The following is a 57,671-nucleotide window of genomic DNA, read 5'->3' as shown; positions in this document are numbered from 1 at the left end:
CCTGCTGGCAAAACCATTGAATTCAAATTCCTGAAAAAACAAGGCTCAACGGTAACGTGGGAAGGCGGATCAAACCATTCCTTCACCGCTCCAACGAGCGGCACGGCCACGATTAATGTAAACTGGCAGCCGTAAGCCCGCCGTATGCTACCACTTCGGATGCGAGCCGACAGCTGTTAGCACGCCGCATGCTACCACATCATAACCGCTCCGGCGAGCGGCACGGCCACCATTAGTGCGAAGCAGTGGCTGCAACCCATAGGCTTTTGCTAAGAGCAGCACCTAAACAAAACCAGCTCCGGGAATTGTCCCAGAGCTGGTTTTTATTCATGCAGTTCATAATTCCAGGCAATAGCATATTACGCACGAAGCACCTCAACGTTCCCTGCACTGCATGAGCGATTCCCAAAGGGAGAGTGTCCCAGCAGGTAGTAACTCAACAAGCAGACGGGGCAACTCAACGATCCCTCGCTATATCCCAGCACTCCCGAGTAACACGCTACCAACAAAAAGCCGATGAAGATGTTCCCCTTCATCGGCTTTTTGTCCATCCCCTCCCACACCCTAGGCGTAAATGGTTGTACGCATAGCACGAAGCAGCGGAGAGGACGAATCGATTCCGGAAAAACGATAGTGGTCGCCTTTGCCCCCGATTTTCTACTGCAGAATTATAATCCCAAGAAAATTGGGGGCAACAGCGATTGGAGGAACGATACGTACTCGCAGCGTCTCACTATACAAAAACTATTTACGTCCTGAACATCACCAATGACTTGCGCAATCCCTCCGACAGCTCCTCCAAGCGTGAAGACAGGGCAACCAGCTTCTCGCTCACCTTGAACTGCTCGGATGACATCGAAGCAACCTCCTCCGTGGCGGCGCTCGTCTCTTGCACAATCGAGCTCGCCTCCGAGATCGAGTCGGTCAGAGTAAGCTGGGAACCGATCAGTACCTCTACCGAACGGGTCGATTCGCGGATCTCGGTTAAAAGAGCATCCATCTCGTGGCGAACATGATCAAATACGCCCTGAGCTTCCTGAACCGAATGCAGCTGCTCGTCAAAGAGCGGTGATGCCGACGTCAATGCATCAACAGAGCCTTGCACTTCAGTCCGGATATCCTTGATCATCGCGCCTACGGTATGGATCGATTCCTTGGAACGATCCGCCAAGCTCCTCACTTCATTGGCTACGACCATGAAGCCGCTGCCTGCTGCCCCCGCACGGGCCGCTTCAATCGTCGCGTTAATGGACAGCACATTGGTTTGATGCGTGATCTCCGACATCAGCTCCAATATTTTGTGAATCGACGCGGTATTATCCTTCAGCTTCTCCGCATTCTGGACGATGGCCCGGTTCACCTGATTAATCCGCGTGGATTTTTCCACCAGATTATCCATATGCCGGGCACCCTCTCCCGTCACCCGAAGCACCCGATCAGCCGCTGCCCCCATCACTTGATTCGAATCCGAAACCTTGCTCATCTGGACGCCAATGTTCTCAGCCAGCTGATTCTCCCGTTCGGCTTCCATCGCCAGGCTTCCGCTTCCTTGTGCAATCTGCTCCATGGCCGATGCGATTTCACCTGCCGTCAACGAGGTTCCCTTCGATGCTTCCGCCAACTCCTCCGCCGTTACCAGCACTTCCTTCGCGGAAGCATTCGTCTGATCGACCAAAGCCGAAATTTGCCCCATCATCCGGTTGAAGCTGTGGCCGAGACGGCCAATTTCATCCGCCCGCCGGAACTCCGTCCGAACCCTCAGATTCCCCTGCTCTCCCTCTTCCATCAGGCTGCACATCTGGTTCAGCGGGCGGCCGATGGAACGCATCATATAATAGCCGATCAGTACCGCAATAAGGATCGCGGCCACAATGACCACAAGCGTCACGGCCAGCAGTTTGTCCGTGGCTTGCACGAAATCGCTAACGGGAGCAAAGCCGACCATATGCCAAGGAGCCGTCTTCAGCGGCGTATACACCACCATCTGCTCGTCGGCGGTGTAATAAATCCCTCCTTCTTCGGCCTCTTGAGGAACCGTAATTGTGGACGGCTGCATCAGCTGGGCCGTGTCCATGTCGTGCACGATCCGGTTGTCATCGGCCACGATTCGCATCTGCCCGTTATTCCCTATTTTTAAATTCGCCAGCACCTCTCCGACCGCCTCGTCCTTGATATCGATCAGCAGGATGTACTGCGCGTCCGGATTCTTCAGGTTTTTCAGCAATCTCCCCATCGTCATGGTGGCGGTTTTCTCGTTCTCCATAAAGCCTTGCACCTCTGTCGGGAACCATACCGGTTCGCCATCGGCCTGTATAATCCGGTCAATCTTCGCCTTCACGCTATCCGCGGATGACATGCCCGATAAGCCCGTGGAGTTATAGGAGCTTTGAGCTTGAAGATTGGGCGCAACCAGACGCATGCCCTGCAGACGTTTATCCGAGGATGCCATCCCGTTCAGCTTCTCACGGATTCGGTTCTCGGCCTGCGTTTTGTCCCGAATGCCGATATCCGCAGTACTCACCGTAATGAGATCCTCGCGAAGCACCGTATCCAAGGCCCACTGACGGGAAGCGGCTTCATATTGGGCCAGCAGAAAATCCAGCTTGTCCGCCGCCTGCATCATCTGCCCCGAAGTCGCTTCCGACACCTGATCCATCACCGTGTCCTTGGAGATGAAATACGATAATATGCCCAACGCTGAGGATAACAGCACGATCGTGGTAAAAAAGATAACAAACAGCTTCATCCCAACTGCTTTGAATTGAAAACGTCTCATCATGTTCATATGTAGATGTCCCCCTGCATCGATGTTTAAATGCAAAAAGACACAGCTAGCGGTTACCGGCTGTGTCTCTTCGATGTTCTCTCTATCTATCTGTCTAATGATGAATCCATACGATTAGCTATCCGTACCTTACCCTTTGCTTGCACCAGCCGTCATGCCATCGACCAGCAAACGCTGCAGGAACACAAACAGCAGGGTGATCGGCAGTGCGATCAGTACCGATGCGGCAGCGAACAGCGTAAAGTTACTGTCCTGAGTCGAGTTGACGAGATCCCACAAACCGACGGCGAGCGTCCAGTTTTCTTTTGTCCGGAGCACGAGTCTGGCAAAGATAAAGTCTACCCACGGACCAACGAACAGGGTCAAGCCCATATACGTGATCATCGGCTTCGACAACGGCAGAATGATTTTGCGGAAAATCTGGAAGTTGGTGGCTCCGTCGATCTTCGCCGCTTCATCCAAGCTTCGCGGTATCGTATCCAGGAAGCCCTTCATGATCAGGGTTCCGCCTAGCGGTGCCCCAGCCGCATACACGATAATCATCGCCGCATGCGTGTTCAGCAGATCCAGGGAGTTCAGCAAGATATACAGGGCGATCATACTCATGAAGCCCGGGAACATCCCCAGCACGAGAATGACCGATAGCGCATTCTGCCGGCCTTTAAACCGGAACCGGGATACCGCATAGCTTGTAAGCAGGACAAGAATGGTCCCGATAATCATGGAGAATATCGCAATTTTCAACGTATTCATGTACCACGTGCCAAACAGAAAGCTTTGGGACGTAAACAATTCTTTATAATGACTGAGCGTAAAAGATTCTGGAATCAAGGATTTGCTGTACAACGACTTTCCGGGACGGAAAGAGGCCAGAATAATCCAGAGCGCCGGGTAAATACAACCGATCGCGATGATGACAAGCGTAATGTAACTTGCCGTCAGGCGAATCGCATTTCTCATTTTAATTCCCATTATTGGATCATATCCTCCTCTTTAAAGGATCTGGTTCTGCGATAATTGTAAATCGAGAAGGTCGCAATAATCATGAAGATGATGATACCGATGGCCGATGCCATGCTGTAGCGCTGCTGATCAAGGGTCAGTTTATAGAGCCAGGTTACCAGCAGGTCCGTCGCCCCCGCATATTGATAGTCACCCACAACCGGGTTACCGTTCGTCAGGAGGAAAATCAAGTTAAAGTTATTAATGTTACCGGCAAATTGCGTAATCAGTACCGGTGCCGTCGAGAACAAAATCATCGGCAGGGTGATAATTTTGAATTTCTGGTATCCGGTCGCCCCATCCACATCGGCCGCTTCATAAAGATCCTTCGGTATTGTAGTCAGGACACTCATGACAAGTAGCATGGATACCGGAATACCTACCCACATATTGACGATAATAACGGTCACTTTGGCCCAGACCGGATCGGTCAGCCATGGCAGTCCTTCCAAACCGAAATATCTTAAATACTGGTTGATCGGTCCGAATTGTCCGTTAAACATATTACGCATCACGAGCAAAGAAATCAGCTGCGGAATCGCATATGGAATGATCAGAATGACACGCCATACGCCTTTGAAACGAATTCCTTTTTGTTGAATAAGCAATGCAACGAGCACACCGCCAAAATACGTCGTTACCGTGGCCAACACAGCCCAGATGATCGTCCAGGTCAGGACGCCGAAGAAGGTGTGGCTCCACGATTTCAATGCGACGAGATTGGTGAAGGTTTTGAAACCGACCCAGTCAACCAGATTCGCCGGCGGCAGATTGTTTGGTGCGGAATAGTTCGTAAACGCCAGCATGACCATGAAGATAATCGGCATAACCGTAAAAAACAAAATACCGATGGCCGGCAGTGTCAGGAAAGATTGCGCAAATTTCCATTCAAAAATATAGTAAAGGGTCTGTCTGAAATTGTTGGGTTTCACACCCTGTTCCCTTAGTTTTCCAGCGTTATATGCGTTTTTGATATTGGCATAATACCCAATAAGAAAAAGCGCAAACATAATCATGGTGATAAGTCCTTCAATCAGCAGATTGATGGAATGGTCACCTGCTACCATTTGGGTTAATCCGTTGACTTTCTCTAAATGGCTTCCCTGTTCCCCCAAAGTTGTCATTCCCCAGATGGCATCACCCAGGTTGTTGATGAAGTAATACAGACTGAATATACCTACGATAAGTAAAAGAACGCCTTTGATCCATTGCCGGTTGTAAAGCTGACCCAGACCCATACAGATGGCTGATAATACGGCTGCTGTCGTACGATGTTGACGCATGCTCCCTCCATTCTCCTCTCCATATAATCGAGGAATCACCCGCCGGTTGTTCGGCGGGTGAACTTCTTCATCTATCTCGCATTATATAAGAACGTAATTACTCGCCAGCTCCACCACTGTTGAGATCTTTCACTTGATTTACAGCTTTATCAAGCGTTTCTTTCACGTCTTTGTTGTTATCCCAGATCTCAGCCAGCGCAGCGCCTACAGGAGACCATACGTTAGCCATTTCAGGAACGGATGGCATCGGTTGGGAAGATTTGAATTGCTCTGTGAATGCCGATACATACTCGTCATTCTTGATTTGATCGTCTTCTTGAGCTTCGTTGTTGGTTGGAACCGATCCAACCAATGCGCTCAGTTTCAATTGCGCTTCCTTGCTTGTTGCAAAGTCAGCAAACAAACGAGCAGCTTGCGGGTATTTCGTGAACGAGCTTACGTACCAAGCTTTGATACCGGAGAACGATACAGCAGGCTGGCCGCCGATCGTTGGGATTGGAGCAACGCCAAGCTTGTCGCCAAGCGCTTCTTTGTATCCGCCAAGCTCCCAAGGTCCGTTAATGTCCATAGCCAGATCGCCGGATGTGAACAGTCCGCGCTTGATATCAGGCGTAATGTCGCCGGATTTAACCGGAAGGATTTCTTTCAGGCTTGCGTAAACTTCCATACTCTTGACTGCGCCTTCATTGTTGAGGCCGATATCGTTGACATCTGCGCCGCCGTTACCAAAGATGTAGCCGCCATTGGAAGCAAGGAATGGATATGCGAAGTACAGGTTACCTGTTTCGAACATAAATCCATATTTGTTCTTGGATTTGTCAGTGAAGGTTTTGCTGAATTCAATAACTTCTTCCATCGTTGTTGGAACTTCTTTTACCAGGTCTTTGTTGTAGTACATCAGGTATGTTTCAGCAGCGCGCGGGTATCCGTACAGAACGCCGTCATAGCTTACGCCTTGGATAGCGGCTTCCGTGTTGCTGCTCTTCGTTTTTTCTTCGAAGTAATCATTTGGCAGAACCAGGTTTGTAGCTACGGCTTTACCCAGGTTATCGTGAGGGAACAGTACAACGTCAGCACCCAATCCAGATGGTCCGTCTTGTTGAAGCTTGGTAACTTGGTCGGTTGGAGACAATTCTTCGATGGTTACTTCAACGCCGTATTTCTCGGTAAATTCTTTTGCAACCGCATCCGTGTAGGCTCTTTCGTCTCTACTTTCCCATACGATCAATTTAGCGCCTTCTTCTGGCTTAAGTTCTGGTGCTTCTGTATTTTCGGCCGGCGTCTCCTGGGCCGGTGGATTCTCAGCAGGTGCCTCAGCAGCAGGAGCAGGTGAATTTCCTCCGCACGCTGTAATGGAGAACGCCAACGTGAAGGTTGCAGCTAGCGTAAGTAGTTTCTTCATCTTCATTCCATGATTACCCCTCTCAATAAATGATCAGAAAATGTTGGAAATCTGCGCAAACGATTTCAGAAAATTTTCAGCGTCTCTTTTTCTATGTAGCATCTGACGAGATACTTTGGAAAAATCCCGTTGAGAAAGCGCTTCATTCACTGAAAACATCATACAACATTTAATATCGAATGTAAAAACGTTTGCACAGATCATTTTTAGCCGTTTTAAGCATATAATCTCTTATTACCTTCACTATTCACTCTATTTCGTAAGTTATCATAAAAATAGTTGTGCATATGCTGTGCAATTCAGTCATTTCACACGTTATTTGAGACAAGAATGCATAATAAATGGTTGCTTGTTGAACAAACGTTTGCACAATAATGTGAATTAGAAATGATTAAGCCCGACCTACCAGGAGGCGAACTTAAATCTTAGCTTTACTCCCTTTATGCATTTCCGATAACAGCAAGAAAGGACTACCGCTCATGATCTTTGAATACAGATCGGCGGCAGTCCCTCCATTTTTTTGCATGGATGTTAGCGAATGAAGCTTGCTTATTGCAGCGCCTTGAGCGCAATATCCGTCCGGTTAAACTTCCCTTCAAATGCAATCGCTTCTGCCCGTTCATAGGCTTTCGCACGTGCTGAAGCAATATCAGCCCCTAAACCGACAACGCCCAGGACACGTCCCCCATTCGTTCTCCACGTTCCATCGGCATCGCGAGAAGTGCCCGCATGAAATACAATCGTCCCGTCCTGCTCGTTGTCCAGCCCAGTGATCGCAATTCCTTTCGGATACGATGCAGGATAACCGCCGGAAGCCAGAATGACGCATACAGCTGCTTCGTTACTCCACTCCAGCTCAAGATCAGCCAGATTTCCATTTACGGCTGCAAGGAAAACGTCAAGCAGATCGGTCTTCAGACGCGGCAATACGACCTGCGTTTCCGGATCGCCGAATCTGGCGTTGAATTCGATCGTCTTCGGTTTGCCGTCCGGCGTGATCATCAATCCGGCAAACAGAACGCCCCGGAACGGACGCCCTTCGGCTACCATCGCTTTGGCCGTAGGCTTGATGATCGTCTCAATCGCCTCTTCAATGATGGATGACTGAATATGAGGCAATGGCGAATAAGTTCCCATTCCTCCCGTATTCGGTCCCTGATCTCCATCATAAGCCGGTTTATGATCCTGTGCCGCCGACATCGGCTTCACGGTTTCACCATCCACAAAGGCCAAAATCGACATTTCCTGGCCTTCCAGGAACTCCTCGATGACCACCCGGCTTCCGGCATCGCCAAACACCTTCGATTGCATAATATCGCTGAGGGCCTGCTCGGCTTCCTCGATCGTCCGTGCAACGGTAACGCCCTTGCCGGCTGCGAGCCCGTCTGCTTTCACGACGATCGGCGCACCTTGCTGGCGCAAGTAAGCAAGCGCCTCCTCGTAATCGTCGAACTTCGCGTAAGCTGCCGTCGGAATATCGTATTTATGGAGCAAATCCTTCATAAAGGTTTTGCTGCCCTCGATTTCGGCTGCATTTTTACGCGGACCGAATACCGGGATGCCTGTAGCGTCAAATGCATCCACAATGCCGTCAGCCAGCGGATCATCCGGACCGACGACGATGAGTCCCACTTGCTTCTCCACGGCGAATACCGCCAGCTTATCAAACTCTGATACCGCAATCGGCACGCACTCGGCCAGCTGTCCGATGCCGGCGTTGCCGGGTGCGCAGTAAATCTTATCCGCTTTCGGGCTCTTCGCCAATGCCCATACGATGGCATGCTCTCTTCCGCCGCCTCCGATAACCAAAATATCCATGGTTTTCCCTCCCGCTTCATTTCAAATTCACCGATAAAATTTCATAACATGAATGATTTACAGGGCGAAGCGTGAGGTCGCCTTCACCTTCTTGCCCCCTTAAACTTAAAGGCGGCGCGCTCGAAAGAGCGGCGTCGCCTCTATATGCTGCTGAATGAAAGGTGATCCTTCAGCTGCAGCCTGAAGGCTGCAGCGAAGCCCCCTTTTTAAACGCATGAATTAGTGCTTGAAATGTCTCACGCCGGTAAAGACCATGGCGATCCCGTATTCGTTGGCTGCCTTGATGGATTCCTCATCCTTAATGGAGCCGCCCGGTTGAATGATGGCCGTAATGCCGGCTTTCGCCGCAAGCTCCACGGTATCTCCCATCGGGAAGAACGCATCGGAAGCGAGAACGGCGCCTTTGGCTTTCTCCCCCGCCTGCTCCACCGCAATGCGCGCGGAACCGACACGGTTCATCTGCCCTGCGCCAACGCCAACGGTCATGTCGTCCGCTGCCAATACGATTGCGTTCGACTTCACGTGCTTGACTACCTTCCAGCCGAAGAGGAGCTGCTTCAGCTCGGCTTCCGTAGGTTTACGATCCGTTGCAACTTGCAGGTCTGCGACATCCAGGGAATGCACATCGCTTTCTTGTACAATCATGCCGCCCTCGATGGTTGTCACGGCAAGCGTGCTTTGGCGCTCCTTGGCCGAGCCGAACTCGCCCATCTTCAGAAGACGGATGTTCTTCTTCTTCGTCAGAATCTCCAGCGCCTCAGGCGTGAAGTCAGGTGCCAGGATAATTTCAAGGAAGATATCCTTCAGCAGATCTGCCGTCGGCGCGTCAATCGTCCGGTTCGCCGCCACGATGCCGCCGAAGATGGATGTCGGATCCGCATTGTAAGCTTTTTGATAAGCTTCCAACACATTCGTCCCGATGCCGACGCCGCAAGGGTTCATATGCTTCACCGCCACCACGGTCGGCTCGTCAAACTCCTTCACGATCTGCAATGCCGCATTCGCGTCATTGATATTGTTGTAAGAGAGCTCTTTGCCGTGCAGCTGCTCCGCTGTCGTCAAGGTACCCGCTGGTGCCAGCGGTTTACGGTAAAATGCCGCCTTTTGATGCGGATTCTCACCGTAACGAAGGTCCTGAATTTTCTCGTAGGTTACGCTAAAGCGCTCAGGAAGCGGATTCCCTGTCACATTCGACAAATAGTCGGAAATCAACGTATCGTAGGCCGCCGTATGACGGAATACCTTGGCTGCAAGACGTTTACGGGTTTCCAAGGTCGTGTCGCCGCCGCCCCGGATCTCCTCAATCACGCTGCCATAATCCGCAGCATCGACAACCACGCTCACAAAAGCATGGTTTTTCGCAGCCGAACGCAGCATTGTTGGACCGCCAATGTCGATATTTTCGATTGCATCTTCATACTCGACATCCGGCTTCGCGATCGTTTCCTGGAATGGGTACAGGTTCACCACGACCATATCGATGTAATCGAGGCCCAGCTCCTGCATCTGACGCTGATGCTCTTCACTGTCGCGAATGGCAAGCAAGCCGCTGTGCACAGCTGGATGAAGGGTTTTGACGCGTCCGTCCAGAATCTCCGGAAATCCGGTCACATCGGAAATACCGATGACAGGAACTCCTTCTTTGGCGAGGAGGTTCTTGGTTCCCCCTGTCGAAATGATCTCTACACCCAATGAAGACAACTCGCGGCAAAATTCCACGATGCCGGTTTTATCCGAAACGCTGACCAAAGCTCTTTTGATACCCACGTTCATACCCCCTATTTTGAATGAAAATCAACTAAGTAAGCCTGTCTTGATTCCGTAGATGCTGTCGAAGATCCATAATTGCAAATTATTTCCCGAGAAATATCGAACATGTCGATTCACTGTAAGACCTTGTCCGCTTTTATTACAAAAGCAATTTACGCAATCGTCACATTCCGCCCGTTCAACGAAATCCGGCCCTGAGCGAACCAGGAAACGACTTCAGAGTATAACTTCTGCTCCACCGTGTGAATACGCTGTGCCAGCACTTCCGCCGTATCGCCTTCCTTGATCTCTACCGCCTTCTGAGCAATAACGGGTCCGGTATCCATGCCACCATCCACGAAATGAACCGTGACACCGGTCATCTTCACCCCATAGTCCAGCGCTTGGCCAATCGCGTCTTTACCTGGAAAAGCAGGCAATAGCGAAGGATGAATGTTGATAATCCGGCCGCTATAGAACTCGACAAAGGAAGGGCTCAGCAGCCGCATATATCCTGCAAGAACAATCAATTCGACACCGCGCTGCTGAAGCTCCGCCGCAATCTCCCGTTCGTAATCTTCCTTCGAGGCATATTCCTTCGGCTGAAACGCGAATACATCCACATTCGCCGCTTTAGCCAGCTCTACGACGGGAGCCTGCGGCTTGTCGCATACCAGAATGCTGATCTCGCCGCCCAAAGCTCCCCTTTGCTGCGCGTCTGCCAAAGCCTGAAAGTTGCTGCCCCTGCCGGAAGCGAAAACCGCAATCCGAAACGATCTCATTAAACCTCAGCTCCCGTGAAGGTTACGATGCGCTCGCCTTCGGTCACGCGGCCGATCACATAAGCCTCTTCGCCTGCGGAACGGAGGTATTGAAGCGCCCCGTCTGCATCCTGTTCCTTGACGACAAGCACCATGCCGATTCCCATATTAAATGTCGTAAACATATCCTTGTTCGAAATGCTGCCTTTTTCCTGCATCAGCTTAAAGATCGGCAGGATCGGCCAAGCACCGTATTCGATGTCGACATTGACGCCATCCGGCAGCATACGCGGAATATTCTCGATGAATCCGCCGCCCGTAATATGCGCCATGCCCTTTACTTCGATCTCTTTCAACAGTCCGAGCAGCGGCTTCACATAAATTTTGGTCGGTGCGAGCAGCACGTCACCAAGACGTCCGCCCAGTTCCGGAAGCTCTTGCTGAAGGGAGTAGCCGGCGTCCTCCAGAAGCAGCTTGCGGACAAGCGAGAAGCCATTACTGTGCACGCCGCTGGATGCTAGACCAATCACCGTGTCCCCTGCCGCGATATTCGACCCGTTGATCATTTTGCTTTTGTCGACAATCCCTACGGTAAAGCCCGCGATGTCATACTCGCCTTCGCTGTACATACCCGGCATTTCCGCCGTCTCTCCGCCGATCAGGGAACAGCCTGCTTGGTTGCATCCGTCTGCGATCCCTTTGACAATGGATTCGATTTTGGATGGAATGACCTTGTCACACGCTAAATAGTCGAGAAAAAAGAGCGGTTCTGCGCCTTGCACCACAATATCGTTGACGCACATCGCTACCGCATCGATGCCGATGGTATCGTGTTGGTCCATCGCAAATGCGAGCTTCAGCTTTGTGCCGACGCCATCCGTGCCTGAGACGAGTACCGGCTCTTCATATTGGTCTTTATTCAGCTTAAACAGTGCGCCAAAACCCCCGAGGTCGGTCATGACTTCCGGTCTGAAAGTCGTTTTGACATGCTTTTTCATCCGCTCTACCGCTTCGTTGCCTGCAGCGATATCCACGCCTGCTTGTTTGTAAGTATCCGACACGCGCACAACACTCCTTTTTCGTTATGACGAAAGTATCCATTCATATATCATTTATGGGCTTAATCAATAATCAGCTTAAAGAGGTTGTTCAAAAAGCTCTCTTTTGATAAGAAAACCAATCGAGGCCAATCAAGGATGAGCGACCGCGATTCAAAGGTAGGTTTTCTTGCGATATAGAATTTCATCAGCTCTGCTGATAACGAATAAATTCTATATCTAACACGAAGTGAATCAGGAAGCCACTCAGCATCGAATCTTGAATTCAGCCAGGCCTTCTGGTGCTCACGTACCAGACGTACGCTCCGCTCCTCAGTCCCTTTCTTCATCCAACCTTCTCGGTGCTGAAAACCGACCTTTTTGAACACGCACTTAAAGGATAAAACCTAGAAAAAATGGCTGTCCACTGCAGAATCAGCAGCTGCAGCCCATCTTCTCTTCCCCGTTAAAATCAATCTGCGTCGGGTAATCATTATCAAAGCATGCCATGCACAACCCGCCTTTAGGGCTCTGCTCATCATAACCGCCAATAGCGGATATGAGGCCCTCCGGGCTCAGGAACGATAAGGAATCCGCGTTGATTTCCCGGCAGATTTCCTCGACGCTTTTCTCGGAGGCGATCAGCTCCCTGCGGTCCGGCGTGTCGATGCCGTAGAAGCAAGGGTTCTTGAACGGCGGCGACGTAATCCGCACATGCACTTCGGTCGCGCCCGCTTCGCGAAGCAAATTAACGATCCGGCGGGACGTGGTTCCCCGTACGATCGAGTCATCGATCATGACCACCCGTTTGCCTTCGACGACGCGCCGTACCGCGCTCAGCTTCATCTTCACGCCCTGCTCGCGCAGCTCCTGGCTCGGCTGAATGAACGTCCGGCCCGTATATTTATTCTTGATTAATCCCAGCTCGTAAGGAATGCCCGTTTGCTCGGCATAACCGATCGCGGCCGAGATGCTGGAATCCGGTACGCCCGTAACGACATCCGCATCCACGAACGATTCCAGGGCCATCTTGCTGCCCATCCGTTTGCGGGCCGAATGCAGGTTGGAGCCGTTCAGATCGCTGTCCGGACGGGAGAAATAAATATATTCCATCGCGCACAGCGCTTTGCGTCCCGCTTCCGTATAACGCTCTTCCCGAAGCCCGTTCCGATCGAGGATCAGCAGTTCCCCGGGAGCGACATCGCGGATCGCCTCCGCCCCGATGACTTCAAGCGCACAGGTCTCGGAGGTGAAGATATACGCATCGCCCAGGCGCCCCATCGTGAGCGGACGGAGTCCGTTCGGGTCCGAGGCGACGAGCAGCTTGTCATTGGTCATGAGCAGAAACGCAAAGCCGCCCACCAGGCGCTGTAAGGCATCCTTGGCAGCCTCGACAAAATCCTTCGGCGAACGTGCGATCAAATGCGCAATGACCTCCGTATCGCTGGTCGTCTGGAAAATGGAGCCCGCCATCTCCAGCTCGCGCCGAAGCTTCGGCTCGTTCACGATGTTGCCGTTCGTTGCGATCGCCAGATTGCCCTCGCGATATTTAAAGACGAGCGGCTGCGCATTTGTCAGCCTGCTGTCCCCGCTGGTCGAATACCGGACATGCCCGATCGACATGCTGCCCTGCAGCGATTCCAGCTTATCTTTATCAAATACTTCTTTTACCAGCCCCATACCGCGGTGATAATTGAAATTCTCGCCATCGGCCACGCAGATTCCTGCGCTTTCCTCGCCGCGGTGCTGGAGGGCGTGAAGCCCGTAATAGGAAAGGGAGGCGGCATCGGAATGCCCAAACACCCCGAATACGCCGCACTCTTCTTTTAATGTATCGAAAATATCGCTCTGACCTGTTCCCTCATTGTAGTAATCCCCTGTCCACAGTCCTTCGGGTATCAGTTCATGAGACATGGAATGGCATCCTCCCAGACGGATTTCAAAGCCTCCACGGATTCTTCCAGCGCAGAAGCACCGTTAATGTTAATGCTAAGCTTGTTTCCGCCGACTACGCCAAGCGCGGTAAATGGAACGCCCGCTTCTTGCAGGAGCTTCTCCAGCGCGTTCTTATGATCAGGAGACACGGAAAGCACGATCCGGGATTGGCTCTCGCTAAAGAGCGCTACGTCGCTGCGCAGATCGGTTGACCACTGCACGCTCGCCCCAACGTTGCCGCTGATGCAGCTCTCTGCCAGTGCGGCTGCAAGTCCGCCCTCCGACACGTCATGCGCGGATTGTACCAGACCGGATTGGATAGCCTTCAGTACGCCGCCGAGCAATTTCTTCTCGGTATCCAGGTTGAGCTCCGGCGGTCTGCCTTCCGACACCCCGTGAATCATCGCTTGGAACTCGCTGCCTCCCAGTTCGTCACGGGTATCGCCCAGCACATAGATGGCATCGCCTTCCGCCTTGAAGCCCTGCGTTGTAATATGATCCGTATCATGGATCAGGCCAACCATGCCGACAACCGGCGTCGGATAAATCGCGCCTTTGGCATTCTCGTTGTAGAGGCTGACGTTTCCGCCGATAACCGGAGTTTCAAGCACACGACAAGCTTCCGCCATGCCGTCCACGGCTTTTTCCATCTGCCAGAAAATTTCCGGCTTCTCCGGGCTTCCGAAGTTCAGGTTATCCGTAATCGCCAGCGGCTCTGCACCGGAGCACACGATGTTGCGCGCTGCTTCGCTGACCGCGATTCTGCCGCCAAGCTCAGGGTCGAGATAGACGTAACGTCCGTTACAGTCCGTTGTCATCGCGAGCGCTTTGCGCGTTCCATGCACCGTTACGACGGCAGCATCCGAACCCGGACGAACGGCCGTGCTGGTGCGAACCATATAATCATATTGGTTGTATACCCATGCTTTGCTTGCAAGACTCGGCGAACCGAGCACCTTCTTAAGGGCACCGCCCAAATCCTTCACTTCTTCATAACGGAGCGTATCCACCGCAGCCTGCTCTTGGTAATAAGCCGGTTCTTGGGATGGTTTGTTATAGATCGGGCATTCGTCGACGAGCGCTTTAACCGGCATGTCGCCTACGACCTCACCGTGGTGGATCAGCTTCAGGCGACCATCATCCGTCACTTTGCCGACTTTGGCGCATATGACACCCCAGCGTTCAAAGATTTCTCGTGCTTGGGCTTCATGCTTCGGCTCAACCACGAACAACATCCGTTCCTGGGACTCCGACAGCATCATTTCATAAGGCGTCATGCCCTCTTCGCGCTGAGGCACTTGGTCCAGGTACAGCTCAAGACCATTGCCTGCTTTACTTGCCATTTCCGCACTGGAGCATGTCAAACCAGCCGCGCCCATATCCTGAATGCCCAGCACGATGCCGGAATCAATCAGCTCAAGGCAGGATTCCATCACGAGTTTCTCCATGAACGGATCGCCGACCTGAACGGCCGTACGGTTCGCTTCGGATTCCTCCGTCAGCTCTACGGAAGCGAAGGTCGCCCCATGAATGCCATCTCGGCCAGTTGGAGGCCCGACATAAAAGACCGGATTGCCTACCCCTTTTGCAACGCCGCGCTGAATTTTATCATGGTCGATAACGCCGACGCACATTGCATTGACCAGCGGATTGCCCTCATAGCTTTCGTCGAATACCACCTCGCCGCCTACCGTCGGGATCCCGATGCAGTTGCCGTAACCGGCAATGCCGGACACCACGTGCTCGAACAAATATTTAACGCGATCGCTCTCCAGCTTGCCGAAGCGAAGCGAGTTGAGAATCGCTACCGGTCTTGCCCCCATGGAAAAAATATCGCGGATAATGCCGCCAACGCCCGTGGCTGCGCCTTGATAAGGCTCTACAGCGGACGGATGGTTGTGACTTTCGATTTTGAATACAACTGCCTGGTTGTCGCCGATATCGACGATCCCCGCACCCTCGCCCGGTCCCATCAGGACGCGCGGGCCGCTTGTCGGGAAACGACGAAGCAGCGGCTTGGAATTTTTGTAGGCGCAATGCTCGGACCACATGACACTGAATACGCCGATTTCCGTATAATTCGGCTTGCGTCCCATGAAGGAACAGATCAGCTCGTACTCGCTGTCCGAAACTCCCATCTGCTTGTAAATCTGATGCTCTGCGATCTGTTCTGCCGTCGGTTCCTTAACGGACTTTTGCTGCGCCATGAGTATCCCTCCATGCCTGTAATATGGATGTAAACATTGCTTTACCGTCATCCGAGCCGAGCAGGCTGCTCACCGCGCGCTCCGGATGCGGCATCATGCCGATCACGTTGCCCCGCTCGTTGCAGATGCCCGCGATATCCTCGATCGAGCCGTTCGGATTGTTCTGATACGTAAATACGATTTGCCGGTTGTCCCGGAGCTTTTGAAGCGTTTCTTCGTCACAGTAATAGTTGCCTTCGCCATGCGCGATCGGAATGACAATCTCTTGTCCCTCCGCATAGTCGCGGGTAAACGGCGTTGTATTATTGTTCACTTTGAGCACCGTGTCATGGCAGCGGAATTTCATCGAATCGTTGCGGCGCAGAGCTCCCGGAAGGAGTCCGGCCTCCGTCAAAATCTGAAATCCGTTGCAGATGCCAAGAATATACTTGCCCTCTTCTGCCGCTTTCGCCACTTCGCTCATAACCGGGGCGAATCGGGAAATCGCACCACACCGGAGATAATCTCCATAGGAGAATCCGCCCGGAACCAAAATGCAGTCGTATGGGGAAAGATCCGTTGCCGTATGCCATACATAATCCACCGGCTGACCGATCGTCTCTTCTACCGCCTTATAACAGTCAATATCACAATTGGAGCCAGGAAAGACCAGCACTGCAAATCTCATTGGTTTAGCCCTCCAATTCATAACGGTAGTTCTCAACCACCGTATTCGCCAGAAGCTTCTCGCACATTTCTTTCACTCGCAGCTCGGCTTCCTCACGGTTGTCCGTACCCAGCTCAAGTTCCATATATTTACCGATCCGCAGACTTTCCACTTCCTTGTACCCAATCGAATGAAGCGCACCCTGCACCGCTACCCCTTGAGGGTCCAATACGCTCTGCTTAATCGTGACGTAGACCTTTGCTTTCAACATTGTATCCTGTTCCTCCTCGGTATATATGAATGAAATGGTTTATAAAAGCTTACAGGCTTGCACCCGTGATTCGGCTGTAAATATCGGTGTAGCGGCGCGTCGTCTCCTCCACCACGGCTGGCGGCAGGGGATCCGGCTCACTGTTCTTATCCCAATCGGACGAAGCGAGATACGTGCGCACAGGCTCCTTATCCATACTGTCAATCTCAATGTCGAGCGCATAATTCTTCTCATCCCAGAAACGGGAGGAATCCGGCGTGAAAATCTCATCGATCAAAATGATCTCTCCATCGATCAATCCGAACTCAAACTTGCAGTCGGCCAAAATAATGCCGTGCTCGCTGCAGTAATCGCGGGCAAACTTGTACAGCATCAGGCTTTTGTCCTGCAGCTGCAGCGCCAGCTCCTCGCCGACAAGCTCCTTCATGCGGGAGAGCGAAATGTCCTCGTCATGACCGACATCGTTCTTGGCAGCCGGCGTGAAGATCGGCTCCGGAAATGCCTCATTCTTGCGCAGGCCCTCCGGCAGTTTAATGCCGTTGACCTCTCCCGAGGACTGATACTGCCTCCAGCCCCCACCGGTAATGTATCCGCGAACCACGCATTCGATATCGATGCGCTCGGCCTTGCGGCACACCATGATTCGCCCATCCAACAGGTCCTTGTCCTTGACGGCATCGCCCAGGAGGTTCACGTCCGTATGCACGACATGATTGCTGATAAGCTGTTCCGTTTGTTCAAACCAGAAGGCGCTCAGCTTGTTCAGAACGGTTCCTTTGGCTGGTACAGGCGGCTCCAGCACATAGTCAAAAGCGGAAATGCGGTCGGTTACTACAATGAGTACATGCTCGCCCAGGTCGTATAGTTCACGAACCTTGCCCTTGTACAGCAGCGGTACGTTGACCAGATGCGTGGCGGTCGATAATGCCGGTAATGTCATGTGTTCCTCCCCTTGGGACGACGTATGGCTCGGCTTGAGACTGTCGCTCCCTGTATTTCTATCGGATGAAAAATAGAATGCTCAGTATCATGTTAAAAGTCTTCAGCTTATTCATCACTACGAATGCGGATTGTTTTTCCGATCCCTGTTGCCCCCAGATTTCCTTGAAAATATGATTCAAAGATTGAAATCCGGGGGCAGCATATGCTTTCGATGCTAGCTTTCCTACGGAAAGCTTTCAGGAGACCGCTGACGCTTCTACAAAACAATTCCGCCTTCTCCGTTGTAGTGATTCTCAAGTTCATAGAGCCTTCAGGCCCTAATTCAAATTTCTTAACTACTCCAGTCCCAGCTTGGCAAAAATCGTATCCACATGCTTCAGATGCCAGCTTGGATTAAAGGCATCTTCGATCTCCTCGGCGCTGAGCACCTCGGTGATCTCAGGCGTGGATTCCACAATCTCGCGGAATTGACGCTGCTCTTCCCATGCCTGCATGGCGCGGGGCTGAACGGTGTCGTACGCTTGCTCGCGGCTGAAGCCCTTGTCGATCAGCTTCGTCAGGATGCGGCCAGAGAAAGGAACGCCGTATGTGCGAGCCATGTTGCGCTTCATGTTCTCCGGGAAGACCGTCAGGTTCTTCACGATATTGCCAAAGCGGTTCAGCATATAGTTCAGCAGCATCGTAGCGTCCGGCAGGATAATACGTTCTACCGAGGAGTGGGAAATATCCCGCTCATGCCAGAGCGACACGTTCTCGTAAGCGGAAACCATGTGACCGCGAATGACGCGCGCAAGGCCCGAGATGTTCTCCGAACCGATCGGATTCCGTTTATGCGGCATCGCGGAGGAACCCTTTTGTCCTTTGGCGAATGCCTCTTCCACCTCGCGAACCTCACTCTTCTGGAGCGCGCGGACTTCGGTAGCGAACTTCTCAAGCGAAGTAGCGATGAGCGCAAGGGTTGCCATGTATTCCGCATGCCGGTCACGCTGCAGCGTCTGGGTCGAGATCGGCGCCGGTTTCGTGCCAAGCTTGCGGCAGACGAATTCTTCTACCGAAGGATCAATATTGGCGTACGTGCCGACAGCACCCGAGATTTTGCCGTACTGCACGCCGTCAGCCGCGTGGCGGAAACGCTCCAGGTTGCGGATCATTTCTTCATGCCACAGCGCCATTTTCAAACCGAAGGTTGTCGGCTCTGCATGTACGCCATGCGTTCTGCCCATCATTGGGGTATGCTTGTAGGCCAGTGCCTTCTCTTTCAAAATACCGATAAAGCGCAGGATGTCCTGCTCCAAAATATCGTTGGCTTGCTTGAGCAAATATCCCATCGCGGTGTCCACCACATCCGTCGAAGTCAAGCCGTAGTGGACCCATTTGCGCTCCTCGCCAAGGCTTTCCGATACCGCCCGGGTAAAAGCGATGACATCATGGCGGGTTTCCTGTTCGATTTCATAGATCCGATCCATATTAAAGGTCGCATTCTGGCGAAGCTTAACGGTATCTTCCTTCGGAATGACGCCGAGATCCGCCCATGCTTCGCATGCGCACAATTCCACTTCCAGCCATGCTCTGAATTTGTTCTCCTCGGTCCAAATCGCCCGCATTTCCGGTCTGCTGTAACGTTCAATCATCGTTTAATCCTGCCTCCAAATATTCATTTTCTCTACCCATTCGAGCGCTGCATCGACATCCCCGCACAAGAGGTTGATATGTCCCATCTTGCGGTTGACCTTCGATTCGCTCTTGCCGTATAGATGAAGCTTAGGCACAACGCCGAGAGATTCTGCAAGCGCGTCGTGCTCTCCAAAACGCCGTACTGCTTCCTCCAGATGCTGCCCCAGGAGGTTCACCATGACGACCGGGCTCAGCAGCGTTGTGTCCCCGAGCGGCAGATCGCATATCGCTCTCACATGCTGCTCGAATTGGGAGGTTGAGCATGCTTCCATCGTATAGTGACCCGAGTTATGCGGACGAGGGGCAAGCTCGTTCACGAACAGCTCCCCGTCCTCGGTCACAAACATCTCGACAGCCAGCAGGCCAACGGCTCCCAAGCCTTCAGCCACGCGTTCTGCGAGCTGACATGCTTTGCGCTTTACTTCGCTCGTCACACGAGCAGGTACAATCGACAAGTGCAAAATATTGTTGACATGCACATTCTCTGCCGGAGGGAAGCTCTTCACGATGCCGCTGGGCGTACGCGCCGCGATCACGGAGATCTCGCACGCGAACTTTACAAACTTCTCCAATACCAGCTCTGTCCCGCTGGCGGCCAGCTCTTTGTAGGCTGATTCCAGCTCGTCTTCGCTGCGGAGAACGGCTTGCCCTTTACCATCATAACCTCCCATGGCGGTCTTAAGCACGCACGGAAGTCCAAGTTCAGAGGCGGCAGACCGTAAATCTTCCAAGCTTGTTATTTCACGATACGGCGCAACCGGTACACCGGCCGCTTCGATCGCGGCCTTCTCGCGCAAGCGATGCTGTGTGGTGTACAGCAGCTTGCTTCCTTGCGGAACATAAGACTGCTCCTCCAGAAGCTGGGCCACGCCTGCATCGACATTTTCAAATTCGTACGTAATGACATCGGCTTTCGCCGCGAGCTGCCGGGCAGCCTCCACATCGTCATAACGAGCTGTAACCTGCTCGGCCATCTGGCCAAGCGGGGAGTTCGGCGTCGGATCGAGGGTGACAAACGAATATCCCATCCGGATTCCGTCCAGCGCGATCATTCGTCCGAGCTGGCCGCCGCCAAGTACGCCAATGACGGAACCAGGCAGTAGCTTTTTGCCAGAGACCTTCGTCTGCTGTGCTCCGTTCTTCATCATAGGTTATCGCTGCTTTCCAGCACTTCATCCCGGATACGGTCACGGCGAGCTTGCACTCTTTCCCGAATCCCGGCATCCGAAGTGCCCAAAATCTGGGCTGCGAGCAATCCGGCGTTCGTGGCTCCCGCCTTGCCGATCGCTACGGTTGCTACCGGAATGCCCCCTGGCATCTGCACGATCGACAGCAATGAGTCCAGCCCCTTCAGCGCTTTCGATTTAACCGGAACGCCAATGACCGGCAATACCGTCTTCGAAGCGACCATTCCGGGCAAGTGAGCGGCTCCGCCGGCTCCGGCGATAATGACGCGAAGCCCGCGGCCTTCCGCTTCCTCGGCATAACGGAACATCAGGTCCGGTGTCCGGTGAGCGGATACGACTTTTTTCTCATAAGGAATTTCAAGCTCGTCTAGCACCTGGCATGCATGGGACATCGTATCCCAATCTGATTGGCTTCCCATAATGACTCCTACTTGTGCTGTCATGAGTTACCCCCGCTTTCTTCGAAATTCGACAATCGTATGGTTAACTGCTGAAAAAAAAGTCCGATCCCGTAAACACAAAGTCTGTGCAGGTCTCGGACATACAAGGATTACGAACGCTGCTGCCTGCGTCAAGCAGAAGAGTCTTGCGCATCCGCCGCCAAAGAGGCAACCCTGAAACCAAGCCCCGTCGTAGCCGCACCGTTTGTATTCCCTCGTAGTCCGAAAATTTACGGTTTCCGGGTAGAGACTTCCGGGCCATATCCCCGGCTTTATACGAGAAATATTAAATTTCATCAATCACGCTTCATAAGTTATTTTGAACCTTAACATCCTCAGTTTATCAATTTCTGACACCTAATGTCAACCTAAACACGAACAATCGGATTTACACAAAAAATAATGTTCGTATCTAGGGAGTAAGCATGCAGCAGCAAAAACTTCCTGAAGTTTGCGGGCTTTATAAAAGGTGTGGGCAACGGTCGGACATGAAAGGCCGTGAGCAGTACATGAGGAGCATAGTCCGCGCTGCGCTGACGCATCGTGATTCCGATCGCTGTTAAACACGGGAAACTGGATTGAACCATATAGGGTTGTTTCCCGCGTTTAAAGGCGAAAGCTTGCGCTTCTCCATCCACGATTCGTCCGCTCCGCTAGAGAATATTCAACGAGATTTTTTGCTGCTGCATAGAGGGTAAGGGAAAAGTATTATCGCAGAATAAAATAAGGCATATTCTGCTCTTTCATTGTGGTTACTTACAAGGAAGATAAAAGCGAATGTCGAATTCTTAACAACCGTCACTAATATTAAATACGACAAAACATCTAACCCGACATTTATATTTGAATGCCGCAAACAGAATCTATTCTTAGGAGGAACCCATGGCTATCTATCTCGTAAGGCATGGTCAAGATGAAGAAGGGTACCGCGGAGGTTGGAGCCAGCGGGGACTCATAGAGGAAGGAATCAGGCAAGCGGAGAAGCTGGGGAAGTACTTAGATCAACATCGTCATGATTTTAATATCCATCGAATCGTATGCAGCGATTTGCAGAGAGCCGATCAGACTGCCGCCATCATTGCCGATAAGCTTGGCCTCCCATTCCAAGCTTTTGAGGATTGGAGGGAGATGAATAACGGTCTGCTCGCTGGAATACCTCACTCTTTAGCAGAGGAGAGGTATCCAGGATTATATTTTTCAAGCTTACGGATGGACGAAAAATACCCTGGCGGTGAAAGCCCCCAAGAGAATTTTATGCGGATTAAGGAAACCTTCACGAGTTTATGCCAGGATCAGCTTGCGGTTAACGATCATGAGAACGTATTGGTCGTCACTCACGGGGGAGTTATCAATATCATTTATCATCTCATTAAGGATATGGCTTGGAGCAATAAGAATCCGTTCTTCCCGGCGGCGAACACCGGGCTGTTCAAGATCGAATACCGCGGCGGATGCTGGGAACTTACCCTGGAGAATGCAACACCTCATCTATAACCGAAAGAAACCTGCCTTTTCCATCACGCCCTGTTCTCTGAAAAAAGCATAGTCTACTGCTCGCCATACTTGATTGCATCTACATATTGCTTGGCTTCAACCAAAGATAATCCTAATTCTTCCCTTACGATTTTAATCGCTTTAATATCCTGTCCATCCGTCAGCAGCTGTCTGACTTGAGCATGAACCGGCGGCTCGGGTATTCCTAGTTGGTTTGCAATTTGATTTAACGTGTTCTGCTGCTGTTTCATTCGCTTCTCCATTGCCGTCATTCGGCTGGAGACCATAAGACCGGCCAGAACAACCAAGACCATAAGAAGAATAATTTCCATATAAACCTCCTCTAACTTTAAAGCACCTACCCTCCTAACGGACCGCTGCTAAAAGAAAAACGTCGATCGACGTACTTTCTCTAAGGCAGACCGTTTTTAGCGGAAGTTTATCTTGCGAGATAAGAATGGGGAGCCTCTGACGTTTATCATTTCTCATCTCTTAAAAAAAGGGACGCCTCAGCGTCCCACTATCCCAACAAACTTTATTTTACGACCAGTACCGGAATTTTTGCATGCTGCACCACGTTATGGCTGACACTGCCTAGTACAAACTCGCGGATGCCGCCAAGACCCCGGCTGCCGATGACAATAAGATCACTGCCATTCTGATTCGCGTACTCCAGAATGACTTCAGCCGGAGGACCCTGGATCATCTCCACCTGCCCGGTGACGCCTGACTTCTCAATCCGCTCGCGGATTTCTTCTGTCGTCTGCACGGCAAGATCGTAGACATCTTTATTTAGTGAAGCTGGAATCGGGGCAAGCCCTTCCCCAACGAAGAAACGCGGAAAATCGTAAGCATGAATGACATCCAGCGTAGCTCCCGGCGTTACTTTGGCAAGTTCAACCGCACGTCCGAGCGCTTTGTTCGCTGCTTTGGAGCCGTCGTAAGCTAGAAGAATTTTAGTAAAAAGCATACAGGCCACCTCTTTCTATAATGAAAAGACCTACTACTTATTATTAAACAACTTCATACCGATATGAAACGAGCTTGCTGACTTGCTGCGATGTTCCTATGTAGTTCAGATTAAACAGACTTATCCCCAGAAGTACGTGTATAGCGCGACATTCACGACTAACAACAGCGGCACTCCCAGTTTAAATGATAAATGCCTCGTTTTATGACGTTTGCGGTACATGGCAATCCATACACCCAAGGCCCCGCCAATGGCAGCCAGCAGAAACAGCGTTCTCTCCGGAACGCGATCCCGTCCCAACCGGGCACGCCGCTTATCCTCGGACATGACCAGATAGGCTACCGCATTGATAAAAATAAACCAAACGATCAGTGCAGGTCTCACGTTGGTTCACGCACCCCCATTCCAACTGATCGATCTTGCCCAATCAGCCATTCGCTTTACGTTCTACCGCTATTATAAAACCGCAGGCTAATGAAGACAATGCCGGCTAAATAATCTTAGCCATGACCAAGCCATCTATGAATGCCATTATTAGGACACGGCCGAGATCATAAATCCAACGGACCCGTGTCCGGCATAATGACAACCAGATCATGCTCAACCACTACGAAAACTTATGATTCATTCTTGGATATTTCATTCAGGCTTGGAACATAGTCTGCAGCCTTTTTCGGTTTGAGGGTCTTGCTCTCCTCAAGAATGCTTGATTTGTTCTGCTGGTTTTCGGTTTTTCTTGCTTTATGATTCGGCATGCAAATCACCCCCTGTCCGTAGAATGAGCTATTGCACCCGAGGTTATGCTAACAACGGCAAGAAAAACGCATTTCAAGCCTTGGGAGATGCACCATTGCAGACTATTCCTTCCCCTTCTGCTCAAGGGCCGCCTTCAACAGGTCGCCCAGGTTCGAGCCGATCGACTCCGGCTTGCTGTATTGCTGCACGAGCTTCCGCTCCTCGCGTTTGTTCACATGCTTGGCGTCCTTCTTCAGCGTTTCCGTAATGCCGCAGCCAAGGCACTGCACGAACAGCCCCGCCTTGCCTTCTTTCATCTCCATCTTCTTGTGGCACTGCGGGCAGCGGCGGTTGGACAGACGCTTCTCGCCTGAACGCTTGTATCCGCAATCGTCGCTCGGACATACTAGCAGCTTGCCGCGCTTGGTCTTCTTCTCAAGCAGCCTGGTGCCGCAATCCGGACAGTGGCTGTTTGAAACATTATGCGGTTTGTACTCCGCATCGCTTCCCTTTACATCCGTGACCAGCTTCTTGGTCATGTCCCGTATTCCGCGCAAGAACGGCTCCGGCTTGCCCTGCCCCTTTGCGATCCGTTCGAGCTCGGCCTCCCAACGCGCCGTGAGCTCCGGTGTTCTTAGCTCTGGAGCGACAAGCTCAATCAGTTGCTTGCCTTTGCCTGTCGGATGGAGGGTTTGCCCCTGCCGTTCGATCGTGTCCGAGCTAACCAGCTTCTCGATGATATCAGCCCGGGTCGCGGGGGTTCCAAGCCCGTGCTTCTCCATCTGGGAGAGCAGCGCCGCTTCGTTATAACGCTTCGGCGGCTGGGTACGTCCCGGTTTCAGCACGCAGCGGACCACCTTCACCGACTCTCCTTCTCGCAGCTCCGGCAGGAGCTTGCCTGAAGACTGGCCCTGAACATCGTCCTGCTCGTCATCAGCGTCATCATCATAATCGCCGCCGTATACCTCGCGCCATCCGCTGTCCTTGATCGTAGTCCCTTTCGCGTAGAGCTGCTCCCCCTCAATCTGAACGGTAACCGATACGTTATCGTAGCGGGCAGGAGGATAGAACAAGCTGATGAACCGGCGTACGATAAGATCGTACAGCTTGCGTTCATCGACAGACAGCTGATTCAGCAGCACGGTTTGTTCGGTTGGAATGATGGCATGGTGATCCGTAACCTTGCTGTCATCCACGACCCGTTTGCCTGGCGATAAATTTTTGCGCAGCAGCGGGCGGGCAATGGACGCATACGGTCCGATCGCAATGCTCGACAGTCTCTCCTTCAACGTTCCGACCATATCGGATGTCAGGTAACGGCTGTCCGTACGCGGATAGGTGACCAGCTTATGCTGCTCATACAGGCGCTGCAGCACATTCGAGGTCTGCTTGGCCGAGAATCCGAATCGACGGTTGGCATCCCGCTGCAGTTCGGTCAAATCGTATGCCAGCGGATGCGGTTCAGTTTTCTCGCTCTTTTTCACGCTGACGATTTTTCCGGTGCTGCCCTCCAGCTTCTGCTTCAGCTTGGCCGCCTTATCCTTCTCGAATAAACGACCGTCTCCGCCGGACGGACGCCACGATACCTCAAAGCTCCCCAGATCCGCCTGCAGCGTCTCATACTCCTGGGAGCGGAAATTCACGATCTCCTTCTCCCGGTCCATAATCATCCCGAGCGTTGGCGTCTGAACCCGGCCCGCCGACAGCTGTGCATTAAATTTGGTCGTCAGCGCACGCGTCACATTCAGTCCAACCATCCAATCCGCTTCCGCCCGGCAGCGTGCGGACTCATACAGCCGGTCGAACTGCTGCCCCGGCTTGAGTGATGCAAAACCTTCCTTGATCGCCTTATCCGTCTGGGAAGAAATCCACAGCCGCTTGAACGGCTTGTTCCACTTCGCCATTTTCAGGATCCAGCGCGCCAGCAGTTCTCCTTCACGGGCGGCATCGGTGGCAATAATCATCTCGCCGACGTCCGCGCGCTTCATCAGATGCTGAACCGTCTTGAACTGGTGGCTTGTTTCCTTCAGCACCTTAAGCCTTGTGTTATCCGGCAGGATCGGCAAATCCTCTAGAACCCAAGTCTGGTACTTCTTATCATAGTCCTCGGGTTCGGCAAGTCCTACCAAATGTCCAAGCGCCCAGGTCACAATATATTTCGGTCCTTCAAAATAATTCTTCTGCTTCTCCCGGCTGCCCATTACTCTCGCAATTTCCTTCGCAACGGACGGCTTCTCAGCCAATACTAATACTTTCATAGCCCTCTCCTTCCTCTGTTCCCCTATTATAACCTCCCCTCGATTGTTTCCACAAAGATAAGTCAGATCGTTTTCTTAGCCAGCCATGTGAACGTAGGATTGGCACATACCGGACAGCCCTGCTTCTTCAAATCCTCAATCGTGGAAAAATCACCCTGCACGCCCACCTGCAGCTCGCCCTGACATTGGATGCATCTGTAGGTTCGAAGCGTGCGCCTAACCTCGCCTGTGTAGAGCTCATCCTCGAAAGTGTCCGTCAAATGCGGCACCGTAAATTCCGTCGTTGTCAGCACGATCATCTGACTGCTATTGCCGATCATCTGCGCTCCTATATATTGATTGAAATGAAGCAGGACCTGTTTTACCGACAAACCCATACGGACGAATTCGCGCTGCATGGACCATGTGAAATCGGGAGATTTGTGGGCGAAGGAGAGAAAGATGGGGCATCCCTTCTCGCGTTTCAACGCGCTAATCCCTCTGGATAAGAACAGAGTCAGCCCTGGGAGCGTGTACGGCGGATCCGTGAAAAAGCAGTCATATTGCCCGTCCCAGCCCTCAGGCAAAGGCTGCCTGAGATCGATATGCCTGCATGTAACCGATAAGCCTTCTTTTGCAGCCGCATGCTGGATAAACCGGAGGAATCGCTCATCGATATCCATTACGGTAATGTTGGCTCTCTGGTCCTCTGCGTTCGGGAACAGCCGTTTAAGCAGCAGACCCAGCGAGATGCTCACGAGGTCGTCATCGCCCACGCACAGGATGTTTTTCCCGATCAGGCTGTGCTCCCTCAGAGACAGAATCGCCCTCTTTAAACTCGTCTCTACCGTGCACTGGGATTGGTCGATCTGTACATCGACTTGGGGACGCAGCTCCAGAATCTCGGTAAGTCTTGCGAGCACATCCGACAGCTCAGTGCGCCAATCGGTGTCGCCGGCTAGTAGCTTTTGATACAAATCTATATCGATTCCTCCGTATCCCAGCTGTTGTTCGACATAGAGCTTCCCGGCAGAGGTGCAGCGCACCCCCCGCTCTTGAATGAGAGCCCCTGCCTTGATGAGCTCCTTCTTGATCGCCGCAGCGACCGGAACCGGTAGATACGTATGACGTGCCAGCTCTTTGGTTGATATACCGGGCCGCATATAACTCGCTACCAGCAGCTGTTCGATCACCTGGACGCCCTCCTGCAGAGAAACCTTGGTTTTCACTTCTTCTATATAATGGATCATGTGATTCACGCTCTTTTCCTGAGATATGGTGTTGCCATTGCCCCTGGAAAAGAACACACGTGACCCCCATACGTGCTGCGGCCATGAAAAAAGGACAGAAGTCTATGAACCATCGTCCACCTTCTGTCCCCCGAGCGGGAAGCCGTGCTCAGGGCACGGCTGTACAGTCAATATATAAGGGATGGCTGTTGTGTTCTTAACCAGGTGGACTCAAACCCATCGCGCCATGACAAATAAACCTCACATAAAGTGGGTTTTTGCCGCAAAAAGCACAAGCCAGAGTCCTATACAATTTGGTTAGTTAAGAACACGCACCGACATCAAGACAGCTCCCTTATTTTCGATATGAATCCTGCCGACTAAAACCTGTTGGCCATAAAAATAATATCCTTCTTCACTTCAAAACCGTGTTTCCGATAAAAATTCTCCGCGGGAAGATCCTTTTCCGTAAGCAGCACCATGCAATGAATGTGAACCGAGCTTAGGTATGCCTTCATTCCATTCATTAATGCCGAGCCTAATCCGCTGCCCTGCCAACCGGTATCGATATAATACTCCTGGATATGGTATTCCTTACCGCTATACCAGCTCTTCGTATGACCAAAAGAAGCCCCCAGGATCTTACCATCCTGTTCGATAACAAACCCCAGGAATACCGGATTGTCCATAAATTCTGCGAGGTATTGCTGCACATGCTGTACAGAGTCCCACTGGTCGTACCAGGGTTCGCCGCTAAAAACCTTGAGCATCAGCTCGGAGCATGCTTCAAGATCGGATTTGTCCATCAATCTGACATTCGCATTCGTTCCCATTAAGCCGCAACACCCCATGATCTGTAAATGATATCGTAATCCCCGACAAACCTAGCCGTCCGGATCGTTATTATGATAGGAGCAAAGTCATTCCGACTCGACTCCTTACCTACTATCGGGTCATGGCTCACGTTCCTTTCCGTGGAGGGATCCAATCTTTCCGCCAAAATAGCGCGCGCCCGGTACAGCCGGGATTTCACCGTTCCTTCCGGTATCCCTACGATCTTGGCGATATGGCTAATCGGCATATCCCGGTAATAGTGAAGCTGAATAACCCTGCGTAAATCCTCTTCCAGATAAGTCACGGCCTCGTTAAGTTCGATCGCTTCATACGGCAGTGCATCGGCACCCCCATCCGTAGGATCAACCTTGCGCAGCCGCTGCTGGGAGCGCAGCAGTTGCAGGCATTCATGAATGAGAATACGGGACAGCCATGTTTTGAAATAAGCAGGCTCTTTCAAGGTAGGGATAGCGATGAAGGATTTATAAATCGCTTCCTGTACCGCATCCGCGCAATCCTCTTCCCGCTTCAGATACAATCGGGCTAGTCCATACAAATTACGCTCGCAAGCGTGGATCAGCCGGCTAAAGGCTTCCCGATCCCCACGCTTGGCAAGCTGAACATCGCACTCTATATTGGATTTCTTGTTCAAGTTGGGAGACCTCCTTTGCAACACTTCCTTGGCCTTACATAAGTTAGATGCCTGAGAACGTGCTCAGGTTCACGTCAGTTCATTATTTTTTTAAAAGCTGGTGTTACAATTACCTTCATCTTCGCACATTTCCGCTAATCATTTCCATATTGAATATTTATCATATTAAAAAACACCGCAAGGTCATCGCCCTCACGGTGTCTCGTTCAGCCTATAAATCGTTCATATCATGAATTGCATGATTAGATCCGTTCTCATTCAATTCGTACCCTTATCCACATATCGTCCTTGTTCGGGAACGGCCAAACGGTCAAAGTCCCGGGCCAACCGCGCAAGCGAAGCCGTTAGCTCTTCGCCGCGCATGGAGACCCCGTGCCCCGTGACCAGAATTCCGGGATTCAGGCTTGCCAGGCGGCGAACCGATTCACGCGCCAGATCCCAGTCCGGGGTAAAATACATCGGCGGCCCGTGCAGCTCCTTCTCCTGCCCGATGACGGCAAGCGCTGACTCTTGCTTCACCGTAATAACCGCGTCTCCGGCCACAAGGACTCGATCCCGTTCACGAAAAAGGGAGATATGGCCTGGGCTATGACCCGGTGTCGGGATCCATTTGAATTCAGGAAGACCCGGCACGCTGCCGTCCTCCGGCAGAGGTTGTATCCTTGCGCCCAGATCGATGGCTTTGTTCGGATACATTGGGGCAACGCGGGCCATCAATCCGCCGCCTACGCTTGGATCTCCCGGTGGATAGTCTTCCTTTCCCGTGAGGTACGGCAGCTCATCCCGATGAGCATAGACGGGGACGTTCCAGCGATCGGCCAACTCCTTTACATTGCCCACATGGTCGAAATGGCCGTGTGTAAGCACGATGCAAACCGGCGGCTTTCCGAATCTTTTCTCAGCTTCTTCTACAATGGAGCCTTCGAAATTTCCGAGTCCCGTATCAATCAGTACCCAGTCTCCGGTTCCCGGCGTACCGACCATCTGGATGTTCACCATGACGGTACGCAAGGATAGAATATCCGGCGTAATCTCCTCGGGCTCTACTGCACCCGTCTTTAACATGCTGTGGTCATTCATTATGGAATCGCCCCCATTTCTCGTTGTAAGTGCTTCTTGTAATAACATACCCGTTTTGGCACTTTTCAACGAAGAAACGGTGATTTTTACTGAATGATTTTGTTGAGACGCTCCAGATAACGCCAGCGAGTAATAAAGAAATAAATGATCTGTATGCTCAGGAAGAATATGAAAATCTTCAAACTGTGCCCTACGATCGAGAAGTCTACCAGCTGCTGCAGGGCTACGAAGGCAACGCCGCTGTGAATAAGTGCAATCAGCATCGGCAGAAAGAACATAATGACAAGCTGCTTGGTAATGATGGTGCCAAGCTCTTTTTTGCTGAGACCGACCTTGGCTATCATGCGATACTGCTGTTCATCCCGGGCAAGATCCGCGTATAGCCGGAAATAAACAAAGCTTGCCGCGAAGGTGAAAAACACGATGCCGACCAAGCCGCTCACCATAAGCAGGATCCCGTTCTGCTGCTGGGCGCTTTTCCAATCCAAATACAATGATTTTAGATAATAGCTGTAGTCTTCATTCTCCTTGAGACGATCCAAAATCGCTCTAGACACATCCCCTGTATTCTTCCAATCCTGTACGTAATACGTATGGTATGCCGCATAACCGTACTCCTGATCCTGTTGTGCCTGGAACGCATCCTCGTACAAACGGTCGGATACGACCAGCGTCTCGCCGTAGGTTGCCGGTACAGCAATGAACGTTTCAGCTTTGAGCACTTTTACGGTTTCCGATTTCTTGCCGATTAATACTTCGAACTGATCATTCAAGGGACCATCAATTCGGTAGCTGTTCTTCTCCGTTACCGTTCCCGGAGTCAAGATCCCTTCAAGATCGCTCAATGTTTCTGCCGGGTAACCCAGCGACTGAATGAGACTGTTATATTCGCTCAGCTTAATCAGCTTCACCCCGTTATCCGAGAAAATCGGGGTAACCTCCGCTTCCTTGTAATCGAATCCGCTCTTTCTGAGCTCCTCCCTGATGATATCCAGATGTCGATTCCCTCTGTCCGCATCCTCTTCATACATGGAATACGTAAAGGCATAAGGGTTCTCCATGGCCGACAGTCCCGGATCCCCGATCGCGAGCGTGGTACCGATCCCGGTAAAGGCAGATGCCGAAATGACCGATACGAGGAAGAACATCACCGCATTGTCCTTGATTCTGTACAGCAGCTCCGATATCGTCAGCAGATTGGTTCGACGGAAGAAAAATCGTTCCTTCTTCTGCAAGTACCGCATGAAGAACACGCTGAACTGGGTGAACAGAAAATACGTGCCGATGATGACGAATACAACGCCCCCAAGCAGCAGAAACAGATTGAAAATTTGAAGAATCGCAAAAACCATAACCATGCCGTATCCGGCACCAATCAACAGCACAGCCAGAACCGCCAGCCAAGGCGATGCTTTCGGCTGCGGCTTGGGGCTTTCCTCTGCTTTCACGAGCGCAAGCAGCGTACCCTTCCGCAGCATGAACGAGGAGAACAGCGCAATCAGCAGGAACAAAACGGCATAAGCCGCTGCCGTGATGATCAGCGATTGGAGCGGAAAATAAAACGGAAGTCCGGTATCCACAGCCAGCAGCTTGGCGCTGATTAACAGAATCAGCTTGGAGAACAGCATGCCCGTCCCAATCCCGGCAACGATCGCCGCAACGCCAATCAATATATTTTCGATAAACAGCATCCGGTTCAATTGCTTGCGGGACATGCCGAGAATCAGCAGAATGCCGAACTCCTTTTTCCGGACCTTGATGAAAGCCCCCACCGAATACAGCAGGAAGAAGAATGAAAAAACAAACACAATGTACTGGGATACCGTCATGCCCATCGTTCCCAGCATGGACATGGTACCGCTGGAGGAGACCAGGCCGTCCTTCAGCTGCGGGTGAAACGACAGCAGCCCGTAAGTAAAGAAAATCATGACGGAGAAGGCACTGCTCAGGAAATGGGCAATATACGTGCGCTTGCTGCGCAGGACATTGTTAATGGCGAACTGGCGAAAATTCATGTCCCGAACCTCCCAGCAGCGATAACACATTGATGATTTTTTGATAGAAGGCCGATTGGCTCTCACCGTACGTGATTTCGTTGTACAACTGTCCGTCCTTGATAAACACCACCCGATTGCAGTAGCTTGCGGCAACCGGATCATGGGTGACCAGCAGCATCGTCACGTTGTCTTCCTTGTTTCTCCGGTCCATAATTTCCATGACGTCGCGCGCCGATTTGGAGTCCAGGTTCCCCGTCGGTTCATCGGCCAGAACCAGCTTCGGTACGTGGATCATAGCCCGTGCTACTGCTGTCCGCTGCGCCTGTCCCCCCGATATTTCATACGTTCGCTTGTCCAGAATGGATGTGATGCCCAGCTTCTCTGCCAATATACCGACCCGGCGGTTCATCTCATCCAGATCCACGCCGTCCAGCGCCAAGGGCAGCAGGATGTTCTCCTTGACTGTCAGCGTATTCAGCAGGTTGAAGGACTGAAAGACAAATCCAAGCTCACGGCGGCGGAACATGGCCAGTTTATCCTGGGATAAACGGAACGGATCTTCCCCGCCGATGGTGATCTCCCCGGATGTGGGACGGTCGATGGTGGATATCATGTTAAGCAGCGTCGTTTTTCCGCTGCCGGAAGGCCCCATAATGCCAACGAATTCCCCTTCGTTGATGCTCAAATTGATATTCGAAAGCGCCTCGTGGGACACCGCGGCCTTATAGACCTTTCCCAGATTGCGCACGTTTAGAATTTCCATCTTGTAAACCTCACCTTCGTTATTTCGATCTTGTAAGGTTAGTGTATAGCATCCCCGGAGCTTCTCCTATCGATCACTCTTTCACCAATCTTACATCGGTGTAAGATTCATGCGCTAATGACAAATCTACAGCTGGATTACGCTAAGGCGATCTGAATGCGTCTTGTACGTTTCTCTAGGACGCTTCGAGTATGTCACTTATGCGCTTCTCTAGACTGCTTTCGATTACGTAACTTCTGTGCTTCTTTAGACCGCTCCAAGTACGTAACGTTCCTACGCTCGCCGTCGCCCCCAAATTTTCTGAACGATTACACTGTGGTGAAAATTCGGGTGCAAAGGCGACCGCTTCGCTTCTTCGGAATCGTTTCGTCCTCTTTCGCTGGTGTGTGCCGATACCTACACATGATTTAAAACAAAAGAAAGAACCTTATCTCAGGGCTTCATGATGATTTCAATAACCATCGTTTATCCGAGATAAGGTGCTATCATAAAGTATTTATGTGGATTACTGTAACGCTCCATAATCTAAGAATGACTTAAATATGGTCTGATTGACCCTACTCGGCGCCTAAATCCATACTGTTATTTTAATTTTAAACAGCCAACAACCTTACTTAACATCATAAGCCATCGCCAGTCAGACGCCAACAGGACTACTTGTCCCGAGTCTCACCCCGAGAAAATCAACCTCACGGTCGTTCCTCTCCCCGGCTCGGATTCCAGCTCGATTCGATGGTTCATTTTATGGACGACCTCCTTGACGAGATACAAGCCCATGCCGGTGGATTCCTTCAGCTTGCGCCCGTTTTCCCCGGTATAGAACGGATCGAACACCCGCTTCATGTCGGATTTGGGTATGCCCATCCCCCGGTCCGTGATCTCCAACACAACATGGCGGCGATCCTCGCTCCGGTGGGCTTGGATCGTCACTTTCAGCCCGGTACCGGCGGAATATTTGATGGCGTTGGACAGCAGCTGCAGCATGATGAACCGAAGCCACTTGGCATCCGTCTGGACGGTGAGATCCGAGTCTATTCGCACTTCCGGATACACATGGCTGTGAATAAAGTAGCGCTTGTTCTCGTGGACCGTTTCGACTGCAATCTGATGAAGCTTCACGGGCTCCACGCTGAAATCCTGTTCAAAGGTTTCGAGCCTGGACATGTAGAGCACCATCTCCAGCCCGCGCCGAATCCGATCAGACTCTTCGGATATACTCTTGAAGGAATCGTTATCATCCTCTTGCGTGATCATCTCAATGACGGACAGCGGCGTTTTCATCTGATGCACCCATTGATTCATGAAGATCATATGCTCTTTCCGTCGGCGCTCCCACTCTTCCATGACCGTGCGGTATTGACGGTACTGCTCTTCCATCAGCTCGCTAAGGGCCGTAGGCAGTGGGGCCGATTCATTATGCTTGATCGATTCCTCCAGCGACCTGATGGGCTGTGACAGCCGCTCATAGAATTCCCGGTGCGTGAAATACCGGAATGCCAGGTATCCGCCAAGAATGGTCAGACCGAGGAATACCGCATAAGCCGCTGTCACCGGATGATCATAACCGTCATACCAGAATACGAGCAGCACCACGAACAACGCGGCGACCGTAAATAAAATCAAGGGCAGTTGCTCACGCCAAAATAGCTTTTTCATAGCCTTACCTTACCTCTTCCAAACCGTGTGCAGCCGATACCCGGAGCCGCGGATCGTTTCCAGCGCATTCTCAATCCCTAACTCCGCAAGCCGTTTGCGCACCCGGTTAATATTCACGCTGAGCGTATTATCGTCAACGAACGTATCATCCCACAGCTTCTCCAGAATCGTCTCGCGCGTCACAAGCCGGGGGCTCCGGCTCAGTAGCGTTTCCAGAAGGATTGTTTCTTTTTTCGTGAGTATGGATGTCCGGTCCTCGAGAATCAGCTCCATCCGTTCGGGATACAGGACCAGCCCGTCCTTCTCCACCGTACGCTCGGCGGATGCTGCCGCATAATCGCCATATACGCGGCGCAGCTGGCTGTGGATTTTGGCGATGACGATATCATAAGCAAACGGCTTGGTGATATAATCATCGGCGCCGTTCTCCAGCGCCCGTAACTGATCGGGGGTCCCGTTCCGAGCGGATATGAAAATAATCGGACAGGTGGATACCGATCTGATCTGCCGGCACCAATAATATCCGTCAAAGCTTGGCAGATTCACGTCAAGCAGAACGACATGCGGCTTTATCTCGTGGAATTGCTCCAGCACATGATCGAAATCCTCGATGATTTTCCCATCATTTCCGTACCGTTCGATATGCGATTGCAGCAGCCCCGCCAGCTTGGGGTCATCCTCAACAATCATAATTTTGTACATCCGTTCTCCCTCCATGAAGCGTCAGGCGCCCTTTCCCTTCCGAGAAGAATTTGCCTGATGGTTTATGATTCCCTAACGATAGCCGCTTCAAAAAAGTTGGTCCCATCCGGCGATATGCCCTGTACGTACACCCGATTGTTCTCTTCGACCGAACGTCTGATCAGCATCGTATCCTTCAGCCTGGCCTCGTTATGATATGTAATCTTGAAGCCGGTCACCTGCCCTTCCCGAAGCTCCTGCACATCCAGCACGTCAAAGCACAGGTCTGCATAACGGGCATTATTCAAATGACCATTCGTATCGATTCCACTGTACCGGACCATATACGTGTACGCCTCATCCAGCTGTACTCCTTCCGGCAATACGGCTTTGCTTGGCAGTTCACCAACCGTTTCCTGACCGATCGGCACCTCGAATGGAAACATGGACGGACGCAAAATTTTCCGTTTATGAATATCCACGAGCGCCCATACCGAGCGGGCTTCGCCCAGCATTTCGCCATCACCGTTCTTTATTCGATAATCCCGATGCCACAGCGCTCCTTTAGACCCGCGGCTCCAAGTGTCAACATATACGGTTTCCATATCCCTTGGCATCCGCTGCATATTAAGCTCCAGTGTAATCAGCATCCAGCCCATTCCCCGCTCGATCATCTCCTCGCGACTAATCCCGAGCGCCTCAATATGCCGGTCAGCCGCTCTTTGCAAAATACTGAGCAGCGAAGACCAACGGCAATCCCCTTTAAAATCTGCATCAACCGATTGAATCGTATATTCTTCTATCCATTTCTCAACCATGCGTCCCATGCCAGCTCCTTTATTATTTTCAACCTCAGAATAATTCAAGCATAATCAAAAGCCCCGCATTTATCAAAGAATGTCATGGTATTTCGACTACTGGAAAAAAGTGATTTCATCATCATCCGGTTTAAAAGTCACGTCTTTGGTTAATAGTAAGGCACAAACAACTATAACTTATACGAGGTGATAAACAATGAGTTTTCTTTGGTCATTAATCGTTGGTGGTATCATTGGTTGGATTGCAGGCTTGATTATGGGCAGAGACATTCCCGGCGGTATCATCGGTAACATCATTGCTGGTTTTGTCGGTGCTTGGCTGGGTGGACTTCTGCTTGGATCTTGGGGACCGGAAATGGGAGGATTCTTCATCCTACCTGCTCTGATCGGCGCCGTCGTGCTTGTCTTTATCGTCAGCCTGATCATGGGTTCGATGAGACGCGGCCGTTCCTAACTTGATTGACCTGGATTCTTGGCTTTCATGATGCGAGTTACCGGCAACTGCACGATCCAGATCACCCAACGGTATTCGCGAATGAACCGATAAAATCCACAACAAAACAGGGTGACCTATTTGCCATCATGGCGGTAGGTCACCCTGTTTTTACATGCTCCCCTTTCTTTTTTAAGTAAGAGGAAGTCCTTGCTTCTTCGCATAATTGCCCCAATGCGGCCTGCGTCCGTCGATGTCGCTAAACCCGTATTCATCCGATAAATCCCAGCTGGTTAGCGCCTTGCCGCTCTTGTCGTCAACACTGGGGTCGGCTGCAAGCGCCGCAATGCCCTGCGCCAGGAAATAGGGGGTCTCCGACTCGATGAAATGCGGATCTTGCGCTGCGGCATCCTGCCAATTGTCTTCCGTCACGCCAAAGTGATCCAGCATTTGTTCGGAACGCAAAAATCCCGGCGTAACGGACAGTGCCGTTACCTGATAGGGACGCAACTCCTCCGCCATGGCTGCAGCCAGGTGGATCGCCGAAATTTTTGCCAGGCTATAATACAAGTTCCCGCGATATCGATACGTAGATCCATCCGTAACCTCAATGACCAATCCCCCACCGTTCTCCACCATAAGCGGAACACCGTAATAACTGGTGATCATGTGCGTGGTAACCGCTCGTTCCTGCATCAGCAATCCATCGGACAGAAACTGCTCCCAGAACGGGATATTCCAGTGCGTGAGGTTCTCGCCTCCCCATATATCATTGACAAGGATGTCAAGCCGTCCTTGCTGCTCCTCACGAATCCGTTCAAACAATGCCTTTACTTGCTCCTCCACCGTATGGTCACATTGCACGGCGATGCCGATTCCGCCTCGCTCTGTCACCATATCCGCCGTGTCGTCAATCGTCTCGGACCGCTTGATATCCGATACCTGACCCCGTACGCTCCGTCCTGTGCAATAAACCGTTGCCCCAGCGGCGCCCAGCATCACCGCAATGGCGCGGCCAGCCCCTCGGGTGGCTCCGGCAACAACGGCTACTTTTCCTTGTAATGGCTTATGATCATTCTTATTCATAGCGAGACCTCCAACCTGTATACTGAATGTTCTCAACATCCTTATCGTATCAGTCATATATGACATCCCTTGTCTTATATCCGTGCTACAATACAATTATCTTCTACAGATATTAAAGAGGTGACATGACTTGAGGGCGGATCGTCTATTGTCCATTATGCTGATGCTCCAGAACGGAGGTAAGAAGAATACCCGGTATTTGGCGGAGCAGCTCGAGGTATCGGAACGAACGATCATACGCGATATGGAAAGCTTAAGCTCGGCGGGTATTCCCGTCTATGCGGAAAGAGGCTCCCTCGGCGGTTGGGTGCTGGAGGAGAGCTATCGAACGAACCTGACCGGGATGACGCCTGACGAGCTTATCTCCCTGCTAGTCTCCAGTCACAGCCCGCTGATCGGGGATTTGGGAATCCGCAAGCAGTTTGATGCAGCATATCAGAAATTGTTGGCCTCTTCCCCGCGCTCCATTCGGCAGGATGCCGAAATTATTCGGGAGAAAATCCATATTGATGGCGCAGGCTGGCACTCCTACCATGAATCCCATCCGTATCTTACCGTGCTTCAGGAGGCGCTATGGCTGGATCGTATCATCCGAATACAATATATGAAGGGGGAGGAGCGGGCCGAAAGAATCATTCATCCGCTGGGGCTGGTTGCCAAACGCAGCACCTGGTATGTGGTCGCGGAATCCGAAGGCGAGCTGCGAACCTACCGTGTATCGAGAATCGTGGATGCCGTCATGTCCGAGGATACCTTCGAGCGCCCGGCTGATTTTAATCTAGCTGAGTATTGGGAGGAGTCGCTGGCACGGTTCATGCAGAATCTCCCGCAGTATCCGGCACAGGTTCGAATGACCGTTTCTCTGATCAAACGCTTTGAGCGGGAGCGATACGTAAAAATAATCCGGTGCGACTTGGAAAGTCAGCACGACGGATGGGTTGAGGCCGATTTGGAATTCAACACCTTGGAATCGGCTTCGGCATTTCTTCTAAGCTGCGGAGCGGAAATCGAGGTGATTGCTCCGCAGGAGCTGCGCGAGCATGTCAGCACAGCCGCAAAAGCCATTTCACGGCTGTATGAATAGATCATAAGAAAAACGCCTACCGACGTACTTTTGCAGATGACAGACCGCAGTTAGACGAAGTTTTTCTTGCGATATCAGGAAGTCCACCTTCGAAGTTTATACTTCTGATATCTATAAAAAAGCACCAGGCAACCGCCCCGAAATTGGAGGCTTGCCTGGTGCTCTTTGCTTCGTTGATATGAGCCATCATTATTGAATGGTGTGGAGAGGCTTTAGGTTGGCTTCAATCTGTTCCCGCTTCGGCTCCAGGAACGGCGGCAGCGCAAGGGATTCGCCGAGATGATCGATATGCTCATCCGTGTCAAAGCCCGGACCGTCGGTGGCCACCTCGAACAGAATACCGTTAGGTTCCCGGAAATACAAGGAACGGAAGTAGAAGCGATCGACAAATCCTGAATTCGAAAATCCAACATCGCCAATCCGATCAATCCAGGACCGGAGCTCCTCCTCGTCCTCGACGCGGAATGCAACGTGATGAACGCCGCCCCGGCCAAGCCGTTCCTGCGGAAGGTCCGTTCGTTCCTCCACGTGCACTTCCGCTCCCGTACCGCCTTCTTCTGTCTCAAAGACCAGGATATCCGGCTGCCCGTCAACTGGCGAAGCATAGTGCCCTTTGTAGCGGAAGCCCATCAGCTCCGTTAATACCTTCACGGTCTGCACCGGATTAGGCACGGTCAGCTGCACCGGACCTAAACCGATGATAGCGTATTCCGCCGGAACCGGACCCTTTTCCCATGGGATGCCCCCAGGAACTCCCTCATTATGTTCATCCGAAACCAGAATGATGCGCTGCCCCTCGAAATCCCTGAAGAGAAGTGTTAATCGGCCGGCGCGTTCCTTGATCTCCTCGCGTTCTACCCCGTGTTCATCCAGCCGCCGGGTCCAGTATTCCAATGCGCGGTCACTGGGCACGCGCAGGGATGTTGCCGAAATGCTGTTGTTTCCCTCACGGGTCCGGCCGGCCATCGGAATTTCGAAGAAGGTAAGCTCCGTCCCGGGGTTTCCTTTTTCGTCGCCGTAAAACAGATGGTATACCGACACATCGTCCTGGTTCACCGTTTTCTTAACCAAACGCATGCCAAGCACCTTTGTATAAAATTCGAAGTTGCGCGAAGCCGCAGCCGTTAACGCGGATACGTGATGAATTCCTTTAAACTTCATGACTTCAACCTCCATCTATATGATTTATTCGTCATTAATGAAACCTTGGTAACCATCCTAGGCACCTGTCCTGTTTGGATAAACGCCTTATTCGAAAAAGCAGCTTCATCCTTGCTTCTTTAACTTATCTTGTGTATCTGTTGCTTAATCTCAGTTTAGTATTTAAACCTTAAATCGTCAAGTCTTAATATTAAGATATTTAAAATAAAAATAACAGAGCTCCCTTTTTCCCTGATCAAACCTGAAAAAATGGATCTGTTATTCATTCCCTGCTGTACTGAAACCTATCCTCATAGGATTGGCCAATTAACACCACGAACAAGGCATAAGCCTCTTTATGTCTTGGATATCGCCTCTTCGCGATACTCGGAGGGCGTTTTCCCTGTTATTTTCTTGAATACCTGCGTGAAATATCGAGGATCCTGATACCCTACCAGCGGCGCTACCTGGTATACCTTCACATCCGTATTCAGCAAAATGCTCTTGGCCTTCTCGATCCGGCATTCCGTTAAGTACTCCAGAAACGTATATCCCGTTGTGGCCTTAAACAGGGTACAGAAATGGCTGATGCTCAAATCCGCCAGCTCCGAAACCTCTTCAATGCTGAGATCCTTCTGATAATTTTCCGCGATATAATCCTTGGCCTTACCCATAACGGCCTGGACATTGTCCTTGGCCTGCCCCGACCGGCTCTCGGCAATCCATTTGCTGAAATGGCTTTTAATGACATCCATCAGCTGCTGAAGGGTGCCGGATGCATGAAGCTCCTGCAGCAATTCCTCCAGCGACCACTCAAACAGCACCTTCATATGCTCAAACTGCCGATACAGCACAACGCTCATCTCCAGCAGCACCCGCTCGGTCATTTCCCGGCTGAAGGCATGCTCCTCGATATAAGCCTTGGTCTCGTCAAAAAGCTCCAGCAGCCGCTCCTTGTGAAGCGTGCGGATGCTTTCCACCATGAGCGACTCGAGATGCTTCGGATACTTCGCTTCGCTGGCCGTTTCCATGACGGAATCGGGAGTCCCGACAAACACACCCTCTTCCCCGGAATAGAACCGCTGGTATAACGCGCGGACCGCCGTCTCATAAGCCGTTCCCAAGCGGTCAATCCCGGCCATACTGGGACTGAAGCCGACCGAGCAGGACAGCTTCGTATTCCGCTTGATCAATTGCACCAGATCCCGGCCGATGACCTCCTGCCGCTCCCTCGTCAGGTTCGGAAACAGCAGCACCCATTCCCCGCTACGGAAAGGAAATACCGTTAACCCGCCATGCTGCAAGGACCATTCCTCAAGGACGTTCCGTACGGCAAACAGCCACAGGCGCTTCTCGTCCATGCTCCATGACTCGTTAAGCCGCAAGTAATGATCCAATTGAATGACGGCCATCGTGTATCCATGCTCCAGCTCGCTGTCCTCCAGCCACTGCATATGCTGCAAGGGGCTTCGGTTCCCCTCGATAAATTCCGTCAGCATCCGCTCCCGGGCCAGCAGCGATAGAACCTTGATCGAGTGCAGCATTTGGTCATCCGCAATCTGCTTCTCCAGGGCTCTGGCCGCCTTGGCTATCGTCTCCGTCAGCTCATCATGATCGATCGGCTTCAGCAAGTAATCGAATGCCCCTTCGCGCAGCGCTTCCCTTGCGTATTCGAATTCACCGTACCCGCTAATAAAAATAATGATCCGCCGTGCCTGATCCGCCTTCAGCTCCTTCATGAGCGTAATGCCATCCATTCCCGGCATCCGAATATCGCTGATGATCATATGCGGCGACACTTCACGCGCCAGCTTCAGAGCGCTGTCCCCTGTCTTAGCCTCCCCTACGACTTCCAGATCCAGCTCATCCCAGGGAATGGCTGCCCTTAGACTGCGCAGAATGATCGGCTCATCATCAACCAGAATGACTCTGAATTTACCGTCCGATCCGCCCATGATGTTCCCCCCCTGTCTCTTTTGGTTACTCCGGCACCGTGTTTCGCCTAAGCTGCCAATAGCGCACCGAGGCCTTCTGAATCTGTTCCAGTGCGGCGGCAGCTTGCGTCCGTCCTCCAATCATATCCTCGATCACTTTAAGGAATAAACGGTTCACCTCAGGTGACAGCTTGTTATCGTATGGCAAAAACGTACTCGTGGATTCCTCCATCAATTCCGTGACCTGGGCAAACACCGGCCCGGTTTTGTTTGAATCATAGGCAATCTTCATCGAAGGAACGCGGAGCCCTTCATACACCAGCCGTGTCTGCACCTCTGGGGTATAGAACATGCCCAGCAGCTCCAAAGCCGCTTGCTTTTTTGACTCATCCAAATCCGATGACAGCCCGATCCCGATCGTGTATCCGCCTGCCAAGGACCGTTCTTCGCCGGGAAGAAGGGAGGGAAAGGGAATGACGCCTACCTCATTCTGAAAATCCGGATGATCCTCATTCCGGAACAGCGTGATATCCCAGCTGCCGTTCAGATACATCGCCGCCTTTCCTTCGGTGAACTGGGCTATCGCTTCTTCCGTGGAAATATTATTTGCGTTCGGACTGAACGCTTCTGCGTTGATCCACGACTCCAGCTGCTCAAACGCCTCCAAATACGACTCATGCACAAAGCTGACCTGATCCTCTCCTTCAACCAGACGGTCAATCAGCTCCGGGCCCGCGTACCGATCCATGAAATAATGCGCAAAAATCCCTGCCGGCCAGCGGTCTTCGTTCCCAAGCGCAAAGGGAATAATATCGTTCTCGCGAAGCTTCCGAATCACCTCATTCAGCTCATCCAGCGTCTTCGGAGGCTCCAGGTCCAGCTGACGGAATAAAGCCCGATTATAATAGATCGGCTCCGCGTGCCCCTCAAAAGGCAGACCGTAAATCCGATTGTTGAAGGTCCAATGGTGCAGATCCTTGAATTTATCTTTCAGACCGGTATCCTGCAAAAAATCCGTTAAATCCATCAGCCGGTTGGATCTGGCATAGGGCACGATCTCGGCTCCGCCGAACAGGACAAACATATCCGGCGGCGTACCGGTGACCATCTCGCTCTTCAGCTTTTGTTCCCGGTGAATCGTTTGATCGATGCTTTCAAAGTTCACCTTTACATTTGGATGCGCTTTCTCATACGTGCGAACAATGCTCTCGAATATGGCCAGCACCGGTCTGTCATGCTCCTTGTTCCAGAAATGCCGAAACGTCAGCGTAATTTTCTCGGGCTGTTCCTCCCGGGCCGGTCCCTGACTCTGCACCGTAACCCACGCGACAGACAGCGCCAACAGAGTGGCATATCCGACAATCCAGCCCCAATTCCAAAACCATCTCACTCTGCAGCACCCCCTGTCATGTCAGTATTTTCGGTATTCGGATTCGTATCAAGGAGCCGTAACCGGGCGAGGAACAAATCATCAATCCGTAACGGCTGCCAAACCGGATCCGCAGCCTTTCATGTACATTCTTCAGACCGACCCCGTTCTCGCGATACTTCTTTAGTTGTCCCGGGTCCGTATTCCATAGCTTGATCAGCGTTTCCGGATCAAAGCCCGGACCGTTGTCCTCCACATCGATCACGATATCCTCGCCGTCCTCGGACACCCTGATTGAGATCAATCCGCTTTCCTCCATCGGCTCAATCCCGTGATATAAAGCGTTCTCAACAATCGGCTGAATAATCAGCTTTTGTGTAACGTAGTGCCTCAGTTCATTCGGAAGCTCAATGCCGTAATCGAATTTTTCCTCAAATCGGAATTTCTGTATCCGCATATAATGCTGGACATGTTCCAGCTCCATGCTGACCGGTATGAGCTCATGATGCTCGCTGATGCTGATGCGAAGCAGCTTACCAAGGGAGACCACCATCTTGCTGATATCCTTGTTTCCCTGAAGCACGGCCATCGAATTAATCGATTCCAGTGAATTGTATATAAAATGCGGATTGATCTGAGCGACCAGCGCCTGCATCTCCGCTTCCTTTTTCCGTGCTTGTTCCGTCTCAACCTGTCCGATCAGCTCCTGAATCTGCGTGCTCATCCGGTTAAAGCCGTCAATTAACAGATCCGTCTCGTCCTCCGCCACTTTATGCGATGGGATCGGAACGAAGATACCCTGCTTAACGCGCTTCATCCCGTTTACCGCGCTGATGATGCTGCGCACCATTCTGCGCACAAAAAAACGGTCGAACAGAAATGCCGACACGAGCGAGATCAATCCCAGAATCAAGGCCAGATTACGAATCGAGACCGATTCGGCCGAGATGAGTTTGCTTGGTGTGATGGCGACCAGAAACCATTCTTTATTGTGAGAAGGAGAATACGTGATCAGCGATTTTTCATCTGCATATTGATCGATATAATAGCCTTTTCCATTCGTATAGCTATCCGACAGAAACGGGAATGCCGTCCGCTCCCCGATATGCCCGCCTGACTTGCTGAACACGATCCGCCCCTGCTTGTTGACCAGCAAAATATCCCCCTGCTTCAGCGTTGCCGCCTCCCAGAATACCTGATCGAGCAGATCCGGCTTCACATAAATCACGACGGTCCCGATATCCTCCAGCGAGTAATAATCCTTAATGACTCTGGATTGAATCAAAACGGGAGAACCGGATGCCGCAGAGCCGTTCTCGCCTGGACCGACCCATACAGGGCGCCCTTCCGCCTTCTCCACCGATTCATACCATTCCTGGTGCCTCAGCTCCTGAAGCTCCATTCCGCTATTCGTATGATAAAGCAATTGGTCGTTCGAATAAAAGGCAAACGACGCAATCATCGGATGATTGATCAAATTGTTGATCTCCTGCCGCTGCTCGTAGGTAACTGCGTATTCCGGCTGCTTCAGCATCTGCTGAACCGACTGCTGGGTGATCGCCGAGTTCGAAATCGTCGTGATTTCATTCAAGGCGAACTTCAGCTTCCGATCCGTTTCCAGAAGCGAAATCCAGTAAAAATCATTCGACTTCTTCTCCATCGCTTCCGAGAAGCTGTAATAAGATACCCCGCCCAGCGCGATGACCGGAATGAAGACCAGAAGAATAATAGCCAGCAATATCTTTCGGCGGAGTTTCATGGATCCTTCCTCCCTCCACTCTACTATGTCTATTATTCTTCATGACAGCCCGCATTCCCTGTAGGACATCACCCCGCATGTTAACTTTTTATCGCGCCTGATGTCAGACCCGCGATGACATAGCGGCTGAACAATAGAAACACAATGAGAAGCGGCAGCGTAGCCGTGAAGGTAGCGGACATGATCATCCCGAAATCAAGGCCGTCCTTATTGGTGAACAATTGCTGCAGCGCAATTTGAATGGTGTAATTTTCTCTGTTTTTCAATACGACAAGCGGCCAGAAGAAATCATTCCACACATTCATGAAATTCAGAATTCCCAGTGTAGCCATCGCCGGTGTTACCACAGGAATAGCTATGTTCCAGAAAATCCGGAAATGTCCGCCGCCATCGATCCGCCCCGCTTCGATCAGCTCGGTATGAACGGCAGAAGCGATGTACTGCCTCATCCAGAAAATGCCGAAGGCATTGACCATAGCGGGCACGATCAACGCCTTGTAGCTGTCGATCCAGTGCAGCTTGGCCATGATGACGTACTGTGGAAGCACGCCCAGTTGGGCAGGCACAAGCATCGTGGCAATGACAAAGACAAACAGCGTCTTCTTTAATGGGAACTCATACTTGGCAAAAGCATAACCCGCCAGCGTACAGAGGAACACAACGGACAAGGTCACGGCCGTAGACACCACGACCGAGTTCATCAACGCCCTGAAAAAATCCGTTCGCTCCAGCACGCGCGCGAAGTTATCCAGAAACTGCGTGCCGGGCGTAAGCAGCGGCGGAATATGAAATGCCGCATCCTTATCATTCGTAGCCACGACAAACATCCAGTAGAACGGGAAGATCGAGACCAGCGCGCCAAGGATCATGAAGAGGTAGAAGAAAAATTTAGCGACAACACCGGGTTCATCCGGTTTTTTTCGGCTTATGGCGACTGTGCTCATGCTTTTTTACCTCCCGTATCTTTACCTTCTCGGCCCAGCATCATATTTAACACCGAGAATAGAATGGTGGCGATAAACAAGAGGACCGCCGTTGCCGCTGCCGTACCGAAAAATCCGTTCTTAAATGCTTCATTATACAGATAAGTGACCATCGTTACCCCTTCCTGACGCGTAGAACCCGTGCCGGACTGACCAAGGAATACATAAGGCTCCGTAAACAATTGGAGCGCGCCAATCGTTGATACCAAGGTAACAAACAGAATGAATGGCCGAAGAAGCGGCAGCGTGATATAAAGCAGCTGTTGGCCTCGGGTGGCGCCGTCGATTTTGGCCGCTTCATAAATGTCGGTCGGAATGCTCTGCAGCCCCGACAGAAAAATAATGGCGTTATAACCCATCCAACGCCACATAACCATGGTCGATATCGCGATTTTGACTCCCCACCAGCCGGAGTTGAACGGTACGCTTTCCGCACCGAAGGTGTTCAAGAGCCAGTTGACCATCCCGTTGTTGCCGAACATCGTACTGAACACGAGCGTCACGGCAACGATGGAGGTGATGTTCGGCATGAAATACAGAATGCGGAACGTATTCTTGAATTTGTTCAAGGCCGAGTTGAGCATAACCGCCACAAATAAGGCCACAATCAGCTGCGGCACGGTTCCCATCAAAGCCATAATGAGTGTGTTGCTAAACGCGATCCAGAAGGTCGGGTCGCTTGTAATAAGCTCATAGTTCTTGAAGCCGACGTATTTCATCGGTCCAAGCGCGTCCCACTTGAAGAAGGATAAATAGATGGTAAAAAGAATCGGATACAGGCCAAAAATTGCGAACAATATGAAAAATGGCGATATGAACGTATAGGCCGTAAACCGGCTGCGCACGGTCTCCGTCAACAAGCGCCGCCTTTGCGGCACCGGCTTCGGCGATTCTGCCGTTGCTGTGTCTGCCATGATGCACCTCCAGGTAGGTAAGGATAAATCCGAATCCGAGCGAAGAGAGCTTCCTCCCAACTCGGATTCGGACGGATTGCGGGATGAACGTGCTAGCGAGGAATGATCCTTTTCCTAGCTGCGATCAACCAGCGTCTTGATTTGTTTCATGGCGCTTTCCCATTCTTTTTGCGGGTCGGCTTTTTTCTCCAGTACGTTTTTGAGCGCGTTCTTGATGATCGTGTCGGTCTGGTCATGAAGCGGTCCGTAGTAAACCGGCTTGATGCGTTCCGCCGATTTGGCATACGCTTCGGAAATCACCTGGCCGCCGAAGAATTCATCCTTCTCCTCCGTGAACGAAGGCTCGCTGTACACCGCCGGGATAGACGGGAACAGGCCGCTGTCCTTGAACGATTTCAGCTGATTCTCCTTGTTCAGCACCCACGAGATGAATTCGTAGGCTTCCTTCGAATGCTTGCCTTCCTTCGGCAGGGTCAGGAACGAACCGCCCCAGTTGCCTGCTCCTTCAGGAAGCTGGGCAATCTGCCATTTGCCTGCGGTATCCTTGGCATTGCGGATCGTGCCGGCAATCCAAGCCGGGCCGAGCATGACGCCAAAGTCTCCATCATTGATCGCTTTTTGCCATTCAGGAGACCACAGAATCCAGTTGCCGATCCAGCCTTCCTGAATTCCTTTTACCGTAAAGTCGTAAGCTTTTCTCACTTGCGGGTTCGTATCTCCGATAAAGGAGCCGTCCTCTTTGTTGAAGTAGATTTGATCCGGGGACTGGTCGCGTACCCCGTTATATACCAGGTCCGTCAAGTCGGCGAACGGTTTTCCTGTTTTGCTTGTGAACTCCTTGGCTACGCTGGCGAATTTGTCCCATGAATCAATCGCTGCGCTAAACCCGTCCGGATCCGTCGGCAGTCCGGCTTGCTCAGCCAGATCCGTACGGTAATAGACGACCGTAGGGCCGATGTCTGTTGGCAAACCAAGTTGGAAGGTGCCGTCAACCGATGTGGCCTGCTTCCATTTCCACTCCAGGTAGTTGCCTTCTAAGTCTTTGGCGCCGAGATCGTACAGATTGTAGAATTTATCCTGGTTGTTGATAAAACGCTCCATAAACGCGATTTCCAATTGGAAAATGTCAGGCGCGCCCGAGCCAGCGGACAATGCTGTCGTCAGGTTGTTGTGATGTGCGGTTTGGTCCGACGTATTCTGGAATTTGAACGTGATGTTCGGATGTTCTTTCGTGTATTCCTTCGCCAGATCTTCATAGTTGGTCGTTCCCAGCGACCAGAAGGAGAGCTCGATTTTCTCTGTGGACTCTGTTCCTTCTTTCGTATTGTCCGTCCCTTCACTGCTGCCTCCCCCCGGAGATTCAGCCGTACTGCTTCCGTTGCCGCCACCGCCTCCACATGCGGCCAGCGTGAACACCATGATGATACTCAGGAGCAGCAAGCTCCATGATTTAAACCTTTTCATTCTTCTACCCCTCTTCCATGAAACGTATTTTTCCTCTTTAGTCTAATGAAAGCGGCGCCAAATTTTGAGGTGGTAAACTTTCGAATTTGAGTTGAATTTATTACGATTCAGGTTCGTTCATCCAAAAATCGCAGCACAAAAAAACCGCATATCGAATGTCGATAGCGGTCTTATGGATTAACATGATGAATCTCTCGCGTTGGATCAGCACTTCGTCAGTCGGATTATTCCTCCGGTTCGTGGACCATTACTGTGAGTCCCGCTTCCTCCGGAGTCATCCGCTTCTCCATAATCGGTGGTTCGTTCCATCGTTTTCATGTCACGATTTTATATCGTCCATTTTACGATAGAGCCGGCATAGGTCATTCCCCCGCCAAACCCATAGAGTAGGGCGTGGTCTCCCGCTTTCAGCCGTCCTTCATCCACCGCCAGCTGGAGTGCAAGCGGAATGGAGGCTGCCGACGTATTCCCGCGGTACTCGACGCTGGTTAAGGTGCGGTCCATTGTAAATGGCCCCCGCTCGTTAATCGCTTCAATCATGCGAAGATTGGCGCTATGCGGGACAAACCAATCCACTTCTTCTGCGGTCATGCCTCCTTTGGACAAAAGGGCACGGACGCCGTCCGGAATGTTCCGAATGGCCCACTTATAAATTTCACGCCCATTTTGAACAAGGCAGCCGCTCTTTAATTCCGTGCCGTCCATTTGCTCGGAGAGCGCTGTTTTATACAGATGAATGCCGCCTTCGCCAAAAGTGCCCGATACGGAAGCTATCACACTTGGGGATTCCTCATCTTTCTCCAACAATACGGCACCGGCGCCATCCCCAAACAATACGCATGTCGTTCGGTCGGTGTAATCCGTAATCTTCGATAAGGTCTCTGCACCGATAACCAGAATCTTACGGTAGGCTCCTCCGGATATTAATCCGTCAGCCATCTGTAGTGCATATACAAATCCCGCACAAGCGGCATTCAGATCCAGCGCACCCGTGCTTGCAATGCCCAGCTTCGATTGCACCCGGGAAGCTGTACTGGGAAAAGAATACTCCGGCGTGCTTGTGGCCACAAGAATCATATCGGCATCCCGCACGGTAACGCCGTACCGATCAACCATATCCTCTACAGCCTTGATGGCAAGATCCGACACGTACTCATGCGGGGCAGCAATCCGTCGTTCCCTCATGCCTGTTCGCTGCACAATCCACTCATCACTCGTTTCAACCATCTTCTCTAAATCCGCATTGGTTAATATCCGTTCAGGAACATAGGTCCCGATTGCCGTCATTCTTGATTTTGATTGGCTCATCATTCACACCTCCAAGTTTATAGTTATTATATCACCAAGTACTAGTACTTGGTACTAATTTATTTTTATAACTGTTCATTACAGCCTTCACCAACTTCACCTACATCTAAACACACAACAGCCATTCCACAAAAAAACCTTTATCGCTGGAGCGATAAAGGTACTCTAATCACGTCTAAAAGTATACTTCCTCACCAGCCGACATGGAATAAATGTGGAGGTTGGGGTCCGATGCTTCCTCTGTCAGACAGTCTCGTAACCGGTCCGTTTCTCCTTTGTCTGCATGGACGAGTACGGTATGCAGTGCCGGAACGCCGGTTATCATCTGGCGCACGTCCGCCAGGCCCTGGTGTACCTTATACCTGATTTTCATGACAGAGCAGACACCGTACGATGCCGGATGTTGGAGGAGGCGATGTCCAAAGGTCCCCTTGGAAACATGACCTGTGAGCAGAACCAGATTCCGGGTATCGCCCGACATCTGGTGATAGTACCACTGCGCCAGATTCGACTGCATCATCCCATCGGTTACGAACCATAGCGATGCCCCGTGTTTCTGGAGCAAGGACTTACGTTCCGCCTCACTAGCGGGTATGATCCAATCGTTCCGGTTCAGTAATGACTCCAGCTGATCCCTCATTCCCTGATCGGATTCCTGGCTGCGAAGCCACTCCGAACGTCCAAGCAGTCGCTTCATCCCTTCGATCAGCGGCGCTTCGATCACGATCGGCACATGGCCCCAATTCCTGTATGCCCATAGGATCATTTCCTGCCCTCGGCCGGCGGCCGGCACCGGTAATAATACCTTCCCGCCGGTTTGCAGCGTGCTCTCAATCTTTTGTTCCAATTGCTTCAGTTTATCGGCCTGTGAATTAGCGTCGGTCCCGTAAGCCGCATCCACTATAGCCAGATCCAGCAGCATGGAAGAGGGCTTGTCTACCAGCGCTGGGCTGTCATCCTCAAGCAGCAGCGATTCCGATGTGTAGTCGCCAGAATAGAAGATCCGTTTTCCTTCAGCCTGTACGAAAAACCAAACAGCCCCCACCATATGGCCGCTTCGTCCCCACATGATCTCTACGCCCGGAAGCGCCTCAAACCACGTCAACTTCTCCGCCTCTTCCTCCAGATACCGGTAGCGGATCGCCAACTGATCTTCATCCATAAAAGGAAGCTCTACGCCTGCCCTTGCCGTGTACTCTTTCCAGGAGGCAAAGTAGGCCGTTAACTGGACTGCCGTCTCCCGGGTAGTCCATACCTCCCCTTGATAGCCAAGCCGGTACAGGAGCGGAATCGCCACCGAATGATCCTCGTGGGCATGCGACAGAAACACGGCATCCAGCTTCGGCACCTGTTCTTGCTGGATCATGGGATAGTCTCCCGATCCTTCCTTCTTGACGCCGCAATCCAGCAGCAAACGAACCTGGCTGCCGCTTAGTAAATAGGCGGAGCGGCCATGCTCGCCTGCACCGCCCCACACTGTCAGTTTCATCATGATGCATTCCACTTTCTTTTAGAATTCATAGCTTCGACCAGCAGCAACAGCAGCACCGTCATGCCGACGGAGACAACGGCCATCGCCATCCCGAGAGATACCTGTCCCTGCTCAAACTGGGCAAATATATATGTAGCCGATGTCTGCATCGATGGGGGCAGAATGAGCAGTGATCCGACCAGCTCCCGTGACGCAATCGTGAAGGTCATGATCCATCCTGCCAGCATGCCGGGCATAATCAGCGGCAGCAGAATCCGCCGCAGTATAAGCAGAGGACCGCCTCCAAATACCTGCCCCGCCTGAAACAGAGTACCGTCAACCTGCGTAAAGCTGGCCTTCACGTATTGCACCGTATATGGAAGGAACAGCACGACGTACGTCAGCACGACCATCCCGTAGGTATTGTAGAGCGTAACCGGCATCCATGGCGCATTCCAGAGGAGGATCAAACCGACCACCATCACAATGCCGGGTACCGTATTCGGCAAGAGGCTTAACAGATCAATGACCCGCTGCATCCGTGCCTGGGACTTGCCTATCGTCAGGGCAAAGCCGGTACCGAGCAGAACGGCAACCGTAGATGCTGCAAGCGACAGACCCAGACTGTTACCAAGCGCTTTCTGGCTGACCGATCCCCAGGACAGCAATTCCTTGTAATGGGCAAACGTCAGATTATCCAAGGATAATCCGGCTCCCCGGAGCTTCATCAAGGATGCCGCAATGACAGAAAAATAAGGAATGCCGACAGACAATATCAGCAGCAAACCGATGTATAGAGCGCAGACGACGCCTTTGCTGCCGCGCAGCGAATATCTTTTGGAGCGTTGACCTTTGCCACCGACAAGACGATAGGTAAACCTCCGGCTGATCGTAGACTGCATGTACCACATCACCAGACAAACCGACAGCAGGACCGACGCGAGCGAGGTCGCTTTACCGAAATCGATGGGCCAGCTTGAAATATATTTGTGGATCTCCGAGGTCATCACATAATAGCCAATGCGTCGACCGAACGTTGCCGGGGTACCGAATTCCGCAATAGTTTTGACGAACACCAGCATCGCGCCCATACCGTAAGAGGATAACAGCAGCGGCAATATGATTCTTCTAAACCGGTATCCTGCGCTTGCGCCATGAACCGCTCCGGCCTCTTCCAGATTACCGCCGATCCGGATCAGAGCGTCCCGCAGCAGCAGGTAGAGAAACGGGAACAAATGCAGACTCATGATCAGCACCATACCTCCGAAGCTGAAGAAGGAATCGCTCCATCTCGCTGCTCCCGGCAGCCACTGTTGCAAATATCCGCCCTTTTGCATAAACAGAATCCAGCCCATCGAACCGATATACGGCGGGGTCATGAACGGAATCATCAAAATCACGTCCACCCACCGATGCTGTCCCAACCGGGTTTTGGCCATCATCCAGGCGAGCGGCAGCGCGAGCAGTGTCGATCCTGCCACCACGCATATCCCCAGCCAGATGGATTGCAGCAAAATGCCGGACAGCTCATGACCGGCTATCGTTCGTATCGGCGCCAGCCAATCAAAGTGCTGATCTGGGTATACACTTTGCCAGAAAATAAGCAGCAATGGCACACCAATGCTTATAATAAGAAGAAAAAGGGCGAGAATAACGCCCATTTTTCGTAAAAATCGCTGACTGTCCATGATGACAGGTCTCACTGCGGTTCACCTCACATTGCCTTCCTGTGCTTCCTCTTATGCACTTACTTGAATACTTCGGAAAAACGTGCCGCCGTCTCATCCCCATGGTCATTCATCCAAGCCCAATCCACTTTAAACACCGGAATATCCTTCAGATTGGTCCGGCCTTCGGCCTCCACATCCTCACGGCCCGGAATCAGATAGGCATCCGCCACCAGCTTCTGCGCTTCGTCAGACAGCAAGTAGTCAATGAAAGCCTTGGCATTATCCACGTTCGGGCTGGATTTCAAAATCGCAGCCGGTCTCGGACTCACGACGGTTCCTTCTTCCGGATATACAATGTCAAGCGGCTCGCCTTTGGCTTTGGCCGAATACGCCATATAATCCACGCCTGCGGCAACCAAACTCTTGGCACCGGTGATCACAGGGTCCAGTGCTTCTTGGTTCGCTCCTGCCATAGCCGTGCCATTGGCTTTATAATTCTCGAACAGTTCCCAGCCTGCGTCGCCCTTCACGCTCAAATAGCCCGTGATAAAATCCAGCGCCGATCCCGACAGCGTCGGATCCGGAATATTGACCGCATCCTTCCACTCCGGCATCCCTAAGTCCGCCCAGCTTTGAGGCGGGGCCGAGACCAGATTGGTGTTGTATACAATCCCCAGCGCCGATGCGCTAGTGCTGAAATAGTTTCCTTCGGCGTCGGACCAATCCTTATTCAGCTTGTCAGCATTCGCGGCTTCAGGATAAGGCAATGTCAGCCCATCCGCCTTCAGCGCTTGTGCGGAGGGGAGAGATGCAAGAATGACCACATCCGCGACCGGATTCGATTTTTCCGCTTCCATCCGTGCCAAAATTTTGCCCGTTGTGCCTTGGAACATCTCTACCTTCACTCCGGTCTTGGCTTCAAAACCGCTCACGATATTGTCGGCAAGCTTTTGAGGGCCTGCGCTGTAGAGTACGAGCTTGCCTCCGACTTTCGTACTCCCCGATGCAGATGATTTGCCTGTATCTTGTGCCGGCATCGTAACTGAACCCCCATTTGGGGTACTGCCGCATCCAAACAGACTTAGGCTCATGACCGATGCCAGCAACAGCATCGCGCTTTTTCTCCGTAATTTCAATTGACTCATTTCTCCCCAACTCCCCTTCATCTTAGCCTGCAGCAGCAGGCGTGTGTTTTGTAGTATTTTGTTGCATGCTCGTGTTCGTATCATGACTTGGTCCTTCACCCATCCGGCAGATCGTATGTGGAGACACGTACAGATTCACGCGTTCTCCGACTGGTACCCTCTTGTCCAGGAAAGCGGTCCATTTGTCCAAACCATCCACCTGTAAGCGTATTTCGTATCGCTCGCCGACATAACTCACGCTTAGCACGGTTGCCTGATAGCATACATCCTCCGAGCTTGTCCTGCTCCAGGTCACATGCTCCGGCCTCACCATGGAGTGATCGACGGTCAGCCAATTGGACTTGCCGATAAACGAAGCCACAAAAGGATGACTAGGGCTTTCATATATCGTTTCCGGGGTTCCACGCTGCAGGACCTCTCCCTTCCGCATGACCACGATTTCATCCGACATCGACATGGCTTCCACCTGATCGTGTGTAACATAAAGGGCAGTCAACCCCATATCCTTCACAAGCGACATCATTTCGATCCGCATTTCCTCCCTAAGCACGGCATCCAGCGCACTCAAAGGCTCATCGAACAGTACCAGTGCCGGACGGATCGCTACCGCTCTGGCAAATGCAACCCGCTGCTGTTGTCCACCGGACAGCTGATGCGGATAACGGTCCTCCATCCCCTCCAAGCGGACCATGGCCAGCGCCTCGGTTACTTTTTGCCTGAGATCCGTTTTAAGCTTGGCCGCTTTTAATCCAAAGGCAACGTTCTCGTATACCGTCATATGCGGCCAGAGGGCAAAATCCTGAAATACCATCCCGAAGTTGCGTTTGTGCGCTGGAACGTCAATCTTTTTGTGCACGGAGTAGATGCACCGGTCTTCCGCATAGATTTCTCCTCCGTCCGGCTGTTCCAGCCCGGCGATCATCCGCAGCAGTGTCGTTTTGCCGCAGCCTGACGGCCCGAGCAATGTGGTGAATTGACCATGACGCAGTTTTAAATCGGTAGGAAGCAACGCGGGTGTACCCTGAAATGACTTTTCAATGCCCCTGATTTCAATATCCACTTTCGATCCCAACCTGTCTTCTTAAGCTGTTTCCAGTGTAAGGGTTACGTTTAAGCGTTGTATTAGACTAATGTAAACTTGGAATTAACTTTTTGTTTGAATTCTGTTGATACTCATAGATTAAATCTATATAGAGAGCATAAATAAGGAATAACCAAGGGAGAGATATACGAATGAATCTGATGAAGCTGCAAATTGTGGAGCTGATCGACCGCCATCATCATATGACCAGCGTGGCAGAAATACTTGGCATTAAGCAGCCCACGGTTACTTTTCATATGAAGTCACTGGAAGAAGAACTGCAAGTCCGACTGTTCGAGTCCCGAAGCGGAAAAACATTTCTCACCGAGGCCGGACAAGCTCTGCTGCATTATGCAGTAAAAATTAACGCGCTTGCCAAGGAGTCGGAGCGTGTCGTCCGCGAATACGACAGCTTATATCGGGGAACGCTGCACATTGGAGCCAGTTATGTCCCTGCCACCTATCTGCTGCCCGCGATATTGAATACCTTTGCCCGTGAGTTTCCCGGCATACGGATCTCCTTATCCGTCAAGCCTTCACCGGTTATCCGCGACATGCTGGCACGGCACCAGATTGATCTGGGCATTATTTCATCAGAGCCCTTTACGGGTTCCAGTCTCCAGGCCGAGTCCTTGTGCAAGGATGATCTGACCCTAATATCTTCACCTGACCATCCGCTGGCAAAATCGGATTCGCTGCAGCCCGAGCAGATTATTCGCAGTCCCTTCGCCTTGCATGGAAGTGAATCCAGCACAAGGCAGCTGACCGACCTTTGGCTGGAGCAGCATGGTTTGCATATGCGGAGCCCGGTGGAGCTGGACTCGCTCGAAGCGATCAAGCAACTTGTGTTATTGGGGGACCATATTTCTTTCATGTCACGGATGGCGGTACAGCGGGAGCAGCAAGAAGGTGTACTGCACGTTATGCCGATTCCCGGCCACCGGGCATCCCGGCATATATACAGTGTCCAGAATAAAGACCGACTTCCCTCCGTACAAATTCAGCGTTTTCAAGAGGTCTTGCGCGAAGTGGGCACCCAATTGGAGCAGATCCTGTGATTAAGGGGAGTTTATGCTGTAAGTCAGATGGATAGATTAACAAAAAATGTATGTCGGTATTCAATAATTCTATACATATTTGATACATTCGCCATCCCCCGTTAACAACTCACAATTATTCAGCGTTTAAAGTAAGCTGTGTACCTAAATCCAGCTTATGGGAGTGATTGTATTGAGAAGATGGAAACAGCTGACGTTGTCTTTCATGGTAGGTTTCGCGGCTCTAGGAAGTGGATTCACCGGACTCCAGACAGCTGAGGTTTCAGCCGATGCCAATGCCGTGCCTTCGTATGAGGTGAAGTTCCTTGCCAAACCCGAAAGCGTACTGGAAAACGGCGAAAGCCTGCGGAGCGAAGTCATTCAAGCATTCGGACTGGCCGCTGTTCCCCAAGCGATCGGTGTAGCTTATTATGATACGGACAACCTGGAATTGGATGCTGAAGGCTGGAACGTCCGCTTTCGCAAAAAAGAGGACAAAGATAACTACGAGCTCACCTATAAGAAACGGTATCCCATCGTGAATGGAGATATTAACGCCGCGCTCAGCTTGGCGAACCAGGAAGGCTTTGATGCTTCGGATGACAATTACGAGGCCGAGATTGATTGGGGCTACGGCAAACAAACGCTTAGCTTCTCCAACACCAAGAAAATAAGCACGAATACAACCGGCACAACACTCCCGTCCGAACAAGACGCCTTGGCTTTACTGCTGGACAAACTCCCAGGTAAGCTCAAAAAATGGTCCTCCCCGAATTGGGGTGAACAAAAGCTCTCACAGTCCCGAATTCATGGACCGCTGACGTTCTACCGCTATGAAGGATCTTGGAATGGCCAGAAAATGAGCCTCGAAGTTTGGCCGATTCGCAATGCAGACGGCACAGGAACCGAGAATCTGATCGAAATCTCTTTTAAAACATCCGATGTCTCGGTTGCTTCCCAGCTTCGCTCAGAGCTTATGGATACCCTCGAGTCTAACGGTTGGCTGCTTCCCATGGACGGCTTGAAGACACAGCTGATCTTGGAAAGATATTAAGCTAAGAAAACATGTTAGAGAAGGAAGCTTATTAAGGTAAAGAAAAGAAGGGCCCCCCAGGGTACCCTTCTTTCTGATGATTCATGATTACTTTTTATGTGTAACAAAAAAGACCGCTATCGATGACTCGATAACGGTCTTTATGGTTGTTCGCTTGGCGACGTCCTACTCTCCCGGGACCCTTCGGTCCAAGTACCATCGGCGCTGGAAGGCTTAACGGTCGTGTTCGGTATGGGAACGCGTGGAACCCTTCCGCCATCGCCACCAAACGGCTCAGATGCTTGATCACCTGAAAACTAGATACGAAACGAATTTGCAGCACATTGAAATATTTTTTGGATAAGCCCTCGACCGATTAGTATTGGTCAGCTCCATGCATTGCTGCACTTCCACCTCCAACCTATCTACCTCGTCGTCTTCAAGGGGTCTTACTAGTTGGGAAATCTCATCTTGA

At 51.6% G+C, this 57,671-nt stretch carries 50 protein-coding genes, 2 rRNA genes and 1 riboswitch (1 of these 53 running past the window's edge); of the genes, 6 read left to right on the top strand and 46 right to left on the bottom strand.

Features of this window, described 5'->3' with window-relative positions:
• A protein-coding gene (locus tag OHJ21_RS24970) for an alpha-amylase family glycosyl hydrolase (RefSeq protein ID WP_486021432.1) crosses the window boundary here: on the top strand, positions 1-135 show its 3' end. The gene continues 2,007 nt to the left of window position 1, outside the view; 135 of the gene's 2,142 nt are visible here — the last part of the coding sequence; its start codon lies beyond the left edge, outside the window; its stop codon occupies positions 133-135.
• 613 nt (positions 136-748) lie between these two features.
• On the opposite strand, the gene OHJ21_RS24965 is transcribed toward OHJ21_RS24970, so the two are convergent.
• From OHJ21_RS24965 to purE, 17 genes are all read right to left on the bottom strand, one after another.
• Positions 749-2,785 carry a methyl-accepting chemotaxis protein gene (locus OHJ21_RS24965; RefSeq protein ID WP_486021431.1) on the bottom strand — a complete coding sequence of 679 codons (2,037 nt, stop codon included), beginning with the start codon at positions 2,783-2,785 and terminating at the stop codon, positions 749-751.
• Positions 2,786-2,914: 129 nt separating this feature from the next.
• Positions 2,915-3,757, bottom strand: coding sequence for a sugar ABC transporter permease (locus OHJ21_RS24960; RefSeq protein ID WP_076325595.1), 843 nt, complete (start codon positions 3,755-3,757; stop codon positions 2,915-2,917).
• Complete coding sequence (locus OHJ21_RS24955; RefSeq protein WP_100540305.1) at positions 3,757-5,070, bottom strand: sugar ABC transporter permease; 1,314 nt, start codon at positions 5,068-5,070, stop codon at positions 3,757-3,759. The genes OHJ21_RS24960 and OHJ21_RS24955 overlap by 1 nt, the downstream gene beginning before the upstream one ends.
• A gap of 97 nt (positions 5,071-5,167) precedes the next feature.
• Positions 5,168-6,478 carry a sugar ABC transporter substrate-binding protein gene (locus tag OHJ21_RS24950; protein ID WP_100540304.1) on the bottom strand — a complete coding sequence of 437 codons (1,311 nt, stop codon included), beginning with the start codon at positions 6,476-6,478 and terminating at the stop codon, positions 5,168-5,170.
• A 543-nt stretch (positions 6,479-7,021) separates the two neighbouring features.
• Complete coding sequence (purD, locus tag OHJ21_RS24945) at positions 7,022-8,290, bottom strand: phosphoribosylamine--glycine ligase (RefSeq protein ID WP_394059035.1); 1,269 nt, start codon at positions 8,288-8,290, stop codon at positions 7,022-7,024.
• Between the two features lie 219 nt (positions 8,291-8,509).
• A complete protein-coding gene (gene purH / locus OHJ21_RS24940; RefSeq protein WP_127590030.1) occupies positions 8,510-10,057 on the bottom strand; it encodes a bifunctional phosphoribosylaminoimidazolecarboxamide formyltransferase/IMP cyclohydrolase in 1,548 nt (515 codons plus the stop codon).
• A 155-nt stretch (positions 10,058-10,212) separates the two neighbouring features.
• Positions 10,213-10,821, bottom strand: coding sequence for a phosphoribosylglycinamide formyltransferase (gene purN, locus OHJ21_RS24935; RefSeq protein ID WP_486021430.1), 609 nt, complete (start codon positions 10,819-10,821; stop codon positions 10,213-10,215).
• A complete protein-coding gene (gene purM / locus OHJ21_RS24930; protein ID WP_127590032.1) occupies positions 10,821-11,861 on the bottom strand; it encodes a phosphoribosylformylglycinamidine cyclo-ligase in 1,041 nt (346 codons plus the stop codon). Before purM ends, purN begins: the two co-directional genes overlap by 1 nt.
• A 59-nt stretch (positions 11,862-11,920) precedes the next feature.
• Entirely contained in the window at positions 11,921-12,226 is a 306-nt protein-coding gene (locus OHJ21_RS24925) for a hypothetical protein (protein ID WP_394059040.1), read from the bottom strand.
• Between the two features lie 46 nt (positions 12,227-12,272).
• Positions 12,273-13,751, bottom strand: a complete 1,479-nt coding sequence (gene purF / locus OHJ21_RS24920) for an amidophosphoribosyltransferase (RefSeq protein ID WP_100540299.1) — start codon at positions 13,749-13,751, stop codon at positions 12,273-12,275.
• The gene (purL, locus tag OHJ21_RS24915) at positions 13,736-15,979 is read right to left on the bottom strand and encodes a phosphoribosylformylglycinamidine synthase subunit PurL (protein ID WP_486021429.1); all 2,244 of its coding nucleotides are present in this window, start codon (positions 15,977-15,979) and stop codon (positions 13,736-13,738) included. The genes purF and purL overlap by 16 nt, the downstream gene beginning before the upstream one ends.
• Complete coding sequence (purQ, locus tag OHJ21_RS24910; RefSeq protein ID WP_486021428.1) at positions 15,957-16,646, bottom strand: phosphoribosylformylglycinamidine synthase subunit PurQ; 690 nt, start codon at positions 16,644-16,646, stop codon at positions 15,957-15,959. Before purQ ends, purL begins: the two co-directional genes overlap by 23 nt.
• A gap of 4 nt (positions 16,647-16,650) precedes the next feature.
• Positions 16,651-16,896, bottom strand: a complete 246-nt coding sequence (gene purS, locus OHJ21_RS24905) for a phosphoribosylformylglycinamidine synthase subunit PurS (protein ID WP_012819094.1) — start codon at positions 16,894-16,896, stop codon at positions 16,651-16,653.
• 49 nt (positions 16,897-16,945) lie between these two features.
• Positions 16,946-17,836, bottom strand: coding sequence for a phosphoribosylaminoimidazolesuccinocarboxamide synthase (locus tag OHJ21_RS24900; RefSeq protein ID WP_486021427.1), 891 nt, complete (start codon positions 17,834-17,836; stop codon positions 16,946-16,948).
• Positions 17,837-18,173: 337 nt separating this feature from the next.
• Positions 18,174-19,469 carry an adenylosuccinate lyase gene (purB, locus tag OHJ21_RS24895; protein WP_100540295.1) on the bottom strand — a complete coding sequence of 432 codons (1,296 nt, stop codon included), beginning with the start codon at positions 19,467-19,469 and terminating at the stop codon, positions 18,174-18,176.
• A gap of 3 nt (positions 19,470-19,472) precedes the next feature.
• Positions 19,473-20,660: a 5-(carboxyamino)imidazole ribonucleotide synthase gene (gene purK, locus OHJ21_RS24890; RefSeq protein ID WP_326116259.1), complete on the bottom strand. Its 1,188-nt coding sequence runs from the start codon at positions 20,658-20,660 to the stop codon at positions 19,473-19,475.
• The gene (gene purE / locus OHJ21_RS24885; protein WP_009592351.1) at positions 20,657-21,142 is read right to left on the bottom strand and encodes a 5-(carboxyamino)imidazole ribonucleotide mutase; all 486 of its coding nucleotides are present in this window, start codon (positions 21,140-21,142) and stop codon (positions 20,657-20,659) included. The genes purK and purE overlap by 4 nt, the downstream gene beginning before the upstream one ends.
• 195 nt (positions 21,143-21,337) lie before the next feature.
• A riboswitch (purine riboswitch) is annotated at positions 21,338-21,439 on the bottom strand.
• 582 nt (positions 21,440-22,021) lie between these two features.
• Here purE and OHJ21_RS24880 point away from each other — a divergent pair.
• Positions 22,022-22,633, top strand: a complete 612-nt coding sequence (locus OHJ21_RS24880) for a histidine phosphatase family protein (protein WP_486021426.1) — start codon at positions 22,022-22,024, stop codon at positions 22,631-22,633.
• Positions 22,634-22,686: 53 nt separating this feature from the next.
• On the opposite strand, the gene OHJ21_RS24875 is transcribed toward OHJ21_RS24880, so the two are convergent.
• From OHJ21_RS24875 to OHJ21_RS24810, 14 genes are all read right to left on the bottom strand, one after another.
• The gene (locus tag OHJ21_RS24875) at positions 22,687-22,965 is read right to left on the bottom strand and encodes a hypothetical protein (protein WP_326116261.1); all 279 of its coding nucleotides are present in this window, start codon (positions 22,963-22,965) and stop codon (positions 22,687-22,689) included.
• A gap of 203 nt (positions 22,966-23,168) precedes the next feature.
• Positions 23,169-23,603 (bottom strand): universal stress protein, encoded by a 435-nt coding sequence (locus OHJ21_RS24870; RefSeq protein WP_326097959.1) that lies wholly within the window; start codon positions 23,601-23,603, stop codon positions 23,169-23,171.
• A gap of 120 nt (positions 23,604-23,723) precedes the next feature.
• Positions 23,724-23,987, bottom strand: coding sequence for a DUF1294 domain-containing protein (locus OHJ21_RS24865; protein ID WP_100540290.1), 264 nt, complete (start codon positions 23,985-23,987; stop codon positions 23,724-23,726).
• Positions 23,988-24,220: 233 nt separating this feature from the next.
• Complete coding sequence (locus OHJ21_RS24860) at positions 24,221-24,358, bottom strand: hypothetical protein (protein ID WP_012819087.1); 138 nt, start codon at positions 24,356-24,358, stop codon at positions 24,221-24,223.
• Between the two features lie 102 nt (positions 24,359-24,460).
• Positions 24,461-26,596: a DNA topoisomerase III gene (locus tag OHJ21_RS24855; RefSeq protein ID WP_326117459.1), complete on the bottom strand. Its 2,136-nt coding sequence runs from the start codon at positions 26,594-26,596 to the stop codon at positions 24,461-24,463.
• 62 nt (positions 26,597-26,658) lie between these two features.
• Positions 26,659-27,825 carry a bis-aminopropyl spermidine synthase family protein gene (locus OHJ21_RS24850; protein ID WP_486021425.1) on the bottom strand — a complete coding sequence of 389 codons (1,167 nt, stop codon included), beginning with the start codon at positions 27,823-27,825 and terminating at the stop codon, positions 26,659-26,661.
• A 359-nt stretch (positions 27,826-28,184) separates the two neighbouring features.
• The gene (locus OHJ21_RS24845) at positions 28,185-28,610 is read right to left on the bottom strand and encodes a GNAT family N-acetyltransferase (RefSeq protein ID WP_326116266.1); all 426 of its coding nucleotides are present in this window, start codon (positions 28,608-28,610) and stop codon (positions 28,185-28,187) included.
• A 26-nt stretch (positions 28,611-28,636) separates the two neighbouring features.
• Positions 28,637-29,290, bottom strand: a complete 654-nt coding sequence (locus tag OHJ21_RS24840) for a sigma-70 family RNA polymerase sigma factor (RefSeq protein ID WP_326117462.1) — start codon at positions 29,288-29,290, stop codon at positions 28,637-28,639.
• A 258-nt stretch (positions 29,291-29,548) separates the two neighbouring features.
• The gene (locus OHJ21_RS24835) at positions 29,549-30,370 is read right to left on the bottom strand and encodes an MBL fold metallo-hydrolase (RefSeq protein ID WP_100540280.1); all 822 of its coding nucleotides are present in this window, start codon (positions 30,368-30,370) and stop codon (positions 29,549-29,551) included.
• Between the two features lie 86 nt (positions 30,371-30,456).
• On the bottom strand, positions 30,457-32,385 hold the full coding sequence (locus tag OHJ21_RS24830; protein WP_326116269.1) for an ABC transporter permease: 1,929 nt from the start codon (positions 32,383-32,385) through the stop codon (positions 30,457-30,459).
• Complete coding sequence (locus OHJ21_RS24825) at positions 32,360-33,130, bottom strand: ABC transporter ATP-binding protein (protein ID WP_100540278.1); 771 nt, start codon at positions 33,128-33,130, stop codon at positions 32,360-32,362. The genes OHJ21_RS24830 and OHJ21_RS24825 overlap by 26 nt, the downstream gene beginning before the upstream one ends.
• Before the next feature lie 669 nt (positions 33,131-33,799).
• Entirely contained in the window at positions 33,800-34,786 is a 987-nt protein-coding gene (locus tag OHJ21_RS24820) for a sensor histidine kinase (RefSeq protein WP_394059059.1), read from the bottom strand.
• Between the two features lie 9 nt (positions 34,787-34,795).
• The gene (locus OHJ21_RS24815) at positions 34,796-35,488 is read right to left on the bottom strand and encodes a response regulator transcription factor (protein WP_100540276.1); all 693 of its coding nucleotides are present in this window, start codon (positions 35,486-35,488) and stop codon (positions 34,796-34,798) included.
• Positions 35,489-35,550: 62 nt separating this feature from the next.
• On the bottom strand, positions 35,551-36,285 hold the full coding sequence (locus OHJ21_RS24810) for an acyl-[acyl-carrier-protein] thioesterase (RefSeq protein ID WP_326116280.1): 735 nt from the start codon (positions 36,283-36,285) through the stop codon (positions 35,551-35,553).
• A 196-nt stretch (positions 36,286-36,481) separates the two neighbouring features.
• On the opposite strand from OHJ21_RS24810, the gene OHJ21_RS24805 reads away from it, so the two are divergent.
• Positions 36,482-36,739, top strand: a complete 258-nt coding sequence (locus OHJ21_RS24805; RefSeq protein ID WP_006208269.1) for a GlsB/YeaQ/YmgE family stress response membrane protein — start codon at positions 36,482-36,484, stop codon at positions 36,737-36,739.
• A gap of 171 nt (positions 36,740-36,910) precedes the next feature.
• On the opposite strand, the gene OHJ21_RS24800 is transcribed toward OHJ21_RS24805, so the two are convergent.
• The gene (locus OHJ21_RS24800; RefSeq protein WP_486021424.1) at positions 36,911-37,804 is read right to left on the bottom strand and encodes an SDR family oxidoreductase; all 894 of its coding nucleotides are present in this window, start codon (positions 37,802-37,804) and stop codon (positions 36,911-36,913) included.
• A gap of 130 nt (positions 37,805-37,934) precedes the next feature.
• Here OHJ21_RS24800 and OHJ21_RS24795 point away from each other — a divergent pair, with 130 nt between their 5' ends.
• Complete coding sequence (locus OHJ21_RS24795; protein WP_326117464.1) at positions 37,935-38,888, top strand: helix-turn-helix transcriptional regulator; 954 nt, start codon at positions 37,935-37,937, stop codon at positions 38,886-38,888.
• 189 nt (positions 38,889-39,077) lie between these two features.
• On the opposite strand, the gene OHJ21_RS24790 is transcribed toward OHJ21_RS24795, so the two are convergent.
• The 12 genes from OHJ21_RS24790 to OHJ21_RS24735 form a co-directional block, all read right to left on the bottom strand.
• Positions 39,078-40,049, bottom strand: coding sequence for a ring-cleaving dioxygenase (locus OHJ21_RS24790; protein ID WP_486021423.1), 972 nt, complete (start codon positions 40,047-40,049; stop codon positions 39,078-39,080).
• Positions 40,050-40,384: 335 nt separating this feature from the next.
• Positions 40,385-41,983 carry a response regulator transcription factor gene (locus OHJ21_RS24785; RefSeq protein ID WP_326116271.1) on the bottom strand — a complete coding sequence of 533 codons (1,599 nt, stop codon included), beginning with the start codon at positions 41,981-41,983 and terminating at the stop codon, positions 40,385-40,387.
• 25 nt (positions 41,984-42,008) lie between these two features.
• Complete coding sequence (locus OHJ21_RS24780) at positions 42,009-43,352, bottom strand: ABC transporter substrate-binding protein (protein WP_486021422.1); 1,344 nt, start codon at positions 43,350-43,352, stop codon at positions 42,009-42,011.
• Between the two features lie 16 nt (positions 43,353-43,368).
• Positions 43,369-45,090 (bottom strand): cache domain-containing sensor histidine kinase, encoded by a 1,722-nt coding sequence (locus OHJ21_RS24775; RefSeq protein WP_100540269.1) that lies wholly within the window; start codon positions 45,088-45,090, stop codon positions 43,369-43,371.
• Positions 45,091-45,170: 80 nt separating this feature from the next.
• Positions 45,171-46,034 (bottom strand): carbohydrate ABC transporter permease, encoded by an 864-nt coding sequence (locus OHJ21_RS24770; protein WP_100540268.1) that lies wholly within the window; start codon positions 46,032-46,034, stop codon positions 45,171-45,173.
• Positions 46,031-46,987, bottom strand: coding sequence for a carbohydrate ABC transporter permease (locus OHJ21_RS24765; RefSeq protein ID WP_100540267.1), 957 nt, complete (start codon positions 46,985-46,987; stop codon positions 46,031-46,033). Before OHJ21_RS24765 ends, OHJ21_RS24770 begins: the two co-directional genes overlap by 4 nt.
• 114 nt (positions 46,988-47,101) lie before the next feature.
• Complete coding sequence (locus OHJ21_RS24760; RefSeq protein ID WP_100540266.1) at positions 47,102-48,451, bottom strand: ABC transporter substrate-binding protein; 1,350 nt, start codon at positions 48,449-48,451, stop codon at positions 47,102-47,104.
• A 327-nt stretch (positions 48,452-48,778) separates the two neighbouring features.
• Positions 48,779-49,759 carry a ketoacyl-ACP synthase III gene (locus OHJ21_RS24755; RefSeq protein ID WP_207797535.1) on the bottom strand — a complete coding sequence of 327 codons (981 nt, stop codon included), beginning with the start codon at positions 49,757-49,759 and terminating at the stop codon, positions 48,779-48,781.
• 175 nt (positions 49,760-49,934) lie between these two features.
• On the bottom strand, positions 49,935-51,251 hold the full coding sequence (locus OHJ21_RS24750) for an MBL fold metallo-hydrolase (protein ID WP_486021421.1): 1,317 nt from the start codon (positions 51,249-51,251) through the stop codon (positions 49,935-49,937).
• Positions 51,248-52,891 carry an ABC transporter permease gene (locus OHJ21_RS24745; protein ID WP_486021682.1) on the bottom strand — a complete coding sequence of 548 codons (1,644 nt, stop codon included), beginning with the start codon at positions 52,889-52,891 and terminating at the stop codon, positions 51,248-51,250. The genes OHJ21_RS24750 and OHJ21_RS24745 overlap by 4 nt, the downstream gene beginning before the upstream one ends.
• 86 nt (positions 52,892-52,977) lie before the next feature.
• Positions 52,978-54,045: an ABC transporter substrate-binding protein gene (locus OHJ21_RS24740; protein WP_486021420.1), complete on the bottom strand. Its 1,068-nt coding sequence runs from the start codon at positions 54,043-54,045 to the stop codon at positions 52,978-52,980.
• A gap of 22 nt (positions 54,046-54,067) precedes the next feature.
• Complete coding sequence (locus OHJ21_RS24735; protein ID WP_486021419.1) at positions 54,068-55,105, bottom strand: ABC transporter ATP-binding protein; 1,038 nt, start codon at positions 55,103-55,105, stop codon at positions 54,068-54,070.
• A gap of 173 nt (positions 55,106-55,278) precedes the next feature.
• On the opposite strand from OHJ21_RS24735, the gene OHJ21_RS24730 reads away from it, so the two are divergent.
• Positions 55,279-56,184, top strand: a complete 906-nt coding sequence (locus tag OHJ21_RS24730; RefSeq protein ID WP_207797534.1) for a LysR family transcriptional regulator — start codon at positions 55,279-55,281, stop codon at positions 56,182-56,184.
• Positions 56,185-56,356: 172 nt separating this feature from the next.
• The gene (locus OHJ21_RS24725) at positions 56,357-57,217 is read left to right on the top strand and encodes a hypothetical protein (protein ID WP_486021418.1); all 861 of its coding nucleotides are present in this window, start codon (positions 56,357-56,359) and stop codon (positions 57,215-57,217) included.
• Positions 57,218-57,369: 152 nt separating this feature from the next.
• Here the strand turns inward: OHJ21_RS24725 and rrf are convergent.
• Positions 57,370-57,486: ribosomal RNA gene (gene rrf, locus OHJ21_RS24720) — 5S ribosomal RNA — on the bottom strand.
• Between the two features lie 66 nt (positions 57,487-57,552).
• A 23S ribosomal RNA gene (locus OHJ21_RS24715) occupies positions 57,553-57,671 on the bottom strand; the annotation flags it as partial.

Source organism: Virgibacillus sp. LDC1 (assembly GCF_025792345.1).
GTDB classification, from domain to species: Bacteria; Bacillota; Bacilli; order Paenibacillales; family Paenibacillaceae; genus Paenibacillus_AQ; species Paenibacillus_AQ lautus.
The sequence above is the reverse complement of the archived record's forward strand: the minus strand, read 5'-3'. Positions and strand labels throughout refer to the sequence as shown.

Bases quoted from the DNA above. Each gene is read 5' to 3' on its own strand.
- OHJ21_RS24855 (WP_326117459.1), bottom strand. From the start codon at position 26,596: ATGAAAGTATTAGTATTGGCTGAGAAGCCGTCCGTTGCGAAGGAAATT.
- OHJ21_RS24860 (WP_012819087.1), bottom strand. From the start codon at position 24,358: ATGCCGAATCATAAAGCAAGAAAAACCGAAAACCAGCAGAACAAATCA.
- OHJ21_RS24740 (WP_486021420.1), bottom strand. From the start codon at position 54,045: ATGAGTCAATTGAAATTACGGAGAAAAAGCGCGATGCTGTTGCTGGCA.
- OHJ21_RS24745 (WP_486021682.1), bottom strand. From the start codon at position 52,891: ATGGGCGTTATTCTCGCCCTTTTTCTTCTTATTATAAGCATTGGTGTG.
- OHJ21_RS24820 (WP_394059059.1), bottom strand. From the start codon at position 34,786: ATGAAAAAGCTATTTTGGCGTGAGCAACTGCCCTTGATTTTATTTACG.
- OHJ21_RS24760 (WP_100540266.1), bottom strand. From the start codon at position 48,451: ATGAAAAGGTTTAAATCATGGAGCTTGCTGCTCCTGAGTATCATCATG.
- OHJ21_RS24960 (WP_076325595.1), bottom strand. From the start codon at position 3,757: ATGGGAATTAAAATGAGAAATGCGATTCGCCTGACGGCAAGTTACATT.
- purS (WP_012819094.1), bottom strand. From the start codon at position 16,896: ATGTTGAAAGCAAAGGTCTACGTCACGATTAAGCAGAGCGTATTGGAC.
- OHJ21_RS24805 (WP_006208269.1), top strand. From the start codon at position 36,482: ATGAGTTTTCTTTGGTCATTAATCGTTGGTGGTATCATTGGTTGGATT.
- OHJ21_RS24965 (WP_486021431.1), bottom strand. From the start codon at position 2,785: ATGAACATGATGAGACGTTTTCAATTCAAAGCAGTTGGGATGAAGCTG.
- OHJ21_RS24830 (WP_326116269.1), bottom strand. From the start codon at position 32,385: ATGAATTTTCGCCAGTTCGCCATTAACAATGTCCTGCGCAGCAAGCGC.
- OHJ21_RS24955 (WP_100540305.1), bottom strand. From the start codon at position 5,070: ATGCGTCAACATCGTACGACAGCAGCCGTATTATCAGCCATCTGTATG.
- OHJ21_RS24775 (WP_100540269.1), bottom strand. From the start codon at position 45,090: ATGAAACTCCGCCGAAAGATATTGCTGGCTATTATTCTTCTGGTCTTC.
- purB (WP_100540295.1), bottom strand. From the start codon at position 19,469: ATGATTGAACGTTACAGCAGACCGGAAATGCGGGCGATTTGGACCGAG.
- OHJ21_RS24870 (WP_326097959.1), bottom strand. From the start codon at position 23,603: ATGCTTTTTACTAAAATTCTTCTAGCTTACGACGGCTCCAAAGCAGCG.
- OHJ21_RS24770 (WP_100540268.1), bottom strand. From the start codon at position 46,034: ATGAGCACAGTCGCCATAAGCCGAAAAAAACCGGATGAACCCGGTGTT.
- OHJ21_RS24875 (WP_326116261.1), bottom strand. From the start codon at position 22,965: ATGGAAATTATTCTTCTTATGGTCTTGGTTGTTCTGGCCGGTCTTATG.
- OHJ21_RS24835 (WP_100540280.1), bottom strand. From the start codon at position 30,370: ATGAATGACCACAGCATGTTAAAGACGGGTGCAGTAGAGCCCGAGGAG.
- purF (WP_100540299.1), bottom strand. From the start codon at position 13,751: ATGTCTCATGAACTGATACCCGAAGGACTGTGGACAGGGGATTACTAC.
- OHJ21_RS24845 (WP_326116266.1), bottom strand. From the start codon at position 28,610: ATGGACAAATCCGATCTTGAAGCATGCTCCGAGCTGATGCTCAAGGTT.
- purE (WP_009592351.1), bottom strand. From the start codon at position 21,142: ATGACAGCACAAGTAGGAGTCATTATGGGAAGCCAATCAGATTGGGAT.
- OHJ21_RS24785 (WP_326116271.1), bottom strand. From the start codon at position 41,983: ATGGGCGGATCGGACGGTAAATTCAGAGTCATTCTGGTTGATGATGAG.
- OHJ21_RS24810 (WP_326116280.1), bottom strand. From the start codon at position 36,285: ATGGTTGAGAAATGGATAGAAGAATATACGATTCAATCGGTTGATGCA.
- purD (WP_394059035.1), bottom strand. From the start codon at position 8,290: ATGGATATTTTGGTTATCGGAGGCGGCGGAAGAGAGCATGCCATCGTA.
- OHJ21_RS24755 (WP_207797535.1), bottom strand. From the start codon at position 49,759: ATGAGCCAATCAAAATCAAGAATGACGGCAATCGGGACCTATGTTCCT.
- purQ (WP_486021428.1), bottom strand. From the start codon at position 16,646: ATGAGATTTGCAGTGCTGGTCTTTCCTGGCTCCAATTGTGATATTGAC.
- purK (WP_326116259.1), bottom strand. From the start codon at position 20,660: ATGATGAAGAACGGAGCACAGCAGACGAAGGTCTCTGGCAAAAAGCTA.
- OHJ21_RS24800 (WP_486021424.1), bottom strand. From the start codon at position 37,804: ATGAATAAGAATGATCATAAGCCATTACAAGGAAAAGTAGCCGTTGTT.
- OHJ21_RS24815 (WP_100540276.1), bottom strand. From the start codon at position 35,488: ATGTACAAAATTATGATTGTTGAGGATGACCCCAAGCTGGCGGGGCTG.
- OHJ21_RS24880 (WP_486021426.1), top strand. From the start codon at position 22,022: ATGGCTATCTATCTCGTAAGGCATGGTCAAGATGAAGAAGGGTACCGC.
- OHJ21_RS24825 (WP_100540278.1), bottom strand. From the start codon at position 33,130: ATGGAAATTCTAAACGTGCGCAATCTGGGAAAGGTCTATAAGGCCGCG.
- OHJ21_RS24900 (WP_486021427.1), bottom strand. From the start codon at position 17,836: ATGACATTACCGGCATTATCGACCGCCACGCATCTGGTCAACGTACCG.
- OHJ21_RS24950 (WP_100540304.1), bottom strand. From the start codon at position 6,478: ATGAAGATGAAGAAACTACTTACGCTAGCTGCAACCTTCACGTTGGCG.
- purL (WP_486021429.1), bottom strand. From the start codon at position 15,979: ATGGCGCAGCAAAAGTCCGTTAAGGAACCGACGGCAGAACAGATCGCA.
- OHJ21_RS24730 (WP_207797534.1), top strand. From the start codon at position 55,279: ATGAATCTGATGAAGCTGCAAATTGTGGAGCTGATCGACCGCCATCAT.
- OHJ21_RS24750 (WP_486021421.1), bottom strand. From the start codon at position 51,251: ATGATGAAACTGACAGTGTGGGGCGGTGCAGGCGAGCATGGCCGCTCC.
- OHJ21_RS24790 (WP_486021423.1), bottom strand. From the start codon at position 40,049: ATGAAGTTTAAAGGAATTCATCACGTATCCGCGTTAACGGCTGCGGCT.
- OHJ21_RS24765 (WP_100540267.1), bottom strand. From the start codon at position 46,987: ATGGCAGACACAGCAACGGCAGAATCGCCGAAGCCGGTGCCGCAAAGG.
- purN (WP_486021430.1), bottom strand. From the start codon at position 10,821: ATGAGATCGTTTCGGATTGCGGTTTTCGCTTCCGGCAGGGGCAGCAAC.
- OHJ21_RS24850 (WP_486021425.1), bottom strand. From the start codon at position 27,825: ATGATCCATTATATAGAAGAAGTGAAAACCAAGGTTTCTCTGCAGGAG.